Source organism: Paenibacillus sp. ICGEB2008 (genome assembly GCF_000307675.1).
Taxonomy (GTDB): domain Bacteria; phylum Bacillota; class Bacilli; order Paenibacillales; family Paenibacillaceae; genus Paenibacillus; species Paenibacillus polymyxa.
The window spans coordinates 1-57,671 of sequence record NZ_AMQU01000023.1; the positions used below are offsets into that span (position 1 = coordinate 1).

Annotated in this window: 54 protein-coding genes and 3 pseudogenes (1 of these 57 running past the window's edge); 18 read left to right on the plus strand and 39 right to left on the minus strand. The window is 44.1% G+C overall.

Features of this window, described 5'->3' with window-relative positions:
- Window positions 1-731: 731 nt before the first annotated feature.
- From C400_RS0119965 to C400_RS0119985, 5 genes are all read right to left on the minus strand, one after another.
- Window positions 732-2,015 (minus strand): MFS transporter, encoded by a 1,284-nt coding sequence (locus C400_RS0119965; protein ID WP_017427978.1) that lies wholly within the window; start codon window positions 2,013-2,015, stop codon window positions 732-734.
- 121 nt (window positions 2,016-2,136) lie between these two features.
- Complete coding sequence (locus tag C400_RS0119970) at window positions 2,137-2,802, minus strand: ArsR/SmtB family transcription factor (RefSeq protein WP_016819577.1); 666 nt, start codon at window positions 2,800-2,802, stop codon at window positions 2,137-2,139.
- A gap of 155 nt (window positions 2,803-2,957) precedes the next feature.
- Window positions 2,958-5,300 (minus strand): glycoside hydrolase family 2 TIM barrel-domain containing protein, encoded by a 2,343-nt coding sequence (locus tag C400_RS0119975; RefSeq protein WP_017427979.1) that lies wholly within the window; start codon window positions 5,298-5,300, stop codon window positions 2,958-2,960.
- 81 nt (window positions 5,301-5,381) lie between these two features.
- Window positions 5,382-6,176, minus strand: coding sequence for a Nif3-like dinuclear metal center hexameric protein (locus C400_RS0119980; protein WP_017427980.1), 795 nt, complete (start codon window positions 6,174-6,176; stop codon window positions 5,382-5,384).
- A 126-nt stretch (window positions 6,177-6,302) separates the two neighbouring features.
- Window positions 6,303-6,866 (minus strand): 5' nucleotidase, NT5C type, encoded by a 564-nt coding sequence (locus C400_RS0119985; RefSeq protein ID WP_016819574.1) that lies wholly within the window; start codon window positions 6,864-6,866, stop codon window positions 6,303-6,305.
- A gap of 495 nt (window positions 6,867-7,361) precedes the next feature.
- On the opposite strand from C400_RS0119985, the gene C400_RS0119990 reads away from it, so the two are divergent.
- A complete protein-coding gene (locus tag C400_RS0119990; RefSeq protein ID WP_017427981.1) occupies window positions 7,362-8,345 on the plus strand; it encodes a glycoside hydrolase family 5 protein in 984 nt (327 codons plus the stop codon).
- Window positions 8,346-8,462: 117 nt separating this feature from the next.
- Here C400_RS0119990 and C400_RS0119995 read toward each other — a convergent pair whose 3' ends face one another.
- Together C400_RS0119995 and C400_RS0120000 are read right to left on the minus strand one after the other, a co-directional pair.
- Window positions 8,463-10,820, minus strand: a complete 2,358-nt coding sequence (locus tag C400_RS0119995; RefSeq protein ID WP_017427982.1) for a beta-galactosidase — start codon at window positions 10,818-10,820, stop codon at window positions 8,463-8,465.
- 78 nt (window positions 10,821-10,898) lie between these two features.
- Window positions 10,899-12,185 (minus strand): cellulase-like family protein, encoded by a 1,287-nt coding sequence (locus C400_RS0120000; protein ID WP_026065478.1) that lies wholly within the window; start codon window positions 12,183-12,185, stop codon window positions 10,899-10,901.
- A gap of 248 nt (window positions 12,186-12,433) precedes the next feature.
- Here C400_RS0120000 and C400_RS0120005 point away from each other — a divergent pair, with 248 nt between their 5' ends.
- Both C400_RS0120005 and C400_RS0120010 read left to right on the plus strand, forming a co-directional pair.
- Window positions 12,434-13,315 (plus strand): AraC family transcriptional regulator, encoded by an 882-nt coding sequence (locus C400_RS0120005; RefSeq protein WP_017427984.1) that lies wholly within the window; start codon window positions 12,434-12,436, stop codon window positions 13,313-13,315.
- Between the two features lie 84 nt (window positions 13,316-13,399).
- Entirely contained in the window at window positions 13,400-14,374 is a 975-nt protein-coding gene (locus C400_RS0120010) for a bile acid:sodium symporter family protein (protein ID WP_017427985.1), read from the plus strand.
- A 70-nt stretch (window positions 14,375-14,444) separates the two neighbouring features.
- Here the strand turns inward: C400_RS0120010 and C400_RS0120015 are convergent, their stop codons facing one another.
- From C400_RS0120015 to C400_RS0120030, 5 genes are all read right to left on the minus strand, one after another.
- Complete coding sequence (locus tag C400_RS0120015) at window positions 14,445-14,873, minus strand: MarR family winged helix-turn-helix transcriptional regulator (protein WP_017427986.1); 429 nt, start codon at window positions 14,871-14,873, stop codon at window positions 14,445-14,447.
- A 131-nt stretch (window positions 14,874-15,004) separates the two neighbouring features.
- Window positions 15,005-15,739 carry an SDR family NAD(P)-dependent oxidoreductase gene (locus C400_RS0120020; RefSeq protein ID WP_017427987.1) on the minus strand — a complete coding sequence of 245 codons (735 nt, stop codon included), beginning with the start codon at window positions 15,737-15,739 and terminating at the stop codon, window positions 15,005-15,007.
- 413 nt (window positions 15,740-16,152) lie between these two features.
- The gene (locus C400_RS0120025; protein ID WP_017427988.1) at window positions 16,153-16,635 is read right to left on the minus strand and encodes a hypothetical protein; all 483 of its coding nucleotides are present in this window, start codon (window positions 16,633-16,635) and stop codon (window positions 16,153-16,155) included.
- 8 nt (window positions 16,636-16,643) lie between these two features.
- Window positions 16,644-16,796 carry a hypothetical protein gene (locus tag C400_RS28095; protein WP_155764930.1) on the minus strand — a complete coding sequence of 51 codons (153 nt, stop codon included), beginning with the start codon at window positions 16,794-16,796 and terminating at the stop codon, window positions 16,644-16,646.
- Between the two features lie 492 nt (window positions 16,797-17,288).
- Window positions 17,289-18,299: a zinc-binding dehydrogenase gene (locus tag C400_RS0120030; RefSeq protein WP_017427989.1), complete on the minus strand. Its 1,011-nt coding sequence runs from the start codon at window positions 18,297-18,299 to the stop codon at window positions 17,289-17,291.
- Between the two features lie 253 nt (window positions 18,300-18,552).
- On the opposite strand from C400_RS0120030, the gene C400_RS0120035 reads away from it, so the two are divergent.
- On the plus strand, window positions 18,553-18,987 hold the full coding sequence (locus tag C400_RS0120035) for a MerR family transcriptional regulator (RefSeq protein ID WP_017427990.1): 435 nt from the start codon (window positions 18,553-18,555) through the stop codon (window positions 18,985-18,987).
- A gap of 39 nt (window positions 18,988-19,026) precedes the next feature.
- Here C400_RS0120035 and C400_RS0120040 read toward each other — a convergent pair whose 3' ends face one another.
- The 7 genes and pseudogenes from C400_RS0120040 to C400_RS0120070 form a co-directional block, all read right to left on the minus strand.
- Window positions 19,027-19,878: an aldo/keto reductase gene (locus tag C400_RS0120040; protein WP_017427991.1), complete on the minus strand. Its 852-nt coding sequence runs from the start codon at window positions 19,876-19,878 to the stop codon at window positions 19,027-19,029.
- 87 nt (window positions 19,879-19,965) lie between these two features.
- Window positions 19,966-20,945, minus strand: a pseudogene (locus C400_RS0120045) (aldo/keto reductase).
- A gap of 409 nt (window positions 20,946-21,354) precedes the next feature.
- Complete coding sequence (locus tag C400_RS0120050; RefSeq protein WP_017427992.1) at window positions 21,355-22,611, minus strand: nucleoside permease; 1,257 nt, start codon at window positions 22,609-22,611, stop codon at window positions 21,355-21,357.
- 291 nt (window positions 22,612-22,902) lie between these two features.
- A complete protein-coding gene (deoB, locus tag C400_RS0120055) occupies window positions 22,903-24,093 on the minus strand; it encodes a phosphopentomutase (RefSeq protein ID WP_017427993.1) in 1,191 nt (396 codons plus the stop codon).
- 154 nt (window positions 24,094-24,247) lie between these two features.
- Window positions 24,248-24,709, minus strand: coding sequence for a nucleoside deaminase (locus tag C400_RS0120060; RefSeq protein ID WP_017427994.1), 462 nt, complete (start codon window positions 24,707-24,709; stop codon window positions 24,248-24,250).
- A 46-nt stretch (window positions 24,710-24,755) separates the two neighbouring features.
- Entirely contained in the window at window positions 24,756-25,607 is an 852-nt protein-coding gene (locus tag C400_RS0120065) for a DMT family transporter (protein WP_232795399.1), read from the minus strand.
- Window positions 25,608-25,704: 97 nt separating this feature from the next.
- The gene (locus tag C400_RS0120070; RefSeq protein ID WP_017427995.1) at window positions 25,705-26,523 is read right to left on the minus strand and encodes a purine-nucleoside phosphorylase; all 819 of its coding nucleotides are present in this window, start codon (window positions 26,521-26,523) and stop codon (window positions 25,705-25,707) included.
- A 364-nt stretch (window positions 26,524-26,887) separates the two neighbouring features.
- Here C400_RS0120070 and C400_RS0120075 point away from each other — a divergent pair, with 364 nt between their 5' ends.
- Window positions 26,888-28,102 (plus strand): ROK family protein, encoded by a 1,215-nt coding sequence (locus C400_RS0120075; protein ID WP_016819555.1) that lies wholly within the window; start codon window positions 26,888-26,890, stop codon window positions 28,100-28,102.
- Between the two features lie 262 nt (window positions 28,103-28,364).
- Here the strand turns inward: C400_RS0120075 and C400_RS0120080 are convergent, their stop codons facing one another.
- The 3 genes from C400_RS0120080 to C400_RS0120085 all read right to left on the minus strand — a co-directional run bounded on the left by C400_RS0120080 (window position 28,365) and on the right by C400_RS0120085 (window position 31,238).
- Complete coding sequence (locus C400_RS0120080; RefSeq protein WP_017427996.1) at window positions 28,365-29,183, minus strand: alpha/beta fold hydrolase; 819 nt, start codon at window positions 29,181-29,183, stop codon at window positions 28,365-28,367.
- 721 nt (window positions 29,184-29,904) lie between these two features.
- The gene (locus C400_RS28750; RefSeq protein ID WP_155764931.1) at window positions 29,905-30,051 is read right to left on the minus strand and encodes a hypothetical protein; all 147 of its coding nucleotides are present in this window, start codon (window positions 30,049-30,051) and stop codon (window positions 29,905-29,907) included.
- A 164-nt stretch (window positions 30,052-30,215) separates the two neighbouring features.
- Complete coding sequence (locus C400_RS0120085; protein ID WP_017427997.1) at window positions 30,216-31,238, minus strand: MBL fold metallo-hydrolase; 1,023 nt, start codon at window positions 31,236-31,238, stop codon at window positions 30,216-30,218.
- 165 nt (window positions 31,239-31,403) lie between these two features.
- Here C400_RS0120085 and C400_RS0120090 point away from each other — a divergent pair, with 165 nt between their 5' ends.
- Window positions 31,404-32,378, plus strand: coding sequence for a fumarylacetoacetate hydrolase family protein (locus C400_RS0120090; protein WP_017427998.1), 975 nt, complete (start codon window positions 31,404-31,406; stop codon window positions 32,376-32,378).
- Between the two features lie 93 nt (window positions 32,379-32,471).
- Complete coding sequence (locus tag C400_RS0120095) at window positions 32,472-33,053, plus strand: TetR/AcrR family transcriptional regulator (protein WP_013369248.1); 582 nt, start codon at window positions 32,472-32,474, stop codon at window positions 33,051-33,053.
- Between the two features lie 214 nt (window positions 33,054-33,267).
- Here the strand turns inward: C400_RS0120095 and C400_RS0120100 are convergent, their stop codons facing one another.
- Genes C400_RS0120100 through C400_RS0120120 form a run of 5 tightly spaced genes read right to left on the minus strand, consistent with a single transcriptional unit; the run spans window position 33,268 to window position 37,612 of the window.
- On the minus strand, window positions 33,268-34,587 hold the full coding sequence (locus C400_RS0120100) for an ABC transporter permease (protein WP_017427999.1): 1,320 nt from the start codon (window positions 34,585-34,587) through the stop codon (window positions 33,268-33,270).
- Window positions 34,580-35,482, minus strand: a complete 903-nt coding sequence (locus C400_RS0120105; protein ID WP_017428000.1) for an ABC transporter ATP-binding protein — start codon at window positions 35,480-35,482, stop codon at window positions 34,580-34,582. The genes C400_RS0120100 and C400_RS0120105 overlap by 8 nt, the downstream gene beginning before the upstream one ends.
- On the minus strand, window positions 35,479-36,444 hold the full coding sequence (locus C400_RS0120110; RefSeq protein ID WP_017428001.1) for an ABC transporter ATP-binding protein: 966 nt from the start codon (window positions 36,442-36,444) through the stop codon (window positions 35,479-35,481). The genes C400_RS0120105 and C400_RS0120110 overlap by 4 nt, the downstream gene beginning before the upstream one ends.
- A gap of 5 nt (window positions 36,445-36,449) precedes the next feature.
- On the minus strand, window positions 36,450-36,851 hold the full coding sequence (locus C400_RS0120115) for a GntR family transcriptional regulator (RefSeq protein WP_017428002.1): 402 nt from the start codon (window positions 36,849-36,851) through the stop codon (window positions 36,450-36,452).
- 41 nt (window positions 36,852-36,892) lie between these two features.
- Window positions 36,893-37,612, minus strand: coding sequence for a hypothetical protein (locus C400_RS0120120; RefSeq protein WP_016819546.1), 720 nt, complete (start codon window positions 37,610-37,612; stop codon window positions 36,893-36,895).
- A gap of 238 nt (window positions 37,613-37,850) precedes the next feature.
- On the opposite strand from C400_RS0120120, the gene C400_RS0120125 reads away from it, so the two are divergent.
- Both C400_RS0120125 and C400_RS0120130 read left to right on the plus strand, forming a co-directional pair.
- Window positions 37,851-38,078 carry a DUF1858 domain-containing protein gene (locus C400_RS0120125; RefSeq protein WP_017428003.1) on the plus strand — a complete coding sequence of 76 codons (228 nt, stop codon included), beginning with the start codon at window positions 37,851-37,853 and terminating at the stop codon, window positions 38,076-38,078.
- Between the two features lie 14 nt (window positions 38,079-38,092).
- A complete protein-coding gene (locus C400_RS0120130; RefSeq protein WP_016819544.1) occupies window positions 38,093-39,358 on the plus strand; it encodes a DUF438 domain-containing protein in 1,266 nt (421 codons plus the stop codon).
- Here C400_RS0120130 and C400_RS0120135 read toward each other — a convergent pair.
- The 3 genes from C400_RS0120135 to C400_RS0120145 all read right to left on the minus strand — a co-directional run bounded on the left by C400_RS0120135 (window position 39,350) and on the right by C400_RS0120145 (window position 41,120).
- Complete coding sequence (locus C400_RS0120135) at window positions 39,350-39,859, minus strand: GNAT family N-acetyltransferase (RefSeq protein WP_017428004.1); 510 nt, start codon at window positions 39,857-39,859, stop codon at window positions 39,350-39,352. The genes C400_RS0120130 and C400_RS0120135 overlap by 9 nt on opposite strands.
- A 184-nt stretch (window positions 39,860-40,043) precedes the next feature.
- Window positions 40,044-40,826, minus strand: coding sequence for a type I methionyl aminopeptidase (map, locus tag C400_RS0120140; protein WP_016819542.1), 783 nt, complete (start codon window positions 40,824-40,826; stop codon window positions 40,044-40,046).
- A gap of 105 nt (window positions 40,827-40,931) precedes the next feature.
- A complete protein-coding gene (locus C400_RS0120145) occupies window positions 40,932-41,120 on the minus strand; it encodes a hypothetical protein (protein ID WP_007428354.1) in 189 nt (62 codons plus the stop codon).
- 363 nt (window positions 41,121-41,483) lie between these two features.
- Between C400_RS0120145 and C400_RS0120150 the strand changes: the two are divergent.
- The 5 genes and pseudogenes from C400_RS0120150 (at window position 41,484) to C400_RS0120170 (ending at window position 45,621) form a co-directional block, all read left to right on the plus strand.
- Window positions 41,484-42,520: pseudogene (locus tag C400_RS0120150) on the plus strand (serine hydrolase domain-containing protein).
- 43 nt (window positions 42,521-42,563) lie between these two features.
- Window positions 42,564-43,715, plus strand: a complete 1,152-nt coding sequence (locus tag C400_RS0120155) for an MGDG synthase family glycosyltransferase (RefSeq protein WP_016819540.1) — start codon at window positions 42,564-42,566, stop codon at window positions 43,713-43,715.
- Between the two features lie 30 nt (window positions 43,716-43,745).
- Complete coding sequence (locus C400_RS0120160) at window positions 43,746-44,027, plus strand: hypothetical protein (RefSeq protein WP_016819539.1); 282 nt, start codon at window positions 43,746-43,748, stop codon at window positions 44,025-44,027.
- A 443-nt stretch (window positions 44,028-44,470) separates the two neighbouring features.
- Window positions 44,471-45,153 (plus strand): annotated as a pseudogene (locus C400_RS0120165) (MOSC domain-containing protein).
- Between the two features lie 129 nt (window positions 45,154-45,282).
- The gene (locus C400_RS0120170; RefSeq protein ID WP_016819537.1) at window positions 45,283-45,621 is read left to right on the plus strand and encodes a DUF4870 domain-containing protein; all 339 of its coding nucleotides are present in this window, start codon (window positions 45,283-45,285) and stop codon (window positions 45,619-45,621) included.
- Window positions 45,622-45,678: 57 nt separating this feature from the next.
- On the opposite strand, the gene C400_RS0120175 is transcribed toward C400_RS0120170, so the two are convergent.
- Window positions 45,679-46,635, minus strand: a complete 957-nt coding sequence (locus tag C400_RS0120175) for a sigma-70 family RNA polymerase sigma factor (RefSeq protein ID WP_017428007.1) — start codon at window positions 46,633-46,635, stop codon at window positions 45,679-45,681.
- An 18-nt stretch (window positions 46,636-46,653) separates the two neighbouring features.
- On the minus strand, window positions 46,654-47,097 hold the full coding sequence (locus C400_RS0120180; protein WP_016819535.1) for a carboxymuconolactone decarboxylase family protein: 444 nt from the start codon (window positions 47,095-47,097) through the stop codon (window positions 46,654-46,656).
- Window positions 47,098-47,247: 150 nt separating this feature from the next.
- Between C400_RS0120180 and mscL the strand changes: the two genes are divergently transcribed.
- Window positions 47,248-47,742: a large conductance mechanosensitive channel protein MscL gene (gene mscL, locus C400_RS0120185; protein WP_016819534.1), complete on the plus strand. Its 495-nt coding sequence runs from the start codon at window positions 47,248-47,250 to the stop codon at window positions 47,740-47,742.
- An 84-nt stretch (window positions 47,743-47,826) separates the two neighbouring features.
- Here the strand turns inward: mscL and C400_RS0120190 are convergent, their stop codons facing one another.
- Both C400_RS0120190 and C400_RS0120195 read right to left on the minus strand, forming a co-directional pair.
- Window positions 47,827-48,528 (minus strand): histidine phosphatase family protein, encoded by a 702-nt coding sequence (locus C400_RS0120190; protein WP_016819533.1) that lies wholly within the window; start codon window positions 48,526-48,528, stop codon window positions 47,827-47,829.
- A gap of 76 nt (window positions 48,529-48,604) precedes the next feature.
- Entirely contained in the window at window positions 48,605-48,898 is a 294-nt protein-coding gene (locus C400_RS0120195) for a hypothetical protein (RefSeq protein WP_016819532.1), read from the minus strand.
- Between the two features lie 173 nt (window positions 48,899-49,071).
- Here C400_RS0120195 and C400_RS0120200 point away from each other — a divergent pair, with 173 nt between their 5' ends.
- The gene (locus C400_RS0120200) at window positions 49,072-49,704 is read left to right on the plus strand and encodes an NUDIX hydrolase (RefSeq protein ID WP_016819531.1); all 633 of its coding nucleotides are present in this window, start codon (window positions 49,072-49,074) and stop codon (window positions 49,702-49,704) included.
- Between the two features lie 8 nt (window positions 49,705-49,712).
- On the opposite strand, the gene C400_RS0120205 is transcribed toward C400_RS0120200, so the two are convergent.
- Window positions 49,713-50,501, minus strand: a complete 789-nt coding sequence (locus tag C400_RS0120205; RefSeq protein ID WP_017428008.1) for a TrmB family transcriptional regulator — start codon at window positions 50,499-50,501, stop codon at window positions 49,713-49,715.
- 65 nt (window positions 50,502-50,566) lie between these two features.
- Window positions 50,567-51,412: a zinc ribbon domain-containing protein gene (locus tag C400_RS0120210; protein WP_016819529.1), complete on the minus strand. Its 846-nt coding sequence runs from the start codon at window positions 51,410-51,412 to the stop codon at window positions 50,567-50,569.
- Between the two features lie 312 nt (window positions 51,413-51,724).
- Here C400_RS0120210 and C400_RS0120215 point away from each other — a divergent pair, with 312 nt between their 5' ends.
- Window positions 51,725-54,157: a UvrD-helicase domain-containing protein gene (locus tag C400_RS0120215; protein WP_016819528.1), complete on the plus strand. Its 2,433-nt coding sequence runs from the start codon at window positions 51,725-51,727 to the stop codon at window positions 54,155-54,157.
- A 211-nt stretch (window positions 54,158-54,368) separates the two neighbouring features.
- Window positions 54,369-55,130, plus strand: a complete 762-nt coding sequence (locus C400_RS0120220; protein WP_017428009.1) for an SDR family oxidoreductase — start codon at window positions 54,369-54,371, stop codon at window positions 55,128-55,130.
- Between the two features lie 113 nt (window positions 55,131-55,243).
- On the opposite strand, the gene C400_RS0120225 is transcribed toward C400_RS0120220, so the two are convergent.
- The 3 genes from C400_RS0120225 to C400_RS0120230 all read right to left on the minus strand — a co-directional run.
- Complete coding sequence (locus C400_RS0120225) at window positions 55,244-56,578, minus strand: SMI1/KNR4 family protein (RefSeq protein ID WP_017428010.1); 1,335 nt, start codon at window positions 56,576-56,578, stop codon at window positions 55,244-55,246.
- A gap of 71 nt (window positions 56,579-56,649) precedes the next feature.
- Window positions 56,650-56,850, minus strand: a complete 201-nt coding sequence (locus tag C400_RS28105) for a hypothetical protein (protein WP_228552516.1) — start codon at window positions 56,848-56,850, stop codon at window positions 56,650-56,652.
- Window positions 56,851-56,937: 87 nt separating this feature from the next.
- Window positions 56,938-57,671, minus strand: the 3' portion of a protein-coding gene (locus C400_RS0120230) for a GNAT family N-acetyltransferase (RefSeq protein ID WP_016819525.1). It continues 61 nt past the right edge of the window; the window shows 734 of its 795 coding nt (coding positions 62-795); its start codon lies beyond the right edge, outside the window; it ends in the stop codon at window positions 56,938-56,940.

Consider the following 57,671-nt stretch of genomic DNA (forward strand, 5'->3'; position numbering starts at 1 on the left):
TCCATTAAAGACGTTACAAAGTAACGTCAACCTGTTTCATCTTCATCCACTCCAATGAGAAGAACCGAAGATGAAACAATATAGAAAGAGCGATTAGCTCATTTTGAAACTGACGAGATAAAATATCTCATTTTTGCTTCCATTTCATACAGCCAGATGGCATGTACCAAAATTTCAGCATTGGATTTTATAAATAAAATCCGTACTCACTCGTTGTTCAGTTTTCAAAGATCAAATTCTTTTTCGCTGTGTTTTTCAGCAGCTATAAGATCATATCATGTTCATTTCAAAAATGCAAGGGTTATTTTATTCTTTTTTATAAAAATCATTTCACCCTAATTATTCTTTTTTTGAAACGGCTGTTTTGTTGTCAGCTCAAATAATATACCATTTTGCTTTACTGATTACCACAGGTAAATTATGCAACGTTAGCATTTCGGTTTATAGCTATAGTGTATTGGGGCATCTAGATAGATCGCCAGACCCGATCTAGTTTTGGTAGATGCTTTTGCCTGCTCTAGCTTGTGCACCACTTGTTCCTAGTAGCGCCTCACCGTTCCAACAAAAATATATTAATAGTAGGAAGGGCAATTAAACTGTGTAGTTTTAAGATAGAAGCCTGTGCAAATTATGAAATGAGGACTTTCTCTATTCGATTTTCATGCAAGCTCCTTCCCCCTGACAGTCAGGTAAACACAAAAAAAACGACCAAATGGTCGTTTTTTGCTAGTCTATGCTCTCTTTGGACGTATCCATAACATGATAGGAAGTAACGCCAGTGCCAGAATTCCTCCCGCATAAGAAAGTATGGAATAGCTTGAATTTGCTACAATCATCCCGGACAGTGCTCCTCCCGAAGCTCCTGCCAAAGCAATAAGTACGTCCACCGATCCCTGTACCTTAGCTTGATTAGATGTTGTTGTCGAATCTACAATCAAAGCGGTTCCGCTAATCAGTCCAAAATTCCACCCTATCCCTAAAAGAGAAAGCGCCACAATAAGCATAACCATTGAATCAGTGGGAGCCAGCGCAGCTACTACGCCAGCGAGAAGTAGCGTTACAGCTGAAGCCATCGCCATCGCTATACGACCAATCTTATCGACAAGAATACCCGTAACCAAGGACGGAAGATACATAGCGCCAATATGAAAACCGATGACCAATCCTACTTCGCCGAGTCCATGTCCATGATGCTTCATATGTACGGGAGTCATCGTCATAATCGCAACCATGACAATTTGAGTTATTATCATGATTAAAGCGCCAAGAGTAATTCCTTTTCTGCCATCACGAGTAGCCTCAGAATCAGAATTCGACTGGCTTCCTGGTGCTGTCTGATTCGCAACTGCTTTGGCTACCAATAAAGGATCTGGATGAAGAAGTAGCAATAATATTATGCCTGCTAATGTATAGGCTACAGCCGCTAAAAGAAAAGGTCCCGCTAAACTGGGAACTCCAATGGATAGCGCAAACTCTCCCGTAACGTTAACTAAATTGGGACCGGCTACCGCTCCGATCGTTGTAAAGACCATAGCCATACTCGCAGCTGTTGCTCTCTGCTTTGAATTTGCGAGATCTGTACCGGCATAACGAGCCTGCAAGTTTGTAGCCGTTCCCGATCCATAAACAAGAAGGGAAATTAAAAGCAGGGTAATACTGTTCATAAGAGCTGCAACAACGACACCAACCGCCCCAACTCCCCCTGCGATAAAACCAAGTCCCAATCCCATTCGTCGGCCGAATCTTTGGGAAAACCGACCGACGAGGAGTGCTGCAACCGCTGATCCAAGTGTAAATAATGCTGTAGGAATCCCCGTAAACTTATCCGTGCCCAGCATATCTTGCGCCAACAACGCACCAACGGTTACTCCGGCAGCCAGTCCAGCGCCTCCAAAAATTTGAGAGAAAATAACGGTGATAAGCGTACGACGATACAGTTTTCTTTGCTTATCTGAAGATTCCACATAGGAATTGATAAGCGCTTGCTTCTTCTGGGAAGCATTCGTCAAATTCATTAAGGCTAACATCCTCCCCTGATTCCCTACAGAACAGTTATCTATTTTTTTCATCAAAAAGCGACGGTCTTATCGGCCCACTCGACAAGCTACATTTGCAGAACGAAAAACATTCCAAGCTTCATGATCCTGTCACTTCGTTAAGAATAAAGTCGTTCCAATCGTGAACACTCTTATCCAAGTGTCTAGCTTTGAAGCCATGAGCTTGCAACAATTCAATAGCCCTAACCGCCATTAAGCAATACGGGCCTCTGCAATAAGCCACAATCTTCGAGTCGGCTGGCAACAGAGATAACTGCTCCGCTAATTCTTCAATTGGAACGGAAACAGCTCCCGGTATATGAGCAGTTTCATATTCATCTCGCGGCCGTACATCAAGAAGTGTGACCTCCCCTTTTTCCATCCGCATTGCCAATTCTTCCATTGTGACTCCTTCAACATCTGAGAATTGACCCAAAAATTGCTCTTTAATGTGTTGAACTTCAATTAACTGCTTTTCAGACAGGTCATACAATGAATTTAAAAAGTGCAAAACAGATGAGTCAGAAAGTTCATAATAGACAAAGTTTCCTTGCTTTTTGGATTGAACCAACTTAGCCTGATATAGAGTTTGTAGATGCTGAGAAACATTGGCAACGGACATCGAAGTCATTTTAGATAGAACTTCAACTGATTTGGGTCCTTGTATGAGAATATCAAGAATTTCCAACCTTTTCGGGCTGGACAAGCATTTTCCGATCCGTGCGTATTCGGTGAAAAGTCCATCTTTGAAATCTCGTTCGTTCACTATTAAACACCCCATTCACTATACTATTCAATTGATTTCTTTAATATTAATAACGAAATTATAAATCTTCCTTTTTTTCATGTCAATTCTGAAATATATTCAGTTTTCACGCAAAAAAGCCAGCTGCAAGAGCTGGCAAAAATTCATTTTCTCCTTTATTCCACTTTCAAGCTGATTTCTCCCTGTAATTCCCCATCTGCTGAGGCTTGTAGCAACAGTTCACCAGCTACATCCCCGGATTGTACGATTACAAGACACCTTCCTCTGTGTGTTCGTCTTCCTTTTCCCTTGAAAGGTTCATCACTGGTGAGATCCCCATTGTCTATTCCAAGGATACGGCCATCACCATGCAGCTCAAAGCTCAAATCAACATCCCGGTTAGGTACAACGATCCCGTGTTGATCGATAACGGTTACTTCCACATGAGATATCTCATGCCCATCAGCAGGTAGAGTCGCCCGATCAGCCTCCATTTTTAGAGCATAAGGAAGCCCGGCGGTAGTCAGTTCATGTTCACAAACCTGCTGATTCCCATTGCGGCCTGTAGCCCGAATTTTGCCTGGTGTATAGGGTAATTCCCATAGGATTAAATGATTAGGGTAATCAGCCAACTTTCTCTCACCGTATGATTCCTCGTTCACGATCAATTCTACGCTCTCGCAGTTGGTAAAGGTAACCAACCGTATCAGTTTTCCTGCGTATTCAGGAAATGTCCAATGATCTTCCATAGCTGGCGATTTCCAGTGCATTGTCCATGTCGGATTATACTCCGATTTCATATACTCATTAAATACGGCTATGTGCACAACTGGCTGATCAGACCAAAGACTTTGCTGGAGATAAGATACAGGTTTGCGAAACCCACACGTGTCAATCAGGCCGGAGGACCACCCTTTGGAGGGGTAGCCTGTTTCTCCCAAATAGTCGATTCCACTCCAAACAAATTGACCAATCACATAATCATGATTAGCGACATCAAACCAGGGATTCAGGGGCAAATAACCTTTAACCCGGTTATCTTTACCCCGATAATATGGGAACGTCTCTGTTCCAAGGATAAGCGTATCCGGCATGGCCGCTCTATAGTGCTCGTACCACTGTTCTTGATAGTTCAGCCCCAGTACATCCACTCGTTGGGCCAGTAGCTTGGTATGCTCCACCTTGGCCTCAATCGAACCATCACGCAAGCTGATCGGTGTATTATGCGGCTCAAGCGCGCAGGTAACAGGCCGGGTTGGATCTTTTTCATGGCAAAAGGCAACGAGCTGCTCCAACATGTTTAGCATGGACGGTTGACCTTGGTTCTCCACTTCATTACCAACGCTCCACATAAAAACACTAGGATGATTTCTGTCTCTAACAAGCATGGCCTCCAGATCCTTTGCCCACCATTCATCATATACATGCTCATAGGAAAGAGATTTCCATTTGTCAAAAGCCTCATCCACCACCAAGAAACCCATATGGTCACATAAGTCTAATAATTCGGGCGCCATAGGATTATGCGCAAAACGGATTGAGTTGCAGCCCATTTCCTTCAGCTTCTCCAGCCTTCTCTTCATGGCCGTATCATGGTAAGCAGCCCCTAGACAGCCTAAATCATGGTGAATGCACACTCCCTTCAGCTTCAAGCTGCTTCCATTTAGCAATAATCCTTTTTGAGATTCGAGGATCACTTCTCTTATGCCAAAAGGGATACGATAACGATCCACCTCAGTATTGTCGCAATAGATCGTCGTTTGGGCTTCATAGAGCACCGGGTTGTCCGGTGACCATAATTCTGGTTCTATAACTCTCGTTCTCTGCTCAATTTCCTCTGTTTCAAAGCCCGCAAGAGCTACTCGGTTTTCAATTTTTCCTTTTAGTTGTCCCTGTGAATCCAGTATTTCAGTCTTAATCGTACACTCTACGGCATGCTCATGGTGATTGCTGATCTTAATTCTGGCACTCACCTTGGCTTCATCTGGCGAAATTTCAGGTGTGGTAATAGTAGTTCCCCATTCGGTTACGTGAAGATAATCCGTATAAATCAGCCACACATTACGATAAATACCGGCCCCCGAATACCATCTGTCAGGCGGAAGAAGCGTATTGTCCACTTTGACCGCAATTACGTTATCCTCGTCCCACCGAATATATGGAGTCAAATCATATTGAAAGCTAACATACCCATAGGGCCGCTTGCCCACAAAATGCCCATTGAGCCAAACCTCACTATTACTGTGAATGCCATCGAATTGTATGTATACGCGCTGTTTTGGAGAGGAGGGCTTCACATTAAAATGCTTTCTGTACCACCCAACAGACCACCTGGGCAAATAAGCTTGATTGCCGCCATACAGCATATGTGGATCAAAGGACTTTTCAATACTCCAATCATGAGGGATATGAAGGTCCTGCCAATGCCCATCGTTATAGTTTGTCTTCTCAGCGCCTGTGTAATTGCCTTCTATAAATTTCCAGTCCGTTCTGAACGGCATAATCACTCTGCTTCCCATTATCTTGCCTCCATTTCATAAAGTAGATGAACGGATATAAACAACAGTGCGGGATGATCATCAGCATAGGTATGTTCTCTCTTACAATATTTCAAACACAGGGCGATCCTCAACAAAGTAGACGGGGAGCGTTGGAAATTGGACGGAAAGTGTTTCAGCAAGATACTTCATACCAGGTGCTTCACTTTCAGCATGTCCCAGCATGATAAGTGCTTTATTTTGCCCTTGATAGACAGCGTCTTTCACATATTCCGGTGTTTCCCATTCGGGCCCTTCACCAGCAATGATCAGGTCTACATTTTCATGTAGAAATAATGGTATGGCTAGTTCACCACCTCCCCTATATCCGACTAAGATTCCCACTCGTTCACACGGCATGGATACCTCGCCAGCTACTCGTACATAACGAATATGAAGTTTGGCTTTCATATATTCAGCGATCTCCTTAACTTCCATAGCTGGAATAGCCAAAATGGCGGAAGAGGGCTGCTGCTTCACAACGTAAGGATGCCAATCAAGCGCCTGAAGAAGTCCAACCATCACTCCATCTGGCTGATAACGGTGTATGGTGTCATGAAAACGATAAATCCCTACGCCTGAGTCGGCGACCAGGCGAGATTTGTGCAAATAGACGGGATCATGTAGTAAATATTCCTGCATCCCGTGATGGCTATAATACAGACCTTCATGTGTAATGATAAAATTCGCGCCAAGCGAAATAGCTTGTTCTATCACATATTGCGATGCACAGAAAGCGGTTACAATTCCTTGAATCTCAATATCCCTGAGCTCTGGGTTAAGCAGATCTACGGTCGTATTGGGTATGTCTATTCCCTTTGTCAGATGATTCACCATCTGCCCCATAGTCATGGTCATACACGTATCCCTCCCCATGAAAAATATGTATCAATTGTACCATTTTATTCTGTTATGGGGTCTATTATTTCTAGCAAAATAGCCAGCTCCAAGTGAGCCAGCTGTTTTACGAATGCATCTATTTTTTTATTTCAGAACTCCCAAAATGGAGTCAATTCGTTCTTTTGCTCCTTGCCAAGATGCCATGACCGGGAACTCATATTGCTCTCTTGCCTTCATATTCCATGGATGAGGAATACAAAGCACTTGCTTCCCCTCCTGCAGTGCAGGCACTAAATTATGAGGACCATCATCAATCAGGAGATCATAGTTAATCAGATTCTTTCGTTTACATGGGAAAAAGTTCTCAATCGGAATGAATGGCATATGTCTTTGAAGCCAATTCCATTTCTCCACGACGGTTTTTGGTTCTGCCGCTGTCACAATAATGACATCAAAAGCATTGCAAAGCTTCTCCATTTCTTCTACGACATACTCGTCATACAGTTCAAGTTCCTCAAACAAACCCGGTCGTCCATAAAATACATCATGTGTGCTTTTGGGATGACGTAGATGATCGGTGTTCCAATCTAACATTTCTTCATAACGAAGCGGATGAGTGGGAAATTCACTATTGTTATGGTATATAGCCCGTTTGACGAGATGACAGATCGTATCGTCCATATCGACTGCTATGATTGGTTTTCTCATCATCTTGCCCCTATCCATTCTGGTAAAAGTATTACGAGAATATCATACAATAATTTAATACTGGGGTGAAGCTTGGCATGAAGCTATACTATCGGTTCCTCACATAACTACTGATAGCTAACCAAACATATCGTTAGGTTGGTTTATATCCAACAAATCAATCATCAAAATAGTTAGGTTTTATTTTATTATTTTTAGCTAACTTATCCTACAGAAAAATCAAGTAAACATATCATAATAGAGAGAAAAGTTATAATAAAACCTTTATAAATCACACTTCAATAAGAAACCTATACAGATATGATCCGAAAACAAAAAAATTAAAAAAATCAATTGAATAACAAAAACACAAATGGTAGAATAACAAAAAAATAACTAATAACAAAAATGAAAGCGCTTCATAACGTGTTTAGCTTACTGCTATTTACATACTTGCCCCCCTACTCCACCTCTATATAGCAGGAAGTTGAATAATATATTTAGGGAGGAATAAAAGTGAAAACATTGTTAAGAAAAGCATTATTGTCTGGACTCGCTGGTCTGCTTATCATGATTGGTTTGGGGGGATTCTTCTCCAAGGCGCAAGCTGCTTCAGGTTTTTATGTAAGCGGTACCAAATTGTATGACTCTACAGGCAATCCGTTCGTTATGAGAGGCGTCAATCATGCTCACACTTGGTACAAAAACGATCTTTATACTGCCATCCCAGCCATTGCCAAGACAGGTGCTAATACCGTTCGGATTGTCCTTTCTAACGGAACACAATACACCAAGGATGACATAAATTCCGTAAAAAATATTATCTCCCTAGTCACAAGTTATAAAATGATTCCTGTACTTGAGGTTCATGACGCTACGGGTAAAGACGACTATGCGTCTTTGGATGCGGCTGTGAATTACTGGATTAGCATAAAAGATGCCCTGATCGGCAAGGAAGATCGGGTTATCGTGAACATTGCGAACGAATGGTATGGCTCTTGGAATGGAGGCGGCTGGGCAGATGGGTATAAGCAAGCGATTCCCAAGCTGAGAAACGCAGGTATTAAAAATACACTCATCGTCGATTGTGCTGGTTGGGGACAATATCCTCAATCTATCAATGACTTCGGTAAGTCTGTATTTGCAGCTGATTCTTTGAAGAATACGGTATTCTCCATCCATATGTATGAGTTCGCTGGTAAAGATGTTCAAACTGTTCGAACCAATATTGATAACGTTCTGAATCAAGGACTCCCTCTGATTATTGGTGAATTTGGCGGTTACCACCAGGGAGCAGACGTCGACGAGACAGAAATCATGAGATACGGCCAATCCAAAGGCATAGGCTGGTTAGCTTGGTCCTGGTACGGTAATAGCTCCAACCTTTCTTATCTTGATCTTGTAACAGGACCTAACGGCAATCTGACCGATTGGGGCCGCACTGTGGTAGAAGGAACCAACGGTATCAAAGAAACATCGAAAAAAGCCGGTATCTACTAATAGCAATATAGGAAAATAAATGTAATAGACTCATGGTTGAACCACCATGAGCTATTACATTTTTATACTTCGTACTAAAAGCACTCGCTGAGCGTCTCTGATCTTACACTTTCTGGGTTATACAGTGATTTTGATTTCATACACAGGCACTATGCTGACCGCGCCAATGTTCGCGATTCGTTCCTCCGTTGTCTCTTTCCAGCCAGCCATGGTTGTATTGCTGTTTACAACCCTGCCCTTTCGAATTGGAGAAACATATACGTACATCCCTCGTTCGATGAGCCGATGTTCAAATGATTTTAAACCTATTTCCCAGGTCGTATGGTTGCAGAAGTTATCGTGAATCAGTTCGCCATCAATAAATGCATAACCGATATCTCCCGTATAATTGATACGCAGCAGAGCCTCTTTGATCCCATCAAGGGCATTTTTTTCAAAATCAAGGACGAATTTATCATGATTCACCCTTTTCAGATGGAAGTGTATTTCTTTCTTTGAAACTCTTAACTGATACGTTGTAAATAATTCACTTTCTGTTGTTGCAAGCAACTCTCCACCGGATATGGATGTGATTGAGTCGTCAAAATCCGGAAATACACTCAGTGTTACAATCTCCTGATCTGTTGATTCCAGTTTCACCTCAGCTCCGGATACAAGTAAATTGGCACTTGTCAGGATAACTCTGTCTCGACCTTGCAGGTTGACCTTCCAAAACTCCAAGCTTTGTCCATCAGTCATCGTATAGATGACAACTTTTTGGCCACTTTCAGATACCAGGCGGATGAGACTCTCTTCCTCTTCAGCAACCTGAATGATCGTATTCTCATCCAATTGCTCTATCGAACCTTTGTCGATTGTGGCACGGATGATATGTTTTGATTCCAATGCATACGTTCCTTTCATCCCGTCTGGTACAAAGAAAAAATAATATATTTCTCCATCCTCTTCTATCCTTGTTATCAGCTGGGCTGTTGCATATTTGAGCTTTATTCCATCCAAATTGAGGTTAAAAGGCAAAATAGCGAAGCTATCCCGTCCTAATGTCAGTTCACCTTGACTAGGGATTACAATCGTTTCCTCAGGCAGCTCAATGCTTACATTGAAATTGTACAGGTCGTAATTTTCAACATGGTCCTGAAAATTATTTAGAAACAGGTACCCCGCCCCGGCACTGGAGCGAATCGCATATCGTAAGGTATCCACATCATAAGGGTCCATTGGGGACGTGTCCTCTGGCAGAATAGTCTTCGTCAGAGAGAATTGCTTTTGAAACGTTGAAAGAAAATAATGCTGTAGCTTTGTTCTTCGGTATGACTCCCTTATTTGACCGAATTCTCCAATCATGGCATTGAAATCATAGGATATTTTAGGTGTAGCCATATCGTTTGTGAACGGGTTAACCTTACCTCGCGGATTGGAACCCCCATGATACATATAGTATCCGATCAGGTTACAGCCTTCTGCAACCTTCATGACAGTCATCGCTGGAACACTGCGATAGGGAAAGGCAAACCGGTATTTATAAAACTGAACCATACCGCCACCCATTTCGCAGCAAGCGTACGGATAGTCTTCCGGGGCGTATAGGGGCTCAAAATTGTAGCTTTTCGGAATCTTGTTATTATGCTTGTCTCGGAAAATGTATTCCGGTGTCGCAGGATGCTCATCCTTCCCCTCCAACCGTCCCTCTTCATAATAGATCCACGGCCAGTAGGCATATCCGCCCCATAAGGGCAGCATATCAGGAACAGGCGTTGTCGCTCCTCCCCATCCTGTGCATGTATAGATCGGAGTATCAATACCCGCTTCCAGAGCTATTTCTTTAAGTTTTAACATATGCGAATTACCGTCACTCCCAGAGTTTAACCACATATCATTAATCCCTACAGTCAATCCCCACTGAGCAGAGGAATGATGATGCTCGTTTTCGATTTGGGTGCCGATGATCGGCCCACCCTCCTTATATAACAACCCTTGAACCTGAATACCGATTTCGTTATACATTCTTCTCGTATAAAACAAATATCCCTCATCATTAGAACGAACCTCAAATGGGCGGCCAAATAGCCAATCCGGTATACCGCCGTTTCGGATTTCGCCATGATTGAAGGGTCCGATTCGGATAATGACATAGAGCTGATGTTTGCCACATAACTCAATAAAATAGCGGAGGTTTTTGTTCGCACTCCAATTAAAAATACCTTCGACTTCTTCATGTAAATTCCAAAAAACATAAGTAGCAATGATATTGACGCCACCCATTTTTACTTTAATAATTTCGTCTTCCCAATAGCGTTCATCATAGCGTGCATAATGGAATTCACCACAAATCCCGAAAAAAAGCTCTCCATCCTTCTCCATAAAATAGTTGGTGAAGCCGATTTGTTCTCCCTTTGGATTGATGCCGCCAAGTCTGAGTTGGCCTTTCACAATATGCTTATGATCATCTTGGACCGTAATTCGATAGTTTCTCATAAAGTTCACTCCCCTCAATCGTTCATATTGAATGACACCAGCTATCTCAGAGACAATAGATTGTCTAGGAAGGAACCTCTAATCTGAATTTAGGATAAATTGGTTCCACTTGCGCTGCCAGGCTATATCATTCCAGAACGGATGATGCGGAGCACAGTTGGAGCAGAGGGTCATTCCCCAGAACCCCAGTGCCATTCCTTTTCGCAACACATATTCGGCTATATATTTACCGACCGGACCTTCTTCAAATTGGGCATGCAGGGGCGTATAGCCTACATATCCTTCTCCTATGACAATTGGAATACCGGAACGACGGGTCCACTCATGAATCTCCTCCAATCGGGAGTCGGCCTTTTGCAACATGGCCATTTTATGATCTCCGTACCGATCGTACAAAAATAAATCCCATTGATCCGGATCTACCCAGTCGTGTAAATAAATAAGCCTCATGCCAACGGGATTGCCCTCCATCCGCCAATTTTGCTCTGGAGGCAGAGCCCATTCTGCAAATGGAGGGGCATCTTCCCTCAATAGGGATTGGACGAATGGATTGGGGAATGGCGCCAGCTCATTATCAAGCCCTGCCGCTTCCATCAGCTCATTCAGCACCCCTTTAATATAAAGATGAAAATGGGCCACCTGCATATTGCGCGCCACGTAAGCTTTGGGGTAGGCTTCATTTAGTGTATAGCTGGCTGTCATCATAATATCTGGATGGCTTTGGCGAAGATATTCAATCGCTTCTTCTACGTAAGGCTGCATTGCTTCAATAATTGCCGGTACGTTCGTTTCTGCTATGCCCTCAGACGTTCCGACGGCGTTTAGCTGCCCAAATTCCACTTCGTTATGCAGCTCTGTATAGATAATCTGATCCCTATAGCCTTCTGCTGTAACAAATCGAATCAATTGATCCATTGATTTTGCAATCGTCATGAATCTTTCCTTAGGTGGGATCGCAACTAATTCATCTCTAAGCTCAGCATGGGCCAGGAAGGTCGGACTCTGCTGATATTCCCAAGAGGATAATATAATGTGACAATTATGAGCCTTTGCCTGTCTAAACAGTTCGAGCAAATGAGCATGCCCATCCAGCACTGCACCGCCGCGACAGTTATACCAGCGCGTACGCTGGCCCACTTTTCCAAGACTCGCAAACTCCAATGGACCGGGGCGTTTGCCATCCACCGTAAACAACATGAAGGGCATAGCGCATATTCGGATCGTATTGTAGCCTCTTTCGACCGCTTCCTGAAAACGAGCTGCCAGGTCGCTGTAGGGCTCCCTCTCCTGTGTCATGGTATACCAAGAGAAGTCCCACATCGTGATCGTCAATTTACGCGGTACATTTCTCATCAGATTACTCATGTGATTTCCCTCCCAGCCCCAGTTCATAGGTTCAATGCTCCTTAATCTACAAGCCTTCCGCAGCCCTTCTACAGCCTGTTCAATCTGACCGGTTACCTTCATTTTCAATTCATCACTCCCTCATAATCGCTCTTATATCAAAGCTTACAAGTAAGCGGTATCACAGACAATTGACAATCCACTGTTTATGATGGACTATATACGTATTTCATCATTAGAGCCGCCTACGGCTGGGAGATAAATAGATTATGACTAAAAAAGCCGATGATTTTGAACGTAAAAAGGTATATGTCCTTCCTCCCTATATGCTGAAAAAATTAAAAATGAATCCGCTTACGAAAGATTTATATATTACGGATATAGGCTGCTTTAGCCATGCCCGTCATCATTTTCGTGAAAGAACAAATGGCTGCGACTCTCATATATTCATTTACTGTGCGAGCGGAAAAGGCCGGATACGAACCAAGGATAACCTAACCATTGTCCTGAAAGAGCGAAGCTTTGCGTACATTCCTAGGGACATGCCGCATGCTTATGGGGCTGACGATGAAGATCCATGGACAATTTACTGGTTTCATCTTGAAGGGGATCAAATGGATGATTTTATGGATTTGTTTGAGCCATTTAAAATGTATATTTCGCTGGCTGCCAGTGATGAAATCAAACTGCTGGAGCTATTTCATCAGTGTTACGACCTTTTACTGAACAAATCATACTCCATGATACATTTAGTTCAAGTGTCGCAAACCATCCGCTATCTGCTGAGTTTTGTTGTATCTGTTGCAGCTCGCAAGGAAGACAGCACGTACCAGAGCCATGTCGATAAGGCCATACGTTATATGGGCGAACAATTGGAATCCACCGTTTCGCTTGATGAGCTTAGCCAGCATGTTCAGGTATCCAAGCAGCATTTAAACCTAATATTCAAGCAATCAACCGGGTATTCCCCTGTCGATTACTATTTAAGAATGAAAATTCAAAGAGCCAGTCAGCTTTTGGATTTAACGAATGCTTCTATTAAAGAAATTAGCATACAACTCGGTTTTAGGGACCCTTATTACTTCTCCAGGCTATTCAAAAAAATAATGGGCTGCTCTCCTCTGGCGTACCGAAATAATTTAAAGGGCTGATCCATAGATGATCTTCCACCTACACGGATCATTTACGGATCAAGGGGCAAGGTCTATACTTAAGTACAAAAAAGGAAGTTTTGTATGCTCCTAACGTTGAATCGTAGACTCAATTCAGCTATGCCGCTAATCACACCCATCAGCATTCTAATCGGCGTCCTGATCGGTACGCCGTTATCCCAATATACCGAGTTTTCTCCCTGGCTATTTGCCTTCATGACCTTCGCGGGCAGCATCAGCATGGGGTTCAAGGATTTTATCCATGTAATCAAGCATCCCGGTCCGCTGATCGCCTGTCTGTTTATTCTTCACCTAGCCATGCCGCTGCTCGCCATGATGCTTGGGCATCTGGCTTTCAGTGACGATCCTTATACGATTACTGGACTGATTCTTGGTGCAGCTATCCCTACTGGCATTTCCAGCTTCGTCTGGGTTAATATCTACAAAGGCAATACAGCCCTTACATTGGCGATCATTCTAATCGATACAATTTTGGCCCCGTTCGCTGTGCCCGGCATTATGTCCCTGCTGATCGGAGCGAATGTCCAGCTCGACACCTGGGCAATGATGCAAAGCCTGTTCTGGATGATTGTCGTTCCTTCATTAATTGGCATGGTGCTGAACGAATGGACCAAAGGAAAGATTAAGCAGGTATGGGGGCCTCGGCTGGGCCCGTTCTCCAAGCTAGCTATGGCTCTGGTCGTCATGATTAACGGATCTGTCATCGCGCCTTATCTGGTTGATTTTAATCTCAAGCTTGTCGGAGTATGCCTCTCCATCATTATCCTTGCCTCCACTGGATATGCGATTGGGTATCTCATATCATGGCTGATGCGGTGGAATAATGCAGACCGTACGGCGCTTGTCTTTAACGGCGGCATGCGCAATATTAGCGCGGGGGCTGTGCTAGCCATCACCTATTTCCCGGCTCCCGTAGCACTGCCCGTTGTACTCGGAATGATTTTTCAGCAATCCACAGCATCTCTGGTCGGATTTCTGCTGAGCCGCCGCGACCGCGCCAACGCTAAGAATAAGCGCAGTACGCTCTCTGCTTCCTAAAGTCGGAGCGGTTACAATTATTAATAAAAAGAAGCCGCCAACATGGCGGCTTTTTTATGATTACCTGTAATCAATCCTCACTCATGACCTTATTTAGTTTTTCATAAACAGACAACAAGGCCTCTCTTTCTTCTTCAGTTAGGTTTTCAAATAGTTCTCTTCTAAGCTGTCGTCCGTCTTCCTGCGCTTTATTTAGCATTCCGACACCAGCGTCAGTTATTTGCAGGTACACAATCCGCCGGTCCTCCTCATCCGCCACTCGTACAGCCAACTCCTTTTTTACAAGCTTTCCAGATAGATGGGTTAATGTCGGAGGAGTTAGCCCCAATAACCTGGCCAGATCAGAAGGGCGGCACTTTCCGTAATTATTTAAGTACGAAAGAATAAGAATATGTGATACCCCTAGATTCTCATTAAACATTTTATTCCACTTAATTAATAGGTTATTGGTAACCTGGTCCATAGCATGAATCAGCGTAAATATATTTTGTTCTTTCATTAATACTCTTTAACCTGCTTTCTCAAATGAAGTAATAGCCCCCTATATTGTATAGGGGGCTTGTATAAAAGTCATTCTTTACTGAAAGAAGGTCAGGCATAATCCATTTCCCAGTAAAGTGAATTCTAATTTTATTGGGCAGAAAAACCGCCATCAATAACAAGCTCCGATCCCGTAATGTATGAAGACTCGTCCGAAGCCAAAAACAAAGCAGCGTTAGCTACATCATCAGGTCGACCAAGTCGCTGCAATGGAGTCGCTTGAATTAAGTGGGTAAGCATTTCTTTAGATGTGCTAAGGGCTTCAGTCATTGGTGTCTCAATAATACCCGGAAAAAGCGTATTTACACGGACCCCAAACCGGCCGAACGTTGTTGCCGCAGCCTTCGACAAAGCACGTACAGCACCTTTTGAAGCGGAATAATGATTAAATCCCTGACCGATTTGAGCGGTGTAAGAAGAAATATTAATAATAGCGCCGCTCTTTTGGGCAGCCATATACGGGGCTACATGCTTAATACCTGCAAACGGTCCATACCCGTTAATCGACATTAATTTATGCCAGTCATTTAGGTCGATATCCTGATATCCTTTCTCAGAAGTTATTCCTGCATTGTTAACCAAAATGTCAATTTTACCGAATTTATTGTTCACTTCTGCGGAAAGAGCCTTCCAATCCTCGTCAGAAGAAACATCCAGTTTCATTCCGTACACATTCGTTTTCTTACTAGCCCGTTCAAGAGCTTGAACATTGATGTCTGCAGCAATAACTACAGCTCCCTCCTCACTGAAGAGGTCGACCATCCGTTCTCCTATCCCTGATCCTCCGCCTGTGATTATAGCAATTTTACCTGCCAGTCTATTCATGTTGATATCTCCTTTTATCATTATCAATTTACTCAAATCTTATTTATTCAGATATTTTAATTAGATATCTAAATATTAGATATCTAAATTATATTCCTTTTATACTCAACATACAACTGCTGCTTTATCCCAGCCATATGGTTAGTTGCTATGTAGAAAGGAGTAATATTATCGCTCTCGAATAATAAAAAGCACCGGAGATTTCTCCGGTGCTCAGAGTATCGAGAAACTTTCTCGACAGCTTTTTTTATGTGTTTATATTCTTATCTTCAGTGATCTTTTCAATTATATTATTTTGATTTTAAAACACTGTCCAATATTAGGAATCTAAAATATTATTTCTGAGTAGAGCGAAGCTTAGCCTTATATACTTAATTTTTTCCGATTAGAAGTTTGTTTTTTTCCAGTCAGTCTCACATTTTTTTTTCGTATGTTATAAAACCTTCAGTCGAAAACCTTTTCTCAAGCGCCCTACTAGCCTCATATTTACTACAATCCTTTTCCACATAAATTTCATCTTGTGAAAATAATATAAATATAGAACTAGATACATCGTTATTCGCCAAATAGAAACCCAATAATTCGTTGTATTGAGTACTAAAAAACATACCTATATATTCTACTCTGAGTTTAATATTTTCTTTAGATTCAATCAATCCTTCATAACTTGCAAATAAATTAAAATCATCCAAATCGTAAATTCTATTCACTGAGATTAACGGATTCATGCCTCTTATATATAAGCCTATAACATTACCATCACCTTTCTCAAGGAAAAGGACATGGTCTAATCTCTCATTATCATCCTCATCATGTAAATAAATAATATTTGAGATTTCTTTTTGCTCGAAAAAATAATCAAACTTTTTTGTAAACGATATTATATAGTTATTCATAGTCGTCCTCACTCTCTAGTCAAATCTAATTCTGATTTTAACTTACTTGATAAACGATCTCCTTTTTTATTTAAGAAAGTCAATATCTCGTTTGTTTGTCGATTAACTAAAACAACTGCATCCCCCTTAACAAAAGCGTCTACAGACTCGATTGTTTCCACTACTAGATTAGGAAAGTTACGTATTTTCCCCCACGTCGCTTCTACACTCTTATTGGCAGAGTTTTTTATTTATTGAACACAATTCCGCTTAGTCTCATCCAGGTCTTTCATAAAAGAAAGGGACTTTCCCTATACGGCTCATACTCTTTTTTAGAGCAAAACATGTGCTTTTGTTTAGAAGTCGTTGAGGACGCGGCTTATTATAGTACCAAAACCGCGTTTTTTTGAGGTAGCAGCTAAAACAGCACGGGATCGATTACAATGTTATCCTGATAGTCATGTTCAAATCATTAAGTCCACTGAAGCTTACAATATTGTGGCTCAAGGAGCCGGTTGTATGGTGTTGGATTATTTCTTGTCCACGCCTGAGATGAGAACTTGAATCATCAAACAAAAAAGACGAGCCTATCGACTCATCTTTGGAAGTGACTGCTTATTTACGTACGACGTCATAGCCCTTATTCTTCAGCAATTGGTGACTCCATGCTCTCGTTAATCTTGTGGAATGGTCAAAACGATTTTCCCGAAATTTTCTCCCTTTTCCATTCTGAACAGTGCCTCGGTCACTTCCTCCAGCGGATAAATCTCGTCCAAAACAGGATCAATCTTGTGTTCTTCTATGAGTTTGACCATATCAGCAAAATCTTGCTGGCTTCCCATCGTTGAGCCTAAGACCGAGATTTCTTTCACATACATATTGGGTAGAAGCAGATTCGGAATCGGACCTCTCGTCGCCCCGAAGCTGACGATTCGACTTCCGATTTTGCCAAGTGACAGCAGTTTATTGAACACCTCGCCGCCAATACTGTCGACGGATAGATCAATGCCGCCAGTTAGTTTCTCCAATTTCTCCACCCAATCATCTGCTGTGTAGTTGACACCTCCGGTTGCACCCAATGTTTTTGCTTTTTCGATCTTTTCTTCTTTGCTGGATGTCACGTAAACCTCAGCTCCGAGTGCGGCTGCAAACTGAACGAGATAGGTAGCTACACCTCCACCAACGCCGGGGATCAGAACGGTTTCGCCTTTCTTTACCTTGCCTTTCGTCACGAGAGCACGGTAGGCGGTCAAACCGGCGAGCGGGAGCGCTGCTGCTGCTTCCCAAGATAAATGGGACGGCTTTGAATAGACACTTTCCGCTGGTACCTTAACATATTGAGCATACGTTCCGTTAGTAGGAACGCCGAGAATTGTGAATTCAGCCCTTTTTTTGTTCATATCGTTGCCCCAGTTCAAACCTGGATTGATGATCACTTCGTCACCGATTGAGACATCATAAATCTCATCTCCAACCGCAATAATTTCCCCTGCGCCGTCAGAGCCGGGAATAGCAGGTACCTTGGTCCCCGGATATCGGCCTTGTATGACTAGCAAATCCCGGCGATTAAGAGCTGCTGCTTTTAATCGCACGACAACCTCTTTTGAACCAGGTATAGGCGTTTCTACATCTTCCAGCTTCAGTTGGTTGAGTCCGCCAAATTCTCTTAACATCATTGCTTTCATATAATTTTACTCATCCCTTTTACCCTCGGCTTTTGTCATTCGTTTTTAAATATCAAATCATCTTAGCCCCAAACAATTAAAATCATACAACCTTCGAGTAACACGAAGTCAACAATGTTAAAAAGTTTTGTTCTGTATTCGGAATTTACAATTATCGAAGCTTAAAGTATTATTTAAACCATCACCTTCGAGCAACACGAAGGAAATAATAATTTAAATAGCTTCATTCAACATGAGATTGGGGAGGGGTAACATGTATACTGTGAAAGAAGTTGCAGAACTACTTGACTTAACTGTACACACCATTCGCTTCTATACAGATAAAGGATTAGTTCCAGGTTTACAGCGTGATAAAAACAATAACCGTATTTTTAATGACGATTCCATACACTGGCTTACAGGTGCAAAAAACTTAAAAAAGTGTGGTATGTCCGTCGAAGACATCAAAAAATATGTAGACCTATGTTTGGAAGGCGATGCAACCATTGAGGAACGTTATGAAATAATACGCAAGCAAAAAGAAGCGGTTCTCGCTCAATTAGAAGAAGTAAAATTTATGGCAGAATTTATTACCAACAAAGAAGAGCACTACCGTGACATTATAAATCAAGTGATCCCGGATGATACCAATCCTGCCTATTGGTCAAAAGAAACGCCGGTCACATCCTGCCCATTGAAGACTTGTTAGGAGATTTCTGCGTCGACTTTTTGTAATAGAATGATAGCATCAAATCTCAAATCGGGTCGTACCAAGCGCTTTTGCGATTTCCGGATCATTGTGTGAGAAGAAGCTGCTTTGTTTCATATCTAATGCAGCAATTGTCTCCATATCCTCTATGCTTAAATCAAAGTCAAAAATATTGAAGTTTTCAATAATTCTTTCTTTATGGACGGACTTTGGTATTACGACGACTTCTCTTTGTGTTAACCAGCGTAAAATCACCTGAGCCACGGATTTTTGATACTTTTCAGCCAGTGACACCAACACTCCATTATGGAACATATTATTTCTGCCTTCTGCAAAAGGCCCCCAAGACTCAATCTGTACATTGTATTCCTTCATAAGTGTGGCACCTTTAATTTGCTGGCAGAAAGGATGTGTTTCAACCTGGTTAACGGCCGGAGTGACTTCATTATGAAGAATCAAATCAACGAGACGGTCCATCTGAAAGTTACTCACACCGATCGATCTGATTTTTCCTTCATGGTACAATTCCTCCATCGCGCGCCAGGAACCATACACATCACCAAATGGCTGGTGAATCAGATACAGATCCAAATAATCCAACTGTAATTTTTCCAGTGACTTTGCAAATGCCTTCTTTGCACTCTCATACCCCGCATCTTGTACCCAAAGTTTTGTAGTAATAAATAATTCTTCTCTCGGTACGCCGCTCCGCTTGATAGCTCTGCCAACTGCTTCTTCGTTTTGATAAGCCGCAGCGGTATCGATTAGACGATAGCCTGCCATAAGAGCGTCATAAACGCTTTGTTCGCATTCTTTCGCATCTTTAATCTGATATACCCCAAAACCAATGATAGGCATTTCAACACCATTGTTCAGTATTACTTTTTGCATATAAACCTCCCGGAAAGTAGTTTTTCATCATTTCTATCAGGTATTTAAATTTTGCTATCCGAAACAGCAATTTTCAACCTATGTCAGTTAATTAAAACCAACAATAGAGTGCGGCACATACGGCTCTTCCAGGAATGCTACTTCTTCCGTTGTTAATTTCACAGTAAGTGCAGCTACAGCCTCTTTAAGATGAGATATTTTTGTAGCACCGATAATAGGAGCAGTTACCGGTGCTTTTTGCAACAACCAGGCAAGTGCAATTTGTACGCGGGGAACACCATGTTTTTCTGCAATGTTCGCAACCCTCTCCACAATCCATCGGTCGGCATTTGCTGTTGCATCATATTTTGATTTTTGAATATCATCGGTTTCAGATCGATAGGTTGTTTCCTCCGGATCACGGGTCAATCTTCCCGATGCAAGCGGGCTGTATGGAATTACACCGATTTTTTCTTCCCTGCACAATGGAAGCATTTCTCTCTCCTCTTCACGGTAAATGAGATTCAAGTGATTCTGCATGGATACAAACCGAGTCCATCCATTTTTCTCGGCAACATGCAATGCCTTCTGAAATTGCCAAGCATACATAGCGGATGCCCCAATGTATCTGGCCTTTCCTGCCTTCACTACATCGTGCAAGGCTTCCATCGTTTCCTCAATAGGCGTATTGTGATCCCAACGGTGAATTTGATACAGGTCTACATAATCAGTACCTAGCCGTTTCAGACTTTTATCGATCTCGCTCATGATGGCCTTGCGAGAAAGACCTGCGCCATTAGGTCCTTGATGCATACGTCCATGAACTTTCGTTGCGATTACAATTTCATCCCGGATGGCATACTCCTTAAGCGCGCGTCCCAAAATTTCTTCGCTTGATCCAAGAGAGTATACTTAGCCGTATCAAAAAAATTAATGCCAAGTTCAAGCGCTTTTTTAATAACCGGGCGACTACTCTCTTCATCAAGTACCCATTGATGAATCCAACGTTTCGCATCGCCAAACCCCATACAGCCGAGACAAAGCCGTGATACATCCAAACCGGTATTTCCAAGCTTCACAAATTCCATTGAATTGACCTCACTTTACAATAAAATGATGTTTTAATGAGTGCAGTATGTTGTTTATACGTAGTAGCCTACCATCTTCGTGTAACTCGAAGTCAATACGTTTGAGTCAGTTTATTTAAAATTTTTGTCAGCAGGACTTATATGTATACAATGGCATGATGCAACCCAACGGCTTAATATGTTTGAACATACGGTGTGCTTTTATACAGATGGCGAGCCCCTCACTGTTCATAACAGATAAAGGCTCGCCATCTCACCAAGCTTTTCTTTTATTGTTGTATAAATATCTTGCCCTGATCTGAAGCCAATTTCACTTCATTCGATCTTTTGCTTCCTTTAAATATGAAATAAAGAGCTAAAATCATAAACAGCAATGCAGAAAAACATTAACCTTCTTTTATTCTTGATTTCAATGGCCTGCAGATACATCTTTCATAGCATTTCGATCATGTTTATATTTGAAGCTTACAGCAAAAATAATTGCAAGTACGAGTGTATATGCTCCAAAGGTCAACCAGATACTTTGCCAATCTTTCACACCATCTACCGTGAAATAATCTACGACCTTTCCACTTGCAATGGCGCCTACATATGCTCCGATTCCATCAACCATGGCTAAAAATAAGCCTTGCGCACTTGCGCGAATACGAGGATCGACTTCTTTTTCTACAAAAATGGCTCCAGAGACGTTAAAGAAATCAAATGCACAGCCGTACACAATCATGGATAACAGAAGGAAAGTGAATCCCATACCGGATGGGTTACCATATGCGAAAAATAAAAAGCGTAATGTCCAAGCCACCATACTAATGAGCATAACCTTTTTAATTCCAAAGTTACGTAAAAAGAATGGGATGGCAAGGATAAAACACACCTCAGCAATCTGTGATACCGATAATAAAATAGATGGATACTGTACGACCAGGCTATCTTTAAATTCAGGATTCAGTCCAAAATCATGCAAAAACGGATTACCAAATGTATTGGTTATTTGCAAGGCAACACCTAGAAGTGTTGAGAAAAGAAAGAATATAACCATTCTTTTCTGTTTGAACAGTACAAACGCATCCAAGCCTAAAAGACTAATCCATGACTTTTCTCTCTTCTCGTTAGAGGTTGGGCAATCAGGCAGCGTAAGTGAGTATAGGGCTAGCAAGAGCGAGATACTCGCAGCTATATATAACTGGATGTTGCTTAACTCAAATCCGCTAAGACTAACTACCCACATGGCAATAATGAACCCGATTGTTCCAAAAACGCGAATTGGTGGGAAATCCTTTACTGTATCCAATCCCGCTTTCTCAAGCGCAACGTATGATATAACATTTGTCAAAGCACTTGTTGGCATGTAAACCAACGAATTGAAAAATATTACCCAAAACATAGTCATTGGATCTGAAATGTGTGCTGCTATAAATAAAGAAATCGCACCTAGAACATGGAATATTCCATATAATCTGTTGGCTTTAATCCAACGATCCGCAATAATGCCTGCAAGACTAGGCATGATGATCGCAGCTAATCCTTTTGAGCTATAAACAATTCCAACTTGTGCGCCCGTAAAATGTAATGTATTGATCATATACGAGCCTAGCGTAACAAGCCATGATCCCCAAATGAAAAACTGAAAGAAATTCATTATTCTAAGCCGTGTTTTCATTGCCATTTTTCCTGTCCCCTTTTGAGCTTGAATATTCAAGTTGTTGTGTTACTACTCTTCCGTCGATTCTTCTGTCGGACACACTTGGAAAGGCTTACATTTTGTTATTCATAGTGTAATAGGTAAAGTCATTAAAGTAAAGAACTAAATATATATTTTATAAAAAGTAATGAATTATTCATAATAAATGACTCATAATATACATAATCATTTTATACTTTTTACATAAAATAATAAAAGTTTGTTTTTTCCAAACCAAATGACCTCCGTAGAAGCGGAAGTTATTTGGTTTAACGTTTATCTTTTTATCATTAATTCATGCATAAAACTGGTACTGTGGTCTGGCAATTTGACCCTAAAGTTGTCAGCAACGGATGCTCCAATGTCTGCAAACGTTTTGCGAAGAGGCAGCTCTCGGCCTTCCATAAACGCTTTGGAGTAGATGAGTAGCGGCACATATTCACGTGTATGATCGGTTCCGTGATGAACCGGGTCATTTCCATGGTCCGCAGTCAATATAAGCAAATCCTTCTCGGTAAGCTTTTCTAACAGTTCTGGCAACCGAGCATCAAATTCCTCCAGTGCATTGCCATACCCTTGCGGATCTCGGCGGTGACCAAAAAGGGCATCAAAGTCAACCAGGTTTAAAAAAGACAAGCCCGTAAAATCCTTCTGCGCAACTTGAATAAACTTGTCCATTCCATCCATGTTAGATACCGTTCGGATCGCCTCAGTAACGCCTTCCCCATCATAAATATCTGAAATTTTCCCTACAGCAATCACATCCAGATCAGCATCCTTTAATTCATTCATGACCGTCCGGGAAAAAGGCTTCAGTGCATAGTCATGCCGGTTAGCCGTTCGTTTAAACTGTCCCGGCTCCCCTACAAACGGCCTGGCTATGACACGGCCAACCATATAATCACTGTTTTTGGTCATTTCACGTGCCATTTCACAGACATGGTATAACTCATCCAGCGGTACAATCTCTTCGTGAGCAGCAATTTGCAGAACGGAATCAGCTGATGTGTAAACGATCAAAGCCCCCGTTTTCATATGCTCCTCCCCAAGCTCATCTAATATTTCAGTGCCGCTGGCAGGTTTATTTCCGATGATTTTTCTCCCTGATTTTATTTCAAGTTCTTCAATCAAAGCGGCAGGGAAACCATTCGGGAACACTTGAAAGGGGACGTCTATACGTAACCCCATGATCTCCCAATGCCCTGTCATCGTATCCTTCCCGTTAGAGGCTTCCTGCATTTTGGTCCAAAAAGCCATTGGATGATCGGCCTTAGGTACTCCTTGAATTTCTTTAATGTTGGACAATCCAAGTGCAGCCATGTTAGGCATATACAGTCCATTCATTTTTTCTGCGATATGCCCCAACGTATCAGCCCCCTCATCTCCAAAAGCCGCAGCATCCGGTGCTTCTCCAATACCGACTGAATCTAGGACAATTAAATGAATTCGTTGAAATCGTTTATTCATATATCAATCTCTCCTCTCAACACGCACCTTTGTTTTATCTGAAGCATTATTTTTTAGATTTCAAGCAGTAAAACGATACATAAAAGAGGACAGCTTCACTATCCAGTGAAGTTGCCCAATGAATTCATAGATTCTCATATTTTTAAAAAGTTATTTAATGAGAAAATTTGTATCCATCAAATACTTTTAAACCTTCTTCGTTGAGTACTTGTTCAACCAGTTCAGGTCTTTGAGGGCTTTTCTCAAACACTTCATTGCAAGCAATCATGATGTTGCTCCCGGCGATTTCAGCTAACTGATCATGTGATACGCTGTATACTATTTTGCCCAGATTAGACCACACCATGGCCCCCGAACACATAACGCAAGGTTCACAACTTGTATACAAAGTGTATTCGCTCAAATTAAATATATTGTTTTCAGAACAAAACTTCCGGATTAAACCGATTTCTGCATGATGCGTTGGATCACAAAACGTATTAATTTTATTTTCCCCAACCATTACGACTTCCTCCCCTTTGACCAATATCGCACCAAAGGGCTCATTTCCTTCATTTCGGGATTGTAGAGCAACCTCAATTGCCTTTTTCATAAAGATTTCATCTTTGTTCTTCATTCCATATTCCTCCCTAATCTATGATTATTATCCATCTAAGGACGTTTCAAATGGTTAAGATGTCCTTTTTACTTTTTTTCAGTAATTTTGGTAATGATATTCCAATTAAGATAAGAACGATCCCTACATATTGCGGAACACCAATGTGCTCATTCAGGACAAAGACAGACATTAATAAGGCTGTTGGAAGCTCCATTGCACCTAATATTGATGCTATTCCTGATCCCACTAACGGAACACCTTTAGAGAAAAGCAGTGTGGATAGGAAGGGACCGACAAAAGCTAAAACAAACCCGTATTGTACAGCCAGTTGTAATAAAAGCTTTCCGTCTGTTAAAAACGTTGGAGGTAAAATGATCGAACAAACGATGAGGCCTCCGGTAGTCATGAAAGCTGTCTTCATCATCGGATTTGCTTGAACGGCGACCCTACCACTAACGATCATAAAAATAGAATAAGATAATGCTGCAAGCAGACCATACAAAAAGCCAAGCCAATGAACGGCTGAAATTCCAGTTGAATAAATATTAGTTGCGCTTATCGTTCCGATAAGTAAAGGAATGATGGATAGTAACTTTCCTTTTTCAGGAATTCTTCTATTGAAAATTGCCTCTAGCAACACACCGATCCATGTAAACTGAAAAAGGAGTACAATCGCCAAAGAAGCTGAAATATATTGAAGTGAAAGATAATAAAACATTCCTGTAAGCCCCGTTGTAGCCCCTACGGTAACTAATAATATTATTTCCCTTTTACCTGGCGTTACAAACTTCTTCTGTTTTGTACTCTTCGTGCCTTTAGTAACCAGCACTCCGCCCCATAATAATATCGATCCTAAGAGGAGCTGTATTCCAACAACATCATTCACGATATAACCATCTTTATAGGCTAATTTCACAAAAGTCGATAATAAACCATAACAAATTGCACCTAATATGACATATATATACCCTTTCATAACCTCGCCTTTTTCTTCATCGGATTTTATATAATTACTAAACCTTCTCTACAATTCCCTTAACTAAAGCAATGAAATTCTCTCTTACCAAGGCAGCTACCTCAATTACTTCGTCATGACTTAGAGGCTGATCTAGAATTCCACAAGCCATGTTGGTTAAACAGGAGATTCCAAGAACCTTCATATTCGCGTGAACAGCTACGATGGCTTCTGGTACGGTTGACATTCCAACAGCATCTGCGCCTAATGTACGAATCATGCGAATTTCAGCTGGGGTTTCATAAGCTGGACCACTCCACCAGGAATATACGCCTTCGCGTAAAGTTGTATTTTGTGCTTTTGCAACTTCCGTAGCAATTTGTCGCAATTCAGCATTGTACACTTGAGAAAGATCAGGAAAACGAGTACCCAGATCGTTATTATTCGGTCCAATCAATGGATTCGTACCTACCAAATTGAGGTGATCCGTAATCAACATTAACTCACCCGGTTTAAAGTCTTTATTAACGGCGCCACAAGCATTGGTGATGAGCAAGTTTTCTACACCCAGGGCCTTCATCAAACGCACCGGAAAAGTCACTTCATCCAAAGAATAGCCTTCATAGTAATGAAAACGTCCTTTCATTGCCAATACAGTTTTTCCCTTTAGCTCCCCAATAACTAATTCGTTCGCATGACCTAACGCTTCAGATTTTGCAAAGTGAGGAATTTCGCTGTAAGGTATTGTGAAAGGGTTTTCAATTTCGTCAGCCAGTGTTCCTAAGCCAGACCCCAAAATCATTCCGATCGTCGGACGATATGATGTTTTACTCATGATAAAGTCTCTGGTTTCCAAAATATCTTGCATTTTATGCATATTTAATTCCTCCTAAAATAGTTTGCTGTAAGCTATCTGTATCAATCACTTCAAATTGCTGCTCCAACAGCTTTCATTGATTAGTGTAATAGCTTAACTACCTTTTGTAAATAACTATTTATCATTTATATAAAAAGGTTAATTAAATGTTAAATAATTCGTCATTATCTCCAGTTCTTTTTATACTAATTATCAAAAGTTAATTCATGTTTCCTTCATTAGCTCAACGTGTATCTAAAACATCCAAAATTGTACAGATTTAATAATCAGAGTAGATATATCATCAAAAAAGCCCGATAATAATTGTAACTATATATTTATGTCTGAAAACAACATCTTGTATTAAAGATCAAGGGGAAGTTATATGTTAAATAAATTTGAAGAGTTATCATCACCCAAAGCGAAAAACTTAAAACTGTTATATAGCTTAGTTCGTAAATTAGGTCCTGTAACCATTAACACGTTAGCTGAACACACTGGTTTTAAGCATGTAACATGTGGGCGTTTACTTGACGAACTTGTTGCAGAAGATCTCATCTATGATAGTGGGATTGGAAAATCAAGTGGTGGACGTAAACCTCTGGCCTATGTGATCAAACCGGATGCTTACAACTTGATTGGGGTTGAGATTACAAGCTTATACACAACTGTCTTGCTGCTTGATTTAAAGCTAAATATTATAGGCGTCAAAAAATTAAAGATGACCACCGAATGTACTGGAGAGTACACATTAAATTATGTAGCAAAGTGCGTTGAGGATTTACTGGCTGAACATAACGTTCCTAGGGAGAAATTGTTGGGCATCGGCATTGGGGTTCTCGATTCGTTTGATCCGGCAATGGGAGTCATTTCACATCCCCAACTTTTTCCTGCAGGTGGATGGGATATAAATATAATTGAATATTTAAAACATAAAACCAACACTCCTGTATTTCTGGAGAATGGGACCAACTTGGCTGCGCTAGCTGAATATCGTATGAACTTTTGGAAAGAAACAGATAATTTAGTCTTTGTATCCAGTGATATTGGAATTCGATGCGGTACTATTTTTCAAGGCAGATTGGTTAGCAGAAAAAGAGATATGGATGATACCTTTGGGCACATCATCATTGATATTCATGGTCGACGTTGTTCTTGTGGCTCATATGGGTGTCTCCAAGCATACAGTAGTTTGCCTGCTATTCGTGACGAAATGGTTAGGCTCATGAAGCGTGGCAAGCCTTCAATGCTTACGACCGAAGTTAACGATTTCGAAGAGATCAATTTACACCACATTTTATATGCTTTAGAGCAAAACGATGCGCTCTGTTTAGAAGTTGTTGAGGATGCAGCTTATTATTTTGGTGTGGGTCTCAGTAATCTGATTTTTCTGTTACGTCCTGAGATCGTGATTTTCGGAGGAACTCTAGTACCAAAACCGCGTTTTTTTGAGGTAGCAGCTAAAACAGCACAAGATCGACTAAAATTTTATCCTGATAGTCATGTCCAAATCATTAAGTCCACTGAAGCCTACAATATTGTGGCTCAAGGAGCTGGTTGTATGGTGTTGGATTATTTCACTGAAGAGGTACCTGTTTAGCATTTAGTCATCGATTCAAGTTCTTATCCACACCTGAGATGAGAACTTGAATCATTCAAAACAAAAAAAAGACGAGCCAAGCGACTCATCTTTTTGAAGTGACTATTTATTTATGTACGACGGCATAGCCTTTATTCTTCAGTAGATGTCCAGTTGAGATTCGAACGATTCCAGCTCCAAGATCGGTAGCTTACGCTTCAGAGCTTTCTGAATAAAGTACAGATTAATTCCCTGACCGTTAGTTCAATGGATTCATATACAACTAAAATCCAAACTCTGTTACTCTTTCAAGCCACTCACGAATAAGTGACTCAAATAATAGAACCTGTTCAATTTGAAGATTATGGCCTGCTCGATCTAGAACGGCAAAGGTTGCTCTAGGATAATTGTCTAAAATTTTAAAAGCGTCTATGTAACCAACGACTGCATCTTGTCGTCCAAGAGTAAATACTGTTGGTTTATCGAATACTAATTCATCTATATTGGTGGAAAATCCATAGTTTCTTTGAATCTTGCTAAGAAAATCGTAGTCAGCGATCTTACAACCTGCCACGATCTCTTCTGAATACCTCTTCCAATTATATTCATCGAGAACGACTTGATTTGCGCTAAAATCACTTATTTGCTCTTCACTTAAGGTGCCCATAAACTCGCGATCACGATGAACAACAAAATGCTCGGGAAGTATTCTTCTTTTGTGTTCAGGAATAATTAATGGACAAATCAGTGCAGCTCCACCAATACGATCTTTATGTCTATTAATTATTCCTCTTGTAATATAACCACCGTATGATTCGCCTGCTATGAGATAATCTTGGTTTGGGACAAGAGTTTCAATAAAATTTATAACTGCTTCTAGCATATCATTTGAATTACATATTTGATCGTAATCCATTGTTTGTCCCATTCCAGGCAAATCAAGATAGATACGACGCCAACCGGGGATATCTTCAAATATCGGTTCCATACACCCACTCATTAACCGATGGTCTGGTGTAAAACCATGGATCATTATAATCGGTTTGCCTGTACCAATTTCCTCGTAATATATGTTGGCATTCTTGACTTTACAATATGGCATACAGACTCCTCCAATTGATATATTTATAATGTGCTTATACTAAAGAAAAATCTACATTGCTTTATCTAGCACACCAGATCTCCGTTTCGTTTTGATTATATACTCATACATAATATATGTAAAGAACACTTGTTCGCCATAATTGTTTCTGGGGTTAAACTAAATTGCTGTTTTATTATTCATCACCATATAAAGTAGGAAGACCTTGATTCATCAGTGCTTCTGACGAATCAAGGTCCCTACTTTGTCTCAACTATAATGGTTACTCACAATGTGCGGTGTCATAATTAGTGAGAAAATTATCTCTATCCAACTCATGTAAGCCATAAAAATCATAATTAATGAGAATATCCTCATTACTGTAATGGATAAGTATACATCTACTTGTATAGGTTTCATATTATCTTTATTAGCTCAAAGACATCAAAAAAAGCTTGCCAGCGACAAGCTTTTTCAATGTTTAATTTCAACTTAAAATAGCGACTTTCAGCGGGACAATGTTATCGTGGTTTTAGAATTGCTTTCTTGTAAAAAATATGAATTTAGAAGAATCACTTCGGGCGGGGCTTTGCCATGACAGAGCTGCGCGAACCCAACATATAGAACATTCAAAGCAGATACAACGCCATTCCAGCCGCGACTTTGGTGCTGTTTATTTACATTTAACATTGTTACATCACTTCTACTTGGCAATTTATACATCGTTATTTTCTAAAAAATGTTACAACCGCCCTTCTATAAACTGCTCCTTAACTCTTCGGCTGCTGCGGTGTGTACTGCGGCGAATCCGGGACCCGTATCCGAATGGGTGGAAAACTTCCAAGCTCAGACACTGCCTTGCCTTACCACTCTCTGTTTTTTCTCCCATGATTGAGCTGCGAAAGTTAAGTTAGTCATAAGTCCATCTCCATTTCTTTATAATCGGTTCTAAACGCCGATTTTAATTCCGTGGAACAATAAAAAAAAACGGCCGCTGTTCGCATCGTTTGCGACAAGGCCGTTTTTTGTTTTTCGTACGCTAGCTTCAACTTGCTATTCTTGCCAAACACTCATAGGGTCCCATGGCTTGATCTGATCGCCATATTTTCCGGCCAAAAAAGCTTTCATGTCTTCCAGCTTAGCAGGCACCTCGTTCCAAATTGGAAGGGGTGGTAACCCTCGTTTGCTTTTCAATAGGATATCCACTGTAACATACAACCGTTCTGGCTGAATCCAATGAAGGAAGCGGGAAATATCAATTTGCTTGGTCAGGGACAAGGTATCAATTTCGTCATTGTAATGCTTGTTAAACTCGCTAATCAGGTTCAGGAGGTAGTCTCTTTGCTCCTTCACGAAGTCCAGGCCGCAGATGGCGCCATGTCCTGGAACAACGATTTCGGGTTTAATTTCATCAATAATGCGATCAAGCACTTTAACCCAATTGAGGGTTCCCTCTTCGCTGTATGCCGTACAACCGTTAAACACGACATCGCCGGCGAACAGCACCTTTTCTTTTGGCATCCACAGCAGCAAGTCACTGTCAGAGTGGGCCGGAGCTACGTTGTAAATCATAACTTCCATATCGCCAAGACGGATGTTGATATCGTCCTTTATCTCAATATTCGGAAGCACCCATTCTACGCCTTCTAGGTCGAATCCTTCAAATTCCGCTGCAAAAAACCGCTCGCCCGAAGTCGATTCCGGAGAATTCTTTCCTCTTCTGATGACGCTATCCATCCAGGCGATATTTTCGGTGAGACGCTCTCTGGACGCTTCCTTGTGCATAATAATGCAAGCATCTTCAAACACTTTGTTTCCCCAGGCATGGTCACTGTTATAGTGCGAATTCACCACATATGCGGGAGAGCCGCCGTTGCTTACTTCCTTAAAAGCCTCCCGCATTTCCCGCGCATGGAACAAATCGAAGAACGTGTCATACACCAGCCCTCCGCCCTTGTTGATGAACCCGGCATTGGCCCAACTGATGCCGCGATACGGCGAAATACCGGCAAAGACGCCATTTGCGACTTCAAAAAATTTAACGCGAGGTTTTTGGATAATACGTCCATACTTCATGGAAATTCTCCTTTGCGTATATGTTTTTGGGGTAAAGCACACTGATTATGTCTTTAATATAGAGAATCGAAAACATAAATGCAAGCAAGCACTTGCATGCATATATGTTATGCAATATGATAGTAACAGAACAACATCAAACAACATGGATGGTGGCGCTGCAACATGAAGCTAGTAACCTTTCAAACCAAGACATCTCAGGAACCTTTATTTGGGCTTGTAATTAACGAGAAATTTGTCGTGTCTTTTGCCGCAATCATGAAAAAGCAGGGAACATTCGTTGACAGTCTTGAAAGTATGGACAGCTATCTTCATTATTTGCCGGCAAGTTATGATGCCGCTAAGGAATTGATGCAATATGCTGTCGAACTGTCGCATCAATTCAATGAAAATGAAGTCTGCCCGATTGCAGCGGTAAAATTGCTGCCGCCGGTTCCACATCCGGCTGCGCTTATCGATTTCGGGCTGACGCCAAGACATCTGAGAAATGCTGGCGTAAATCTGCTGCAAAGAGAATACACAGGACCGGAAAGAGAAGAACTTAAACGAAAAATTGCTGAAAAATTCCAGCGAGATACGAATAAAGTAATTTTCAGTTATTACAAGTGTAACCATAACGCATTAATTGGCGATGGGGATACGATACATTGGCCTTCGTACTCTTCCTACCTGGATATCGAGCCGGAGCTGGCCTTTGTTACAGGGAAGGGGAACTGCATTGCAGGTCAGTGGCCTGATTTCCTGGCGCTGACTGGACCGACGCGCTGCAAAGATTTTGATCGCAGCAAAGGAATTGGACCATTTCTGGCTACGCCGGATGAAATCGGCAACCCGCTGGCACTGGATGTGGATGTACGGATCGGGGAGAGACTGCATTGGAAGGGAAGCACATCCGAGTATTCTGTACACCCTGCAAAAGTGATGGAGGAGATTCTCAAAGTTTTCACGCCGCTCCCGGGCACGATTATAGGAATGGGGACGATACCGGATTGTTGCGCAATCGAGACCGAACAATGGCTGTTGCCCTCTGACCGAATCCAGATTACATTTGATAAATTAGGCTCGCTCACGCAATTGGTGCCTGATCATGTCAAGATTACTGAACCAAGCCGCTGGGAAAAAAGAAGCGATTTGCCTTAAATAAACGTTTATGAAAATGATGAACCCCGACCCTGCTGCATATGCAAAATCTTGTAGTAGAATAGGTTTAACATATGTAAAAGGAGAAATGCAATGCAAACTTCAGACAGAATCATTGAAGCCGCGACACGGCTCATCAAAAAGAAGGGCTATCGGGGAGTAAGCACCAAAGCCATTGCAACGGAAGCTAAAGTCAATGAATCTACGATTTTCCGGCAATTTGGAAGCAAGCAAGGCATATTGGAAGCCATCATTGAAAGACATTCGGATATCCCGCAATTTGAGAAGCTGTTAAAAGAGGATGCGACCGATAATCCGGAAGTAGATCTGCTGAATGTAAGTCAGCAGTACCGTTTGTTTTTCCATAAAAATGCGGACATCATTTTGATTGGCATCCGTGACAAAGGAATGCTTCCCGAATTGGACAGAGTGCTGGCCGATCCGCCGGTGAAGCTGCACTCCTTGCTAGTTGAATATTTTGAACGCCTGCAGAAGAAAAAAGTTATAGCCAGACAGGATGAGCGTCTTGCCGCCATGACTTTCCTCTCGATGTGCTACGGATTTCAGATGAGCGAGCTGATTCACCGGCAATATCAGTCCCAACTCGTCACCGAGGAAGAGTTCTACAAGCACAGTGTCTCATTGTTTGTTAAAGGAATCTTGTCTCAGTCATAAGCTTTATTGATTTATTTAATGTTAAGTCTAACTTCTCCTCTCAAAACATCACCAATTATTAATCATCACCATATAAAGTAGAAAAGCCTTGATCCATCGGTACTTCTGATGAATCAAGGCCCCCACTTTGTCTCAAACATATATTGAAAAAATCTCATTTATTAATACATTTGTCTCAACTATAATGGTTACTCACAATGTTCTCCTACATTTATTAAATCTTGTAAGCCTTCATCGCTTTTCTTAGCTCTTTAAACGAAGGTCGTTTGCCATACATTAAGACACCCGTACGGTAGATCTTGGCGGCCAGCCAGCCAAATAATAGGATGGAAGCAACTAGAATGGCTAGTGACAGCCAAATTTCCAGCAGACTCGCCCGTTCCAGCCCGATGCGTAGCAGCATGACGGTCGGAGAAAAGAACGGAATGTATCCGGCCACCTTAATGAAAATCGTATCAGGAGCCGCAATATTGAAGATTCCGATGTAAAAGGCTGCCAGTGACAGCACGGTAATCGGCATAATGGCCTGTCCCAACTCCTCAGTACGGCTAACAATGGAGCCCACTGCGGCGAACAGCACTGCATACAGAAAGTAGCCGAGGATGTAAAATATGAGACCATAGCCGAGCACTGCGATGTTCAGCTGCGACAAATCCAGCCCGGCCGAGCTAAGAATGACATTATTATGTGGCAGCATAAGATTGGCACACACAACGGCTGCGAAAACGGCAATTTGCAGCAGACCTACCAGGAAGATGCCAATAATCTTCCCAAACATTTGGGTCAACGGCGACACGCTTGTGATGAGAATCTCCATGATCCGTGAGCTTTTTTCCGATGTTACCTCTGCAGCGATCATATTCCCCGTCATCATGGAAGAGGTGAAGAATAATATCATCAATACATAGACCAAACCATAGTTAATCATGGAGGTCGCTTTTTCTTCTTTCCCCGCAGCTCCCCCTGCCTCAGACGGACTGTCTACTTCCCTGCTATCCACCAATACAGGTGTACTAATTTCACGGATTTGGTCGCTGGTCAGCGACTTGTCGCCCATAATAGCCTTGACCTTTGCTTCCTGAAGTCCCGTTTGCACCAATGTAATTACAGCCGGAGATGGCTCTTTTTCTACAGAGACGTATTCCACTTTAGGAAACGTGTCTCCCTTGGCGGCAGGCTCCGTGAACTGCACGTAACCTTGCAGCTTTCCGTTGTTCAAGGCTTGCTGCATTGCCGGCGCTTGTACGCTGTCATAACGTACCCAGATGGCTGCCGGATTGGACTGCTCCTTGGTAAATCGCTCCAGCTGATTTGCCACTTCTGTCTGGTTCCCGGCAATCAGACCCAAGCGTTGATGTGCGGCTGCAGTTGTGCCGGAACCTCCAGCCCCTTCTCCTTTAAACAAAGAAATCAAATACGGCAGATTCATGCCCAGCGTAATGAGCAAGGCCAATACCAGTGTCGTAATGATAAAGGATTTGGTCCTCGCCTTCTGACGAAACGTAAAACCGATCACCGTACCTAGTCTATTCATGGGAATCCCCCACCTCTCTTATGAAAATTTCGTTGAGCGTAGGTTCCTTGATCTCAAAATGCTCCACATCCGTTTGCCCCAACGCTGTTTGCAAAATTAACTTCGCCGCATCCGGCTGCTCAATATGCAGCATCCAGCCACGATCCATATGCTCTACACGGCGTACGCCCGGCAGCTGTTCCAGTCCGTTCACTTCACCTGTAGTGATGAGGCGAACTTTTTCACGTGGGTAACGGCCCTTAATCTCTTGCACACTTCCCTGCACTACGGTATTCGAGCGGTGCAAAATCGTAATATGTCGGCACAGTTCCTCTACATGCTCCATACGGTGGGTTGAAAATAAAATCGCAGCACCCTCATCCCGTAGTTCCTTCACCGTATCCTTGAGCAATTCGACATTCACCGGGTCCAGCCCACTGAAGGCCTCATCCAAAATGAGCAGCGTCGGACGATGCACCACAGCCGCAATAAAGCCCATTTTTTGCTGATTTCCCTTGGATAGCTCCTCAATCCGCTTGTCGTAATATTCCGGCACTCCAAAGCGCTCTAGCCAGTAGCGTAGACTTTTGTCTGCCTCCTTGGCCGACATTCCCCGTAGCCTGCCCAAGTAATTAATCTGCTCGCTCACCTTCACCTTGGGGTACAGTCCACGCTCCTCGGGCAAATAGCCCATTGTCCGCTGAAGCTCCTTGCTGTAGGGCTTGCCTTCATATTGAATGCTTCCCCCGTCAGGGTAAATCAGGCCGAGCACCATGCGCATCGTTGTCGTTTTGCCTGCTCCATTGCCCCCCAGCAGTCCGTAAATCTCGCCACCGTTCACATTCAGGGATATTCCGTTTACCGCCGTATGATTCCCATATTGCTTCACGACCTTTTCCAATTGCAGCATGCTCATGATTGCTTTACCCCTTCCTTCTTCATGAATGTCTCTGTATCCGTCGATAGTTGTCCCGCAGACCAATGTACTAAAATATCATCCAGCTCCAGACGGCGCACACGGATGGGGCGAATACCCGCTTGTTCCAATATGGCACTGGTCTCTCCAGCTGCCAGCGTTATAATTCGCTGTAAATTCCCATCACTCTCCGTCTCTACAACTCCCGGAAGCTCCGATGCCTCCTCTGGTGTACCTTCAAACCACATTTCCTTGCCATTTTCGAGCAGATGGTCTTTTTCCAGTTTGCCAAGCAGCCTGCCATCGTGCATCAAGACAATATAATCCGCCAAACGCTTGATCTCGTCCATGATATGGGTAGCAATAATGATCGTCGTTTTGCCGTTCTTCATACAATCCCGCAGTTCATCTAGCATGATTTTCCAGGCAAAAGGATCTAAACCTGATGAAGGCTCATCCAGTAGCAACACACGAGGGTGTGGCGCCAAGGCAGCAGCCAATTCAAATTTCCGGCGCTGTCCCTTGGACATACTCGATAATTTCGTATGCGCTGGAACCTGAAAGCGGTCCATTAGACGCTGAAAACGTGTTTCATCCCAGCCGGGATACCACAATGCTCGAAAAGCCGCTGCTGCTTCTGCAGTTAGTCGATCCTCCTCGCGAACCGGCTGCTCCGGTATATACCCAACCCATTGTCGTGTATCTGCCGGCATGCCGTCGGGGTATGCTTGACCGAACCAACGAATCTCACCGGAATCCGGATGAACAAGCTGAGTCAGCAAATGAATCAATGTGCTTTTCCCTGATCCGTTATGTCCAGCCAAAGCGACCACATATCCTGGTTCAACCGTTAAATTAATCGGTCCAATTTTCCGGTCACCCCGGGTTTTATAGACCTGGCTCATCTCAATAATTGGTGCTTTCATCTGTATTTCCGTAGGAACTCCCACATGATTATTCACGGCTGTCACTCCCTCACCTGGACTTCATACCTTCTTTTCACCATTTCTGCAAAAAGCTCCAATAATTCCTGCTCTTTCATCTGTACAGCGATGCCTGTGGCAATCGCCGTTTCCAATGCCTCAGTCACCGCTTTAAGACGGTAACCTGAGCGCATATCATCCTCGACCAGAGCTACGAAGGTGCCCGTTCCTTGCCGGGTACGAAGCAAGCCTTCGTTCTCCAAATCCTGATAGACTCGCCGGACGGTGATTACACTGCAACGGAGCGTTCCCGCAAACTCACGAATGGAGGGAAGCAGCGTTCCCGCTGCAATCTGTCCGGTTACAATGAGTGAACGAAGCTGCTTTTCAATCTGCGCATACAGCGGTTCCGCGCTATTCTCATCAATTTGCACTGGAATATTCACCTGCTTTCCCCCCCTTTTTAGTCATTTTTGTACACATACTACTAAGTTAAGTTCCGTTTCATGAGCTTACGCTGTGTCACCCGATAGGACACTGACATAGCCAGAACTCCTGCTAACAATGCTCCCCACATCACCGGGGACAACAGCAACCATTCCTTACTATAAGAAGCCGTTATCGATACCAGGTTGGCCCCGCATACTCGAGCTATAATCGTAACCATCCCGCACATTAGCATGATCACAATAGATAGCCAGAAGTACTCTTTTCCTCTTTTCAAAAATTCCAAGTGAATATAAATGGCTTGAATGAGCATTCCGTAGCCTATCCAGGTCAGAGCAAACGATACAAAGAATCCTGTGCTGGCATATATCCGAAGCGTACCTGACAATGTAAACAAAAGAGCAAAAAATATCACACTATTCGCAACAAACGCCAACACCGCCTGTTGAATTCGACTCATAATTACCGCTTTCATCGGTATAGGCAAGGTGCGGAAAAAGGCTAGCATGTGCGTATAAGAATCTTCCTGTAAATATTTGAACGCTCGACGGTTATAAATGAACCCTAAAAACGGAATCAACGTCAGCATGATGAAATCAGCTACTGGACTCAAGGCTGCATGCTCACCCCATTGCACACTTACCGCAAAACTCATGGTAAATCCCAAATACGCAATAAACAGCAACGTCCATAGTCCTGCATATGGATTCTTGCGAAAATCCTGACGGGTAATCATCCATGCCTGCTTCATGATTGTCATTTTCTTATCCTGATCCCTTCTGCACTGCTTGTGTAATAACGACTTCGTTCGCTCTTCATTTCAAAGGTGTTACCACAGTATTCAGTGTTATTACTGTATATATCTTTATACACAGTATATAAACCAAGATTTACCGTTGTCAACTACTTGAACAATATTGTGCGTACAATCACAATAGCTCGTTTGGACCTATGCTACTCTGTAAATGAAAAACGTTCTCAATTGAGGGGATGAACAAATGGATAAAATACTGCATTGGGATGAGTCCATATTTAACCTTGTTAATCGTTATCCTGAAGTGAAGGACATTATGGTAGAACTGGGTTTTCACGATATTGCCAAGCCCGGCATGCTCCAAACCGCAGGACGTTTTATGACACTGTCCAAAGGAATTGCGTTGAAGAAAATAAGTATGGAAACTGTGCAGCAGACATTTATGCAACATGGTTTTACCATTCAAAAATAAAGGGGTTAACGATCATGAGCGAGCTAATTAACAACCGTGAACATACAGCACAGGAATTAACGGAGCGTCAGCGAACATTGAAGGAAATTATTAAAGAACTACATGCCGGGAAAAGCGTGGAGGAAGTTAAAGCGCGTTTTGCAGAGGCTGTTGGTGGGGTAAGCGTGGCGGAAATTTCAGCGATGGAGCATGCCTTGATGACCGAAGAGGGAATTCCGGTGTCGGAAGTCCAACGTCTCTGTTCCGTTCATACATCGATATTCAAGGGCTCTATTGAGGATATTCATCGTCCTTCGGGACCGGAGGAACAACCAGGACATCCTGTTCACACCTTCAAGCTGGAAAATCGTGAGATCGAACGTCTGGTCAACTTTAAGCTGGCCCTCCATGCAGAGCAGTTTCAAAAGGAAGACAGCCCCAAGGTTATTTACAAGCTGCTTGAAGATTTAAGTCTGTTGATGGATGTCGACAAACACTATAGCCGCAAAGAAAATCTAGTATTTCCTTATCTAGAACGCTATGGAATCTTTGGTCCAACCAAAGTGATGTGGGGGGTGGACGACGGCATTCGCGCCGCAATCAAGGATGCGAAGAAGCTGCTTACCGAATATAACGGAGATCGTGATCAGATTGGGAAGGCGCTTGCTCATATCATGAGTGAAGTGAATGAAATGATATTCAAGGAAGAGAATATTTTGCTGCCGATGGCACTCAGTAAGCTGACCGAGGATGAATGGCTGAAAATAGCCCGGGAAAGCGAGGAAATCGGGTTCTGCCTGACCGCTCCTGAGCGTGAATGGATACCTGAACGGGCAGAGGAACCTGTAGAAGCCCTTGAGCAAACAGAAGACACTTCCACTTCTGGTACTCCGCAAGGGTTCATACGATTCGAGACAGGGATTGTATCCGTACAACAATTGGAGCTACTGTTGAATCACCTGCCTGTGGATCTGACCTTTATCGATGAAAATGATGTTGTTCGCTATTTCTCTCACGGTAAAGAACGTATCTTTGCCCGCACAAAGGCCGTCATTGGTCGTACCGTGCAAAATTGCCATCCGCCGCAAAGCGTGCATGTCGTTGAGAAACTGCTGGAAGATTTTAAGGCCGGACGCAAGGATGTTGAAGATTTTTGGATTCCAATCAAGGACAAATTTGTCTACATCCGTTATTTTGCCGTTCGTGATTCCGAAGGACGCTATTTGGGAACACTGGAATTCACGCAAAATATCGCGCCTATTCGCGCCTTGGAAGGACAAAAGCGTATTCTATCAGAATAGCAGCCAGCCATAAGCCACCATGTTCAGGTTTTTGCCGCCCATATTAATAATATGCTGTTCAACTACAGGCTTGGCCCCTAGCTTTTCGTAAAAAGTACACGCTGGATTATCTGCCAGCACCCACACCATGACAGAGTGAATATCCATACTATTAAAGTGTTGAAGCAACCGCAGAAATAGTCTCTTGCCGAGCCCTAAACTATGGTATTCACTCAAAACATAAAGAGCCGTTATCTCTCCCCCGTACGGGGGATATTCCCCTGACTTTTCTGGACCTCCACTCACAAATCCGATCATTTCCCCCTTCTCATTTTCAGCCACATATACGAGATGACCGTCTTCAGTAGATAGATTCGCATTCCACAATTCTGTTCTTTGCTCATAGGAGAGCCGTTCCAGAACCTCGGCAGGCATGATATCTTTGTATGTCGTTCTCCAGCAGTCTACGTGCACCTTGGCGATGTCTTCGGCATCTGATATCATCGCTTCCCTAATCATCATGTGGGTTCCACTCCTAGTTTCCAATATTATGCCTCCTATTATACCGACGATCCGAATCGCGATCTATGATCTATAACAAGTAGCTCATTGTTTGGTGAAGCGGATATGCCATCCTAAAAAAACTTACCAAGAGAGTCTTATGCACACAACCCGCACATTGGACTCCCTATGGCACAATACTCTTTTATGAGGTCAAAATATAAGGACCGTTCTTTGTAATCGCAATGGTGTGCTCATATTGAGCGCCCCAACTGCCGTCTGCTGTGCTGATGGTCCAACCATCATCCCCCCAGAGCACCGCGCCTTCGGGTCCGAGGGTAAATACCGGCTCAATGGTAATCACCATCCCTTCGCGCAGTGGCAATCCCGTTCTAGCACGACCGTAGTGGAGAACGTCCGGCGGTTCATGTATTTGGCGGCCAATCCCATGCCCGATCAGAGATTTGACGTTACCGTACCGTCGCCAGCCTGCCGCTTTTTCGACCGCATGCCCAATATCCCCTAATGTCCGGCCGGGGCGGGCAACCTCGATGCCGCGCATCAGCGCCTTATGGGTCTGCCGCAACAGCCTTGCTACCGGACGACTGATGTCACCCACTGCGTAGGTCCATCCCCGGTCAGCTAGCCATCCGTCCTTGTTAACCACCATGTCGATGGTTACAATATCCCCATCATGAAGCACCCGCTCCGAGGGAAAGCCGTGACATACCACCTCATTGACCGAAGCGCAGGTCGCATAAGGGAACCCCTTGTAGCCCTTTTGTTCAGGCGTAGCTCCACGCTTGCATAGAAATTGCTCCACCCAAGCATCGATTTCAAGCGTTGTGATTCCCGGAAGAATACGACTTTCCAGCGCACGATGGCAATCTGCCAAAATACGTCCGGCCTCCCTGATGTAGCCGATTTCCTCCGGTGTTCGTATCGCTATTTCTATTGGAATCCGCCTCCTTTGAGCATACAAATTCACTAAACCTATCCCATTGTATGCAGGACGGACACAAAAAAACCGTCTCCTCTAGGGAAAGACGGTTTATAAAAGTCGTGTTTCTAGTTGTTCGGGTAAGCGAACCCTTTAAGATACTGAAGAATTGATGCGGCCGAGTTCGTTTTCCACCACCATGGTCAACTCTTCCTCATACCCTCCTGTTATCCGGTATTTTCGCACATATTCCTTTACAAATTTTTTGGGATCCTTAGGCCGGAAAATTCGAGTCATTTCCCGCAGACTTTCCTTAACTTCATTGTGACCTTTCGTTGCCATGTAACTCCCTCCCAAAACGTTGAAAATAAGTGCTCCGTTGAAGAGAATGCCGAAAAGTATTGATGTCCTTATGCAGTGAAGTAGTATGTCTAGTGCAGCTTAGGTCGGGAATGCCTTACGCGAGGCATGTACCTGACACTATTATTAACCGATTTTCTATTGGCTGAATCACTACCCCATTATACCATATTCAGATACAGCTTTCAGCTTTCCAGTAAATTTACATTGATTTTACCTATCTTTTACGCTTCATAGCATTTGGAGTTCTCAATTAGCTGCTGCATAGAGGTATACCTTATTTATCGGCTTTTGGAGCGTATGTGTTTGGGGTAAAATAAATAAACATAAAAAGGGGGGAAAGGGATGAGCCGTTATGCTCCACTGTTCACTGCACCTGTTGCCCGTCTGTCTGCGCTGAACCTCGGAACTTGTGAAGAGGAAGGCATCGATGCTCCCTACTTGATCAGGCAGATCATGAAATCCGAGCTAAATTTCCGAAAATGCACAGCTTTCTCCTGCTTCGCCACGGCAAGCTGATCTGGGAACGCTATTACAACGGTCATGAAGCAAGCGCTCTGAACGATTTGCGTTCCGCGACCAAAAGCTTCACTTCCACGCTCGTCGGCATGGCTATGGCACGTGGGGATATGCCCGGACCAGATACGGCTGTGCATAAGCTGTTGCCTGAGTATTTGCCCCGGCGGAAGGAAACACTGCTAGAGCGGATTACGATTCGTCATTTGTTGACTATGACGTCAGGCTTGTATTGGCAGACGGGCAAAAAGCTCGGCGAAGCCTTTATCCACCGTTTTCATCGCAGCAAGAGCTGGCCGTCCTTTGCCCTTCGCTTACCTGTACAGGAGGATCAAATCGGGGTATTCCAATATCGCAGTGTTGATTCACATCTGCTGTCCGTGCTCCTGACCCGTTGCTGTGGCATGGACGCCTATACGTACGCTCTCCAGCATTTATTCGAACCGTTAGGTTTCGGGAGAAGTGGTTGGGCACAAGATCCAGAGGGTTACACCATGGGCCATATCGGACTGTATCTGACGTCGCGAGACATGGCTAAATTCGGCGATTGCTGCCTTCATCAAGGCATCTGGAATGGAAGAGAATTGATTCCAGCCGATTGGCTGCATCAGGCGACGCAGCGACAGATTGAAGGCTATCCAGAATTCGGAGATTACGGATTCCAATGGTGGACTGGACGACTCTACGGCATTGACTATGCGTGTGCACACGGACATGGAGGACAGCAAATATATCTGATACCGGAAGCGAATGCAGTCGTGGTATTTACAGCAGACAGCAAGGTGAGCCGTTGGAAAAACCCACGAACACTGCTAGAGCGTTTCGTCTTGCCAGCCGTATCCTCCCTCAACTTGGAACGTTCCTAAAATGAGCTACATGTGCTTATTGAATATAGGGGGCTAAACAATCATGAAAGTCTCAGCACCGAAAATTCTAATTTTATACGCCAGCTACGGGGAAGGCCATGTGCAGGCCGCCCGGGCAATCATGGATAGTCTGCGAAGACTCGGACACTGCGAGGTACAACTACTCGACCTGATGGCTGAATCTCATCCATGGTTGAATGGGCTGACCAAATTTGTATATATGCAAAGTTTCAAAACCATTCCACAGCTTTACGGCTGGGTCTATAACATCACGCGCGGTATGCAGGCTAAATCAGCCTTTGGCCATGTGTTGCATTCATTCGGAATGCGTCAACTTGCTCTCACACTGAAAAAGGAATTACCGGATCTCGTGATCCATACGTTCCCGCAGCTCGCTCTTCCAGCGTTACGCCGCAAAATGGGGATGAATTTGCCTATTGTCAACGTGGTTACAGACTTTGACCTGCATGGGCGCTGGCTACATCCCGATATTGACCGCTACTATGTAGCTACTGAGGATCTGCAGCAGGAGGCCGCACAGCGGGGAATACCTATCGAACGTATTGCCGCGACTGGAATTCCGATTCACGCTTCTTTTTATAACCTATCTGTCAACGAACCCCCTGATCAGCAACAGGTAATCCCACCGTTACAAGCTGAGACGACCACGCTGCTCATTATGGCAGGTGCGTATGGTGTGTTATCCGGCATACTGGATATCTGTCATCATTTAAGCCAGCTGCCGCAGCTTCGACTGCTGATCGTCTGCGGACGCAATCAGCAGCTGAAAGCAGAATTGGATGCGCTGTATGCAGACCACCCCGACATCTACACCTACGGATTTGTGGACTACGTTCCAGCACTTATGCGAGCAAGCAGTCTGGTGATTACAAAGCCCGGCGGTATCACACTCTCGGAAAGCATCGCATCGGGTTTGCCTATCCTGGTGTTCAAACCCGTACCCGGTCAGGAACTAAATAATGCTCTGTATCTGCAGCAAAAAGGAGCTGCCCGCATTGCTCGCACAACGGAGGAACTGATTCAACATTGTCTGGATCTGATCTCCACTCCCTCTCTTGCTAAGGAAATGAAGCAGGCGATTGAGTTACTTCGCAAACCTCATCCCGCAGACCAGATTGCCGAGGATATTTTACAGCAGCTTGTGGATAAAAGAACCTCCGTCCGGACAAATTAACGAAGAATAAGCCAGACGGAGGGGATACCAATGGAACACAAAGGAAAGGATTTACTCCCACTAACGGGTGAAAAGGTAGAAGTGGATGGTATTTATGTGGATGAGGATGGACATGAGCAGCATTTGCACAGAGGCCAGCACTTTCCCGCTGATGTTGTTTTGGGTACTTCTGAGTGGAAAATGACCGAATATGCCTTTGAGAACCATCACGAAGGACGTACCGATGAACGACTTATCCCCAAAGAGGATGACAAGAATAAAATGGGTAAAATCACACACCCGCGCCGTCATTTAAAAACTGGCGACCGATAATTACGGAAGTATATCCACAATTACTACCAATATGTTGATAGTTTGTGGACAAACTGTGTGCAAACTATGGATTATTGTAATATTGTCTACAGTTTGTGCACAAGTTGTGTATAAACCACGTTGTTTTTGTGGATAAACACTATTATGCGGTGGATAAAGTGCGTACAACATGTGCAAAACATGTGTATAACTGTTTAAAAGGCTGAACGAATCTTTTTCGTTCAGCCTTTTTCGTATTTTTATACACATCTCTAATTCGCAAATAGCGCATGGAGAAGTGTAAAATGGAAACGGGGACGAACAGAGTCACAAGAGGAATTACCGAAATGTAAAAAGGCGGAGTCATCATGGACGTGATGAAAGCGGAACAGGAATGCAGGAACGCGAATATAGAAGCATCTAGCGAAACTCGTTGACCAAAATTTGGAGTAGAGGTGATCCGAATGGCATCTATTAAAATCCTTTCTCTTAATGTCGGCATGCCCAAGCAGATCCGGTTTAATCAGAAGGATGTTTCTACGGGGATAATCAAATCGGCCACAGATGAATATCTGTATTTATCTATCTAAACTTCGAAGGGGATGGGCAGGGCGATCTAGTTCATCACGGAGGGCACGAGAAAGCTGTATGCGTCTATCCCTACGAGCACTACCCGTTCTGGGAAAATGAATTGCGGAGTCCGCTCGATTACGGCGCATTCGGTGAAAATTTAACGATAAAGGGTTTGCTAGAATCCGACGTTTGCATTGGAGACGTCTTTAAGCTTGGCAAAGCTATCGTTCAAGTTAGCCAGCCGAGACAGCCTTGCTATAAGTTGTCCATCAAGTACGGCGTACCGGACATGCCCTTGAAGGTACAGCAAACAGGCTACACGGGATTCTACTTCCGCGTTCTGGAAGAGGGAGTTGTCTCTAAAGCCGACGGACTATCCCTCCTTCATCACCATCCGAAAGCAATTACGGTTTCATTTGCCAATCGAATTATGCATCAAGAGAAGGATCATATCGAGGGTATTAAACAAATTCTCGAAGTGGAAGAATTGTCCGTAAACTGGAGAAATACGTTTCTAAAACGTTTGGCGGGAACAGAAACGGATTCTCGGGAAAGACTATCAGGCAATTCGTAAGGTGAAAGTGGTTCAATATGTAGAGTTAACTTTTTTACCGAGATCGGGCATATCCTTCAATCCTGTCCTCATAGCTTGTATAGTACGGAGACTTAGCTTGAATCATTTATAAAGGAGGATATGCCTGACATGTCAGTCTATAAGTCTTCCACAGGACTGGATGAAAATATAGCAGCTGTCCTGTGCTATTTGTTCGCATTTATTGGAGCGCTGGCCTTTGTCATGCTGGAAAAGAAAAGCCGATTCGTATTATTTCACGCACTGCAATCCATACTTCTTTTTGTAGCCCTCATGATCGGGCATGTGCTAGTCGGATTCATTCCGCTACTCGGTCCTTTGCTCGCTTCCCTGCTAACGCTGACAAGCCTTGCCATGTGGATTATCTTGTTAATTCGTGCGGGACAAGGAAAGTGGCTCAAGCTTCCCTGGATAGGCGATCTGGCTCTTCATCAAGCCCGGCAGTTATAAAGACAGCAAAAAACCTTGATCCTAAACAAGGATTCAAGGTTTTTCCGTTTGGGCAGTTCATTCTTTTACGCTTGCTTCTTCTGTCCTTATATGAATGTGTCCTAGCTTATCTGGATTAACCATTAAATAAAAATTCTGAATATGCTCCCCGTCCGGTGCCAGTCTGAGACACAAGGTTTCTCTCACTTCACCGTCTTTCAGAAATGCCAGCTGAACCTCACCATTGATGACCGTGTGGACCACATCTCTTTCTCGTAAAACGGTTAATACCCGACGAGAGGTCAACAGTGCGAGAACGCCTTTGCGTACAACCATCGGTCTCATCACCGTATGCACATTACCTCCACCATCTGACACGAATACAGGTTGTTCAGCCAGTAGTTCCAGCATAGCAGTCACATCGTAGGCGAGAAAAGCAGTTGTAAAACGTTCCAGCAGTTTTACCCGGGAAGAGTTATTTATATTAGGACTGATTGGAGCTTCAGGAGCAGAGTCTCCGGAAGATAGAATACGACGGGAGCGACTGAACAACTGACGACAATTGCTCTCGGTCTTGCCCAGTAATTCCGCAATATCTTTATAATCATACTGAAAAGCTTCTCTCAGCACAAAAACAGCCCGTTCTATCGGCTTTAGCTGCTCCAGCAGAACCAGAAATGCGTAAGATATCATATCTTTACGTTCTAACCAATCGGCAGGAAGATCCGCGCTTTCACCCAACGGCTCTGGTAGCCACTGTCCTACATACGTCTCTCTTTGCTTGCGCGCAGAATTCAGTAGATTGAGACACCGATTCATCGTCATTTTGGCTACATAGGCTTTGGGGTTCTGTATGTCATTCAGGGGCTTATGCTCCAGCTCGACAAAGCAGTCTTGAACGACATCCTCGGCATCTGTAACCGTTCCAAGCATGCGATAAGCAATGGCAAAAGAATATTTGCGATATTTCTGATACAGCTCCTCCAGACTTACATCCACCGATTCCTGTTCAATTCCGTATTCTTTGCCAGACAAAGCATAGCCCCCTATTCATTAAAGACTGCCTGGATACATCCCGGTCGCTATGGCAATCCGGTTCCAGCTGTTGATCACATTAATTGCGGTAATCAAATCTACGTACTCTTCCTCTGTAAAATGTTCTCTGACCCGATTATACAAGTCTGTAGGTACCCCTTGCTCTGAGATATGAGTGACCGCTTCGGCTAATTCAAGCATAGCACGTTCTTTTTCCGTGAACAAAGGAACCTCCCGCCATAAAGCAAGCTGCAAAATATGGTCAGCATAATCGCCTAGTTTTAGCAAATCCTTTGCATGCATATCAAGACAATAGGAACAGCCATTGATTTGGGATACTCTAATTTTCAATAGTTCGTACAATACTTTGTCTGTAAAACGGCCGGAAATATATTTTTCCATCTCCATCATTGCCTTGAATGTACTAGGACTCACTGCTCTGTGATTAAATCTTAAACTCACGATACATCGCCTCCATTATTGGTTTACATATAGAAGACAAATGAACATGTGGTTTTGTGACAAAGTGCAATACATCAATTTGGAATTGCCCTCAGTAGGCATAGCATGTATTATAAATAAATGATTTTATGTAAAGAAGGTGTACATCACATGAGCGGAAAAGGTTTTATTAAAGAATTTAAAGAATTCGCTGTACGGGGTAACGTGATTGACCTCGCGGTCGGCGTTATCATTGGTGGTGCGTTTGGCAAGATTGTCACTTCTGTGGTGAACGATATTATTATGCCTCCGATTGGTAAACTTCTGGGCGGCATGAATTTTCCAGACTTATATGTAGCTTTACAAGCCGCCGATCCTCTAAATGCTGACGGTACACGCAAAACCCTAGCACAAGCCAAAGAAGCAGGAATTGCGGTCCTTGCCTATGGTCAGTTTATTAATGTCCTGCTGGACTTTCTCATCGTGGCCTTCTGTGTGTTCATGCTGGTCAAAGGGATTAACATGCTGAAGCGCAAAGAGGAAGAAAAACCTCTGGAGGAAAAAACGATCAAGGAATGCCCACATTGCCTGTCGGAAATTCCTATAGCTGCTACCCGCTGTGCACATTGCACATCCAAGCTAGAGGGATTCGTTGAATCACGCTGACTCAACCTACACTCCTATGAATACAACAAACGGCTTAAGACGGTGGTTCGTCTTAAGCCGTTTTGGCATCGTATAGAAATCCCATTAATTGAAGTTGGTAATAATACCCCGAGGTCTGACTGGCAAACCTTCTGCGTACAAATGGGAGACATCACCGAAGCCAATGCAACGGGGAACTGCCCATTCCTTGGAGCGTTCATCAAACAAGATGGTGGTTACAGAGCTAGGCGGCATCCAAAAACCGGACCAGACCAAAGCCAAAGGTAGTTCCAACAGATGTGCAAGCCAGGTCAGCCCGAAGCCGCCATGACAAAATACGGCTACCCTGTCTTCGGTATGCTTCAAAATTCGGTACCTGCCCTCCACCCGCTCAAAGCCTTGCCGCTTCAGGAATTCATCAGAATGAACCTTCAGTCGCTCGAAGGTTTCGGGACTTTGCGTCCCCTGATAATAGGAAATTTCCTTCCAAGAGTCATGAGTCGGCAGAGGCGACCCGGAACGAATCACTTCACCAGGCAAATCCCAATGGGAAAGACGACCGTATGGAGTATCCTCCAGCTTTAGAGCCAGCTCCTGCGTCCAGTCCTCCACTTCATAAGTCATACCGAGAGAGTCGGTGGTGTAGCGCATTGTGTCCAAAGCCCGCCCTAACGGAGAGACGTAAATACGGTCCAATCCATGACTGGACAGTCGTTTGGCCAGTGCCTTGGCTTCCAAATGTCCCTCCGGCGTGATGGTGTTGTTAGGGTAATCAGGGTCTGCATGTCGGATAATATACAATCTCATCATTGGTTCTCCGTTCCTAAGAATGGCGACAGGATCGCTTGATCTCATTCCATCGGTTAGCTCTCCTGATCTTTAATTAATGTTTATTCAGCAAATTTTCCAAAATCGCGCGCAAATCTCTGTCTTCTTGGTAAACTTCCTCACCCGTATCCAGCTCAATAACCCGGATATATGTATAGTTCGCTCTGGCATCGACTGGTTTAAAAATCAATTCCTCCGGGTTGTCTGGACGCACATCATAGCCCATATTTTTGAACATATCTGTTATTTGGTCAATCCCCGGCTTGCCTCCGCTTTCCAGCATAATCAGCCCGCGCAGTTCTTTGGGCTCCTCTGGATGCATCACTCGGAAATGTACAATACATTCCATGTAAAATCGCTCCTTTCAATCATAAACCTATGTTATGGCGCAAATCTCCATGTTCCCAGCATACCCCAAAAGCTACTCCACATTCCACATCGACCATCATATCGTCAGGGTGGAAAACACGTTATACTGTAAAGTAAGACTTTGATTTTCTGCTGATTATAGGAGGAACCACGATGACTAGCGAGCTTCTGGATATCTATGACGATGAAGACAACCCCCTTGGCACAGCCTCTCGACAGGAAGCACATGCCAAGGGATACTGGCACCATACCTTTCACTGCTGGCTGGCACGAGACACTTCGACAGGCCGCCGCTTGCTATTCCAACAGCGTCAGGATACAAAGGACACCTTCCCCGGATGCTACGATATTACAGCAGCAGGGCATTTGACCTCAGGCGAAGATATGTCCCAGGCAGCTCGCGAGCTGGAGGAAGAACTGGGCATTCATGTTCCCTTTACCTCCTTAACACCGCTGATGACCGTTCGGTATGAAAGTAAAGGTACCGCACAGGGCACCTCTTTTTGGGATCGGGAGATCAGCTCGGTGTTTGGACTGCTGTCCAACCAGCCCCTGGAAGCCTATTGTCTCCAGCAGGAAGAAGTAGCTGGACTGTACGAAGCAGACCTTGAGCAAGCACTGGCCCTGTTTGAAGGCCATATTCCATTTATCGAAGCCCAAGGTATTACGTCGGGGCCGAACCCGGAAAAAACTCGCCGCCTGATTACACCGGATCAATTTGTGCCTCATCAAGCGGGCTATATTACATCTGTATGCCGGGCTCTAATGGAACTTCCCTCCCAGTAGTCCTTAACCTATTCTCCGGCTGACATATATTTGCCGACAATGCCTTCATACCGCCAGCCATATCGGGTCGACAGCTCGCTGCCCATATCATGCTCCAGTTCATACAAAATAAGATCCTGAGCAAAATGATCAAGCAGCAAACCTGTCATCACCGGATGCTCGGTAATAAGCGCCTGTGTCGGGCAATTCTCTCCCCGCATTCCCAGCATGCACCAACGCCGGTCAATAACAAAGGAAAACTTGCGCCCTGACGGTTCCTGGCCGTTTGTACCAGATGCACGCGGTAGCCACGGCCCCAACATGCTTTCTCCGTTGTCGCAGGACCATAGGAGTCGCACACCCCGACTCTCGGCTTTTTTCAACTCTTCCCGCAGCAGTTCGGCTTCCTCACGCCACAAATCCAGCACAATCTCATGCTTAGCCCGTTCCAGCTCGCGTGTCAGGCTTTCCAGCACCTTCCGGTCACCTTCCACGTTATAAAAGGTCGGCTTGGCTGGTTCTGTTCGTGGCATCTCCTTCTCCACCGCCAGCAGGGATTCCCGCATCTGCCCTTCAATCATCCGGGTCAGCTCACCCGGCGGCAGCATGCTGTAGCGTACAGGTTCTCCTGCACTCGCTCTGAGATATCCCTGTCCGGCCAAACGCTGCAAAGCTGCGTACACGTTGGAGCGCGATGCCCCCAAACGCTTAGCCACTTCATAGCCGGACGCTGCATTTTGTCTCGAAAGCTCGACCATCACCTTGGCTTCCATCTCCGTAAAACCCAGATTCCGCAGATGTTGCAGCAAACGCTCCATATGTTCTGTTCCCCCTATGCTGCCCGGCGTTATGTCTGTGTCCTGCGGCAGCCTGTTCGGCTGCGTCAAATCTGTTCAGCTCCACAGCGCGGACACCATTTGGAGCCTTTGGGTAGTTCCGCTGTGCAGATTTGGCATTTTACATTTTCGCGTATTTGCGTAGACGGTGTTGCCGGCTTCTCGGACCCGGAATTGTTGGCCTTCCAATATCGAATGCGCTCATCCAGCTCCTCTTGACGCTCCCGCTCACGTTCCAGTTCTTCAAGACGCTGGTGTTCTTTCTCCAGTTCTTCCTGACGACGGCGCTCCCACTCTTCATCAAATGCCGCTTTTTCTTCCGGAGTAAAATCAGACACCGTGTAATTGCGGTCAAATTCCGTTGGATCATGCGTTTCATACCGCTCATCCTGTTCATGCCGATCGATGACTTCATCTACTGCATACTCCGTGTAAGCAGGCGCAGCATCCTTCACTGCCTCTGACTTGCGCAGATCAAACGAATAGGCGTCTGTCGGCACCTCTTCCCGCACGGCCGCTACTTGCTTGGAGGCAGCCTGCCCTTCATTCAGCTTGCGTCCGCATTTGGGGCAAAAGTTCGCATCCAGCGGCACAACTGCACCACAAGTACATAAATGGGCATTTTTCAATTCTGCAATTCTACTACGCAGCTCATCAATTTCATCCTGAAGCTCATCACAAGCAGTAGACAACTGTGTCATCTCGGTTTCAGCCACTGACATATCGGCCGCCCGATAGCCTTCGTAAAAGATTTGACCCATTCGTAAAAAGTGTACATCCATTTCCTGCTGAATTGTTGTAATTTGCGAATTGATCTTACTAATCTCGACAGCATGCTGCGCCTTTTCTGTTGCGCGATTAGCGCCTTCTTTTATACGTTGAATCAGCTTCATCGTTATTTCCTCCCCATATCCAGCCGGATTTCACTGTACCGTCCGTATATCCCAAAGTTTTTTTTCTGTTGGCAAGCCTCGAACTCCTGTATAATGGAATGCGGTCATATTGCCTGTTTGAAGGCTATAGGCATTGGCGTCAACCTATTAACATTCTGACGCTCCAGCTCTAGATCCGCATGAATTCAGTATCATTTTAGTCCATCGCCTTGTTCTTATCATCATCTAAAGCTGACTAGAACTCTATCATACCAAAAACTACCCCCATTTGTGAAAATGGAAGATTTTAAGAACGAAAGGGGTTTCAGGATCATGAACCCAAATCCTGCATTTTACCCCCGACCCATCGGGGTTCCTTATTCAACGACGAGCCCTCAGGCACGTCGAGCTTCTATGGATACCAGTATAACGCTGGTACCCGACAGCGACCAAGACGCAGCCTATTTTCGTGCTATAGAGAACGCCGGCATTCATCTGAACCGCCCGCAGATTCAGGCTGTACGCCATGGTAAAGGCCCCCTTCTCACCCTGGCAGGGGCTGGCTGCGGCAAAACCACGGTGCTGGCAGCCCGTGCAGGCTACCTTATGGCGATGCGGGATGTCCCTGCATCTTCCATCCTGCTGGTGACCTTCACCAGCAAAGCAGCTGCCGAAATGAAGCTGCGCATCGCGGGATTACCCGGTGTGCGACCTGCCGCTGCACGCGCAGTACAGGCGCGTACCTTCCACTCATTCGCTTTGGCGATGCTGCGTCATCGCGGCGTGCAAGACGAAGTGTTCGGTGAAACGCAGGCCCAACATACCGTTATGAAAATGATGCTACGCCAGCTTGGACTGAGTGAGGCTTTCCAGCCGGAAAGCCTGCTGTCCGCACTCTCCGCCTGGAAAGCGGAAGGCCGTAGCGCAGACGAGTTGCCGGAAACCATGCGCGAGGAAGCGGATGCCAAGCGTGCCATGCTCGCCTATGAAGCGTGGAAACAGGAACGCAATAAGATGGATTTTGACGATATTCTGCTACGTGCCTCTGTTCTCCTGCGTGACCCGGATGTGCTTCAGCCGCTTCAACGGCGTTTTTCCTATATCATGGTGGATGAATTCCAGGATACGAATGCCCTGCAATACGAAATGGTGCAGCGATTGGCTGCGAGGCATCGCAATCTGATGGTCGTCGGAGATGATGACCAGACGATCTATACCTTTAACGGAGCCCGCCAGGATTCCATTCTGGAATTTGACAAGGTCTATAAAGATGCAAAGGTCATCACCCTTGATATTAATTATCGTAGTGATGCGCGCATTTTGGGGCTGGGTTCCAACATCGTCGCTAAAAATGTTCATCGACGTTCCAAACGTCTTGCGGCTGCCGGGCGTGAGGGCTTGCCGCCACAGTTTGCCACCCCATCCGGGCCTGAGGAAGAGGCGGGACATATTGTTACTCATCTACTCGGACAGGTAGAGGAAGGTCGGCTTCGCTACCGGGATATCGCTATTTTGCACCGGACAGCCAGCGGAAGCAGATCTATTTTTGAGCAATTGATTATGCGGGATGTCCCATTTATTCAGTACGGAGCGGGAGCCGTATTTTACGATCAATCTCTGATTCGTCCCTTAATGGACCACTTGCGTCTGTCGCTGAATCCCCGGCGAATGGAATCTATTCCAAGCACCCTTGGACCGCTGTATGTCTCTCGTGAGGCCGGAATGGAATGGATTATGCGTGAAGAGAAGAAGCAGGCTAAAAAATACCCGCTAATCCACCTCAGCCGTTGGGATCGACTACGTGATTTTCAGCGTGAACAGGTGAAAGAACGCATTCGATTGATTCGCAGTCTCACTACCATGAAGCCTGCCTATGCCATTCAAGAAATGCGGCGCGTCTTTTATGACAAATATTTGGAAAGCGGAGATACAGGCGCATGGACACATTATAAGGAAACGATGCAAGAAAGTCTGGAGGAGCTCGAAACGGCAGCCAAGCGCTTTGACACGGTAGAGGCATTCGTCAACTTTGCGGACGAGCTTTCCGAGCGCCACCGCCAGATGGAATCTCTGCGCAGAGAGGAAGACAGCGATGCTGTTCGGCTCATGACGATCCACCGAGCCAAGGGACTAGAGTTCCCTTGCGTATATTGGATCGGGGCCAGCGAAGGCATCCTGCCGCACAGCTCAGCTCTACACAGCGAGCTGCCAGAGGATCGTCGGGCAGGCGCCGCCCCCGCAACAGCCGTGGATAACGATGCTGCGCTGGAGGAAGAGCGTCGCCTCGCTTACGTAGCCGTTACCCGGGCGAAGGAGCTGCTGTATATCACCTCCCCTGCCTCCAATCACGGCAAGCCTGCCGCCGTGTCGCGTTTTCTGCTGGAAGCCTATGGGGTCACCCCTGAAGTCTCCAAACCAGAAACGCGCCGCAGTAGCTTCGGCCAACCGAAGGGTACTTCGGGGTATGGCAGCCGGGCTGGCGGTGGTTCGCCAATGTCTGGCACGGCAACCCGTGTGAGCAGCAGGCCGGGACCAGCCCCAGCAACCCCTACAGCACGTACGGCTTCGGCGGCGGCTAAGTCGCAGACAGAGCCACGCGTCAATGTGCCTGTGTGGAAATGCACGGACGCCGCCTGCAAGGCATGGATGCGGCGCGACACAGTAGGTGGACGCCGCACAACGGAGACCAATGCAGGCACGCCGCCGGTGTGTCCGCTTTGCTCCTCCCCGATGACGGAGGGAACGCGCAACATCCCGGCCAGATAAATGTGAGGCGCACATAGCCGGATGGAACTGTCTTTTGCGAAAATAAGTTTTAGACAGACTAAATAAAATAAATAACGGCAGACTAGGATGTGAGAATAAAATCCTAGTCTGCCGTTTTTTTATATATAATTTTATCTAAGTTAAAGTTACAGTTTAGGCACAGCGCATTCAGGAAACAAGAACGAAAACTAATAAAAGGAGAGAACATATAATGAAACTTTCAGGAAATACAATACTAATTACCGGTGGAAGTACTGGAATAGGATTAGCCTTTGCAGAACGATTTTTAAAAGCTGGAAATAAAGTCATTGTTTCTGGACGGCGTGAACATGTACTTCAAAAAGCGAAAGAGAAATTGCCTAGCCTTATTACTCATGTAAGTGATTTGAATATGGAATCCGAGCGTATAGCTTTATCGGATTGGGTAACAGCCAACTATCCAGAAGTAAATGTGTTAGTTAACAACGCCGGTATCCAGCAACGCTTTAACGTTCTAAAAACGGATGTAAAAAGCAATTGGGATTATTTCAGTAAAGAAATCACCACTAACATTGAAGCACCTTTCCATCTATCCATGTTGTTCGCTCCCTATTTTGCAACAAAAGAAGAGGCGACTATCATTAACGTCACTTCTGGGTTAGCTTTTACGCCGTTTGTGATTGCTCCGATTTATTCAGCAACGAAAGCGGCACTTCATTCCTTTACAATCAGCCTAAGACACCAGCTTTCTGATACGTCTGTAGAGGTAATTGAGGTTGTCCCGCCAGCAGTAAATACAAATTTAGGTGGAGCAGGGTTGCATACGCATGGAGAGCCGTTAGATGCCTTCGCAGATGGAATTTTCAAAGGATTAGAAGAGGGGAAAATAGAGATCGGATTTGGTACCTCTGTGCCTCGCTTACGCATGTCACGAGACGAAGTAGACGAACACGTAGAAAATATGTATAAGGCAACGAAAAATTCAATAAAATAGCTCGCTTATGGGGCTGTCCTTTTGCTGGATTGCCCTTTTTTCAATTCGCTTTTTATTGATTTACCTAGTAGATTGACTAGCACGTTATCATCGTCATTTCCAAATCTCATTTCTCACGATTCGCCCTTGTCAAAATAATCATCTGGCAAATGCAGTTCTTGCAAACAACTGATAAATTTTTCTTTGAAATTCGGATTTCTTTTATATTCCGGCCATACCGCCTGATAGTAAGGCAGCAACTTCTCATGTGGAATAACGCCCCAATATAAAATTGAGTTTTTCAGAACATGCGGGTCGTCGCCCACCAACATCTGTTCAATGATCTGCCAGCTTCCCAGCTTGTTTTCGCAACTGCGTGCGGCATAGATGGCAGTGGTTTGCATTTTCGGATCGGCGTCACACAAGAAAGGTGCAAAGTTCTGGAGCGTAATCGCACCGTAATCCTCCAGGATATATCCTGCATAACGCAACGTTTCCGGGTCGTGAATCCTATCAAGACTGTGCAAAATCGCTGGAATAAATTCCTTTAAATTTACTGTTTTACTGGAAGCGTGCAGAATCATTAAAGCTTGCAGAAAATCCTCATGTTCATCTGATTGCAATAGCTCCAGAAGATATTTTCTTCCCGTGTCAAAAGAAGTTTTGCAGATTAGCCGAACAGCTGTGGCTCGATTTTTTGGGCTTTGCTCCGCAATTTTTTTCAAAAAAACAAGGGTTGGCTGAGAAACTACTTTAAATTTGAACATTCCATCAAGCGCTTTTGCTTGGATTTCTTCGTTTGGAGCGCTCTGATAAATCTGGATCAGCGCATTCTCATCACCCGGCATTCGACTGCCAAACCACCCAATATCATAATCCAGAATAATTTCATCCAGCCAGCGTTCGTACCAGTCCAGAAAGCTGTCTTCATAGACAAAGAAAAAGGGATGATCGGGATGAAAATCGGAGGTGTACACAATTCTCCCCCTGTATTTCCCTTCAAGTACGATATACATGTCGTATTCGCAGCCTTGGGTGCCTATGCACAACATGCCGCCCAGCACCTTATTACGGGCGTCATCGTATTCCTCGTCGGGGATGTCCTCATCCTTGGTCAGGGGCTCAATCAGATGGTTCCATTCCTCTTTGGTCATCTCGGGGTGCAGAACGGATTTTGCAAGGAGTGCCTGGTGCTCGGTATAGGAAGTTGCCTTTTCAATCGGATAAATTCCATAATAGGGTCCGGCGCCTCCGTTGCCGACGTTCGTTAAAAACAGCGCGTAAGGCTCAGGAAGTGTGACCTGATTGTGGGCTTGCCAGTCCGCCAGCGCTTTTGCTGTAAGCTTCTCATTAACCTTATATTGATGTGAGGATGCTCCAAACACCAAGAAATCCTTGTCTTTGCTCATAGCCTGATTCAGTTTGTTTTGTATTCGATCCAGTTGCGTTTCTTTCTTCCTAAACCACATATTTTGTACCCTCCTGTTGACTATATAATATGTACCTTTAAGTAAGTTTTATATAATCCAGTGGATACTGTTTAATTAAAGTATGAAAAGTGATCGCGCATAAAATGAGTTAACGCATCCTTCAAATTTTGATGCCGTTTCAGATATTGGAACAAGATGGCCGAGGTGAGTACGATTTCAGAATCCTCGATACTAATAATCCAAGATGGTAGTTCCTCAGGATTATAACTAAATTCGCTAACGATGCCGTATGCTATACCTAGTTTATCCATTCTCTTGTGTAAAATTTGACGGATCTCGCCAGCCAGTTGATGAACATTAATATCATTCTGTTTCAGGGCCTTCTCCCTCCTCGTTCGTCAATCAATAGATAGTTTAAAATCAACAATAGCCTGTTCAGCCGTGACCTCATATCCTAATCCTTTGTAAAGTTGTACAGCAGCCTGGTTCTCCTCCAGTACTCCCAGATAGACATCTGATGATAGTGTTCTGCCCAGTTTTGTAAGTTGGCTCGTCAAGTGCTTTGCTAGTCCTTTCCCCCTGTGAGCAGGGCTTGTATATATGTTTCCGAGCTCCACGAGCTTAGAATCATAAAAGTGGAAGCCGCCTGCGGCAATAAAATGACCATTTTCCTTTATCCTAAGGAAAGGATATTGTTCAAGTTCGCTGCTCGTAAAAAATTTCATGCCCCCATTTCGCAATAAATCCACTATATCTGAAATGTCATTTCCCTTAACTAGCTCAGCCACGTTTGAATCGAGCAGTTTCGATTGATCCATATGCTTCATCGTTAAGAAACGTTGTGGGTTACCCGTTACAAGTCCATGAGACTGAAAAAGTTGTAGGTCACGATCACACAGGATTGTACCACAAACGGTATTTTTCTTAAGTTGAATGAGTTCCTCTGTAAAAGCAATAAGAGCTAGGAAGTTAAGCTGCTCTCGGTTGATGCAGTGGAAAGAAAACGCAGGGAAGGAGAGCCCACAAAAGTATGCTAAGACCCCTGTCAGCTTGTCATCTACATATTGACCAACAAATTTAGCCTGCTCCTTACGTTGAGTTAAATAGCTATAGAATAACAAGTGTTGATCCC

Excerpts from the sequence above, each read along its gene's own strand:
- C400_RS0119965 (WP_017427978.1), bottom strand. The coding sequence starts at position 2,015 with ATGAATTTGACGAATGCTTCCCAGAAGAAGCAAGCGCTTATCAATTCC.
- C400_RS0119975 (WP_017427979.1), bottom strand. The coding sequence starts at position 5,300 with ATGGGAAGCAGAGTGATTATGCCGTTCAGAACGGACTGGAAATTTATA.
- C400_RS0119980 (WP_017427980.1), bottom strand. The coding sequence starts at position 6,176 with ATGACCATGACTATGGGGCAGATGGTGAATCATCTGACAAAGGGAATA.
- C400_RS0119985 (WP_016819574.1), bottom strand. The coding sequence starts at position 6,866 with ATGAGAAAACCAATCATAGCAGTCGATATGGACGATACGATCTGTCAT.
- C400_RS0119995 (WP_017427982.1), bottom strand. The coding sequence starts at position 10,820 with ATGAGAAACTATCGAATTACGGTCCAAGATGATCATAAGCATATTGTG.
- C400_RS0120000 (WP_026065478.1), bottom strand. The coding sequence starts at position 12,185 with ATGAGTAATCTGATGAGAAATGTACCGCGTAAATTGACGATCACGATG.
- C400_RS0120005 (WP_017427984.1), top strand. The coding sequence starts at position 12,434 with ATGACTAAAAAAGCCGATGATTTTGAACGTAAAAAGGTATATGTCCTT.
- C400_RS0120010 (WP_017427985.1), top strand. The coding sequence starts at position 13,400 with ATGCTCCTAACGTTGAATCGTAGACTCAATTCAGCTATGCCGCTAATC.
- C400_RS0120015 (WP_017427986.1), bottom strand. The coding sequence starts at position 14,873 with ATGAAAGAACAAAATATATTTACGCTGATTCATGCTATGGACCAGGTT.
- C400_RS0120020 (WP_017427987.1), bottom strand. The coding sequence starts at position 15,739 with ATGAATAGACTGGCAGGTAAAATTGCTATAATCACAGGCGGAGGATCA.
- C400_RS0120025 (WP_017427988.1), bottom strand. The coding sequence starts at position 16,635 with ATGAATAACTATATAATATCGTTTACAAAAAAGTTTGATTATTTTTTC.
- C400_RS0120030 (WP_017427989.1), bottom strand. The coding sequence starts at position 18,299 with ATGAAAGCAATGATGTTAAGAGAATTTGGCGGACTCAACCAACTGAAG.
- C400_RS0120035 (WP_017427990.1), top strand. The coding sequence starts at position 18,553 with ATGTATACTGTGAAAGAAGTTGCAGAACTACTTGACTTAACTGTACAC.
- C400_RS0120040 (WP_017427991.1), bottom strand. The coding sequence starts at position 19,878 with ATGCAAAAAGTAATACTGAACAATGGTGTTGAAATGCCTATCATTGGT.
- C400_RS0120050 (WP_017427992.1), bottom strand. The coding sequence starts at position 22,611 with ATGGCAATGAAAACACGGCTTAGAATAATGAATTTCTTTCAGTTTTTC.
- deoB (WP_017427993.1), bottom strand. The coding sequence starts at position 24,093 with ATGAATAAACGATTTCAACGAATTCATTTAATTGTCCTAGATTCAGTC.
- C400_RS0120060 (WP_017427994.1), bottom strand. The coding sequence starts at position 24,709 with ATGAAGAACAAAGATGAAATCTTTATGAAAAAGGCAATTGAGGTTGCT.
- C400_RS0120070 (WP_017427995.1), bottom strand. The coding sequence starts at position 26,523 with ATGCATAAAATGCAAGATATTTTGGAAACCAGAGACTTTATCATGAGT.
- C400_RS0120075 (WP_016819555.1), top strand. The coding sequence starts at position 26,888 with ATGTTAAATAAATTTGAAGAGTTATCATCACCCAAAGCGAAAAACTTA.
- C400_RS0120080 (WP_017427996.1), bottom strand. The coding sequence starts at position 29,183 with ATGCCATATTGTAAAGTCAAGAATGCCAACATATATTACGAGGAAATT.
- C400_RS28750 (WP_155764931.1), bottom strand. The coding sequence starts at position 30,051 with ATGGGAGAAAAAACAGAGAGTGGTAAGGCAAGGCAGTGTCTGAGCTTG.
- C400_RS0120085 (WP_017427997.1), bottom strand. The coding sequence starts at position 31,238 with ATGAAGTATGGACGTATTATCCAAAAACCTCGCGTTAAATTTTTTGAA.
- C400_RS0120090 (WP_017427998.1), top strand. The coding sequence starts at position 31,404 with ATGAAGCTAGTAACCTTTCAAACCAAGACATCTCAGGAACCTTTATTT.
- C400_RS0120095 (WP_013369248.1), top strand. The coding sequence starts at position 32,472 with ATGCAAACTTCAGACAGAATCATTGAAGCCGCGACACGGCTCATCAAA.
- C400_RS0120100 (WP_017427999.1), bottom strand. The coding sequence starts at position 34,587 with ATGAATAGACTAGGTACGGTGATCGGTTTTACGTTTCGTCAGAAGGCG.
- C400_RS0120105 (WP_017428000.1), bottom strand. The coding sequence starts at position 35,482 with ATGAGCATGCTGCAATTGGAAAAGGTCGTGAAGCAATATGGGAATCAT.
- C400_RS0120120 (WP_016819546.1), bottom strand. The coding sequence starts at position 37,612 with ATGACAATCATGAAGCAGGCATGGATGATTACCCGTCAGGATTTTCGC.
- C400_RS0120125 (WP_017428003.1), top strand. The coding sequence starts at position 37,851 with ATGGATAAAATACTGCATTGGGATGAGTCCATATTTAACCTTGTTAAT.
- C400_RS0120130 (WP_016819544.1), top strand. The coding sequence starts at position 38,093 with ATGAGCGAGCTAATTAACAACCGTGAACATACAGCACAGGAATTAACG.
- C400_RS0120135 (WP_017428004.1), bottom strand. The coding sequence starts at position 39,859 with ATGATGATTAGGGAAGCGATGATATCAGATGCCGAAGACATCGCCAAG.
- C400_RS0120145 (WP_007428354.1), bottom strand. The coding sequence starts at position 41,120 with ATGGCAACGAAAGGTCACAATGAAGTTAAGGAAAGTCTGCGGGAAATG.
- C400_RS0120155 (WP_016819540.1), top strand. The coding sequence starts at position 42,564 with ATGAAAGTCTCAGCACCGAAAATTCTAATTTTATACGCCAGCTACGGG.
- C400_RS0120160 (WP_016819539.1), top strand. The coding sequence starts at position 43,746 with ATGGAACACAAAGGAAAGGATTTACTCCCACTAACGGGTGAAAAGGTA.
- C400_RS0120170 (WP_016819537.1), top strand. The coding sequence starts at position 45,283 with ATGTCAGTCTATAAGTCTTCCACAGGACTGGATGAAAATATAGCAGCT.
- mscL (WP_016819534.1), top strand. The coding sequence starts at position 47,248 with ATGAGCGGAAAAGGTTTTATTAAAGAATTTAAAGAATTCGCTGTACGG.
- C400_RS0120190 (WP_016819533.1), bottom strand. The coding sequence starts at position 48,528 with ATGAGATTGTATATTATCCGACATGCAGACCCTGATTACCCTAACAAC.
- C400_RS0120195 (WP_016819532.1), bottom strand. The coding sequence starts at position 48,898 with ATGGAATGTATTGTACATTTCCGAGTGATGCATCCAGAGGAGCCCAAA.
- C400_RS0120200 (WP_016819531.1), top strand. The coding sequence starts at position 49,072 with ATGACTAGCGAGCTTCTGGATATCTATGACGATGAAGACAACCCCCTT.
- C400_RS0120205 (WP_017428008.1), bottom strand. The coding sequence starts at position 50,501 with ATGGAGCGTTTGCTGCAACATCTGCGGAATCTGGGTTTTACGGAGATG.
- C400_RS0120210 (WP_016819529.1), bottom strand. The coding sequence starts at position 51,412 with ATGAAGCTGATTCAACGTATAAAAGAAGGCGCTAATCGCGCAACAGAA.
- C400_RS0120215 (WP_016819528.1), top strand. The coding sequence starts at position 51,725 with ATGAACCCAAATCCTGCATTTTACCCCCGACCCATCGGGGTTCCTTAT.
- C400_RS0120220 (WP_017428009.1), top strand. The coding sequence starts at position 54,369 with ATGAAACTTTCAGGAAATACAATACTAATTACCGGTGGAAGTACTGGA.
- C400_RS0120225 (WP_017428010.1), bottom strand. The coding sequence starts at position 56,578 with ATGTGGTTTAGGAAGAAAGAAACGCAACTGGATCGAATACAAAACAAA.
- C400_RS28105 (WP_228552516.1), bottom strand. The coding sequence starts at position 56,850 with ATGGATAAACTAGGTATAGCATACGGCATCGTTAGCGAATTTAGTTAT.